At 47.1% G+C, this 57,671-nt stretch carries 57 protein-coding genes and 1 tRNA gene (1 of these 58 running past the window's edge); 18 read left to right on the top strand and 40 right to left on the bottom strand.

Annotation, left to right across the window (positions count from 1 at the left end; translation table 11 throughout):
* The 4 genes from HF324_RS03385 to HF324_RS03370 form a co-directional block, all read left to right on the top strand.
* Positions 1 to 454, top strand: the final stretch of a protein-coding gene (locus HF324_RS03385; protein WP_168809520.1) for a bifunctional UDP-N-acetylmuramoyl-tripeptide:D-alanyl-D-alanine ligase/alanine racemase. 2,060 nt of this gene lie to the left of the window's left edge; 454 of the gene's 2,514 nt are visible here — the last part of the coding sequence; its start codon lies off the left edge, out of view; the stop codon is at positions 452 to 454.
* Between the two features lie 63 nt (positions 455 to 517).
* Entirely contained in the window at positions 518 to 1,165 is a 648-nt protein-coding gene (locus HF324_RS03380; protein WP_168809518.1) for a lipoprotein signal peptidase, read from the top strand.
* A gap of 366 nt (positions 1,166 to 1,531) precedes the next feature.
* A complete protein-coding gene (locus HF324_RS03375) occupies positions 1,532 to 4,393 on the top strand; it encodes a TonB-dependent receptor (RefSeq protein WP_168861902.1) in 2,862 nt (953 codons plus the stop codon).
* A 23-nt stretch (positions 4,394 to 4,416) separates the two neighbouring features.
* On the top strand, positions 4,417 to 5,328 hold the full coding sequence (locus HF324_RS03370) for a sulfite exporter TauE/SafE family protein (RefSeq protein WP_168861901.1): 912 nt from the start codon (positions 4,417 to 4,419) through the stop codon (positions 5,326 to 5,328).
* Positions 5,329 to 5,379: 51 nt separating this feature from the next.
* Here the strand turns inward: HF324_RS03370 and HF324_RS03365 are convergent, their stop codons facing one another.
* The 7 genes from HF324_RS03365 to HF324_RS03335 form a co-directional block, all read right to left on the bottom strand.
* Positions 5,380 to 6,375, bottom strand: coding sequence for a 2-hydroxyacid dehydrogenase (locus HF324_RS03365; RefSeq protein WP_168809512.1), 996 nt, complete (start codon positions 6,373 to 6,375; stop codon positions 5,380 to 5,382).
* 117 nt (positions 6,376 to 6,492) lie between these two features.
* Positions 6,493 to 7,893 carry a class II fumarate hydratase gene (fumC, locus tag HF324_RS03360; protein WP_078669210.1) on the bottom strand — a complete coding sequence of 467 codons (1,401 nt, stop codon included), beginning with the start codon at positions 7,891 to 7,893 and terminating at the stop codon, positions 6,493 to 6,495.
* 48 nt (positions 7,894 to 7,941) lie between these two features.
* Positions 7,942 to 8,718 carry an enoyl-CoA hydratase/isomerase family protein gene (locus HF324_RS03355; RefSeq protein ID WP_168861900.1) on the bottom strand — a complete coding sequence of 259 codons (777 nt, stop codon included), beginning with the start codon at positions 8,716 to 8,718 and terminating at the stop codon, positions 7,942 to 7,944.
* Between the two features lie 45 nt (positions 8,719 to 8,763).
* Positions 8,764 to 9,948 (bottom strand): S41 family peptidase, encoded by a 1,185-nt coding sequence (locus tag HF324_RS03350; protein WP_168809508.1) that lies wholly within the window; start codon positions 9,946 to 9,948, stop codon positions 8,764 to 8,766.
* Positions 9,949 to 9,970: 22 nt separating this feature from the next.
* A complete protein-coding gene (locus HF324_RS03345) occupies positions 9,971 to 10,714 on the bottom strand; it encodes a porin family protein (protein ID WP_168861899.1) in 744 nt (247 codons plus the stop codon).
* Between the two features lie 108 nt (positions 10,715 to 10,822).
* Complete coding sequence (locus HF324_RS03340; protein ID WP_168809504.1) at positions 10,823 to 11,626, bottom strand: hypothetical protein; 804 nt, start codon at positions 11,624 to 11,626, stop codon at positions 10,823 to 10,825.
* A 92-nt stretch (positions 11,627 to 11,718) separates the two neighbouring features.
* Complete coding sequence (locus HF324_RS03335) at positions 11,719 to 12,138, bottom strand: cobalamin B12-binding domain-containing protein (protein WP_078669215.1); 420 nt, start codon at positions 12,136 to 12,138, stop codon at positions 11,719 to 11,721.
* Between the two features lie 94 nt (positions 12,139 to 12,232).
* Between HF324_RS03335 and HF324_RS03330 the strand changes: the two genes are divergently transcribed.
* Positions 12,233 to 13,903, top strand: coding sequence for a glutamine--tRNA ligase/YqeY domain fusion protein (locus HF324_RS03330; protein ID WP_168861898.1), 1,671 nt, complete (start codon positions 12,233 to 12,235; stop codon positions 13,901 to 13,903).
* 102 nt (positions 13,904 to 14,005) lie between these two features.
* Here HF324_RS03330 and gltX read toward each other — a convergent pair whose 3' ends face one another.
* A complete protein-coding gene (gltX, locus tag HF324_RS03325) occupies positions 14,006 to 15,535 on the bottom strand; it encodes a glutamate--tRNA ligase (protein ID WP_168861897.1) in 1,530 nt (509 codons plus the stop codon).
* 102 nt (positions 15,536 to 15,637) lie between these two features.
* Between gltX and HF324_RS03320 the strand changes: the two genes are divergently transcribed.
* On the top strand, positions 15,638 to 16,261 hold the full coding sequence (locus tag HF324_RS03320; RefSeq protein ID WP_168809498.1) for a polysaccharide deacetylase family protein: 624 nt from the start codon (positions 15,638 to 15,640) through the stop codon (positions 16,259 to 16,261).
* A gap of 54 nt (positions 16,262 to 16,315) precedes the next feature.
* On the opposite strand, the gene HF324_RS03315 is transcribed toward HF324_RS03320, so the two are convergent.
* Complete coding sequence (locus tag HF324_RS03315; RefSeq protein ID WP_168861896.1) at positions 16,316 to 17,209, bottom strand: hypothetical protein; 894 nt, start codon at positions 17,207 to 17,209, stop codon at positions 16,316 to 16,318.
* 101 nt (positions 17,210 to 17,310) lie between these two features.
* Between HF324_RS03315 and HF324_RS03310 the strand changes: the two genes are divergently transcribed.
* From HF324_RS03310 to HF324_RS03285, 6 genes are all read left to right on the top strand, one after another.
* Entirely contained in the window at positions 17,311 to 18,081 is a 771-nt protein-coding gene (locus HF324_RS03310; RefSeq protein ID WP_168809494.1) for a TatD family hydrolase, read from the top strand.
* A gap of 41 nt (positions 18,082 to 18,122) precedes the next feature.
* Complete coding sequence (locus tag HF324_RS03305; protein WP_168809492.1) at positions 18,123 to 19,163, top strand: asparaginase; 1,041 nt, start codon at positions 18,123 to 18,125, stop codon at positions 19,161 to 19,163.
* Positions 19,164 to 19,310: 147 nt separating this feature from the next.
* Positions 19,311 to 20,003, top strand: a complete 693-nt coding sequence (gene aqpZ / locus HF324_RS03300; protein ID WP_168809490.1) for an aquaporin Z — start codon at positions 19,311 to 19,313, stop codon at positions 20,001 to 20,003.
* A gap of 90 nt (positions 20,004 to 20,093) precedes the next feature.
* Positions 20,094 to 20,180, top strand: a tRNA-Ser gene (locus HF324_RS03295).
* A gap of 431 nt (positions 20,181 to 20,611) precedes the next feature.
* Complete coding sequence (locus HF324_RS03290) at positions 20,612 to 21,304, top strand: hypothetical protein (protein ID WP_168809488.1); 693 nt, start codon at positions 20,612 to 20,614, stop codon at positions 21,302 to 21,304.
* A gap of 27 nt (positions 21,305 to 21,331) precedes the next feature.
* Positions 21,332 to 22,444 carry a hypothetical protein gene (locus tag HF324_RS03285; RefSeq protein WP_168809486.1) on the top strand — a complete coding sequence of 371 codons (1,113 nt, stop codon included), beginning with the start codon at positions 21,332 to 21,334 and terminating at the stop codon, positions 22,442 to 22,444.
* Positions 22,445 to 22,545: 101 nt separating this feature from the next.
* Here the strand turns inward: HF324_RS03285 and HF324_RS03280 are convergent, their stop codons facing one another.
* From HF324_RS03280 to HF324_RS03160, 25 genes are all read right to left on the bottom strand, one after another.
* Entirely contained in the window at positions 22,546 to 24,153 is a 1,608-nt protein-coding gene (locus HF324_RS03280; protein WP_168809484.1) for a recombinase family protein, read from the bottom strand.
* A gap of 182 nt (positions 24,154 to 24,335) precedes the next feature.
* Positions 24,336 to 24,638 (bottom strand): hypothetical protein, encoded by a 303-nt coding sequence (locus HF324_RS03275; protein ID WP_168809482.1) that lies wholly within the window; start codon positions 24,636 to 24,638, stop codon positions 24,336 to 24,338.
* A 107-nt stretch (positions 24,639 to 24,745) separates the two neighbouring features.
* Entirely contained in the window at positions 24,746 to 25,711 is a 966-nt protein-coding gene (locus tag HF324_RS03270; RefSeq protein WP_168809480.1) for a hypothetical protein, read from the bottom strand.
* A 34-nt stretch (positions 25,712 to 25,745) separates the two neighbouring features.
* Entirely contained in the window at positions 25,746 to 26,549 is an 804-nt protein-coding gene (locus HF324_RS03265; protein ID WP_168809478.1) for a DNA adenine methylase, read from the bottom strand.
* 139 nt (positions 26,550 to 26,688) lie between these two features.
* Complete coding sequence (locus HF324_RS03260) at positions 26,689 to 27,510, bottom strand: hypothetical protein (protein WP_168809476.1); 822 nt, start codon at positions 27,508 to 27,510, stop codon at positions 26,689 to 26,691.
* A 67-nt stretch (positions 27,511 to 27,577) separates the two neighbouring features.
* Positions 27,578 to 27,973 (bottom strand): hypothetical protein, encoded by a 396-nt coding sequence (locus tag HF324_RS03255; RefSeq protein ID WP_168809474.1) that lies wholly within the window; start codon positions 27,971 to 27,973, stop codon positions 27,578 to 27,580.
* Between the two features lie 52 nt (positions 27,974 to 28,025).
* The gene (locus HF324_RS03250) at positions 28,026 to 28,535 is read right to left on the bottom strand and encodes a hypothetical protein (protein ID WP_168809472.1); all 510 of its coding nucleotides are present in this window, start codon (positions 28,533 to 28,535) and stop codon (positions 28,026 to 28,028) included.
* 21 nt (positions 28,536 to 28,556) lie between these two features.
* The gene (gene traN, locus HF324_RS03245) at positions 28,557 to 29,384 is read right to left on the bottom strand and encodes a conjugative transposon protein TraN (protein WP_168809470.1); all 828 of its coding nucleotides are present in this window, start codon (positions 29,382 to 29,384) and stop codon (positions 28,557 to 28,559) included.
* Between the two features lie 39 nt (positions 29,385 to 29,423).
* Positions 29,424 to 30,731, bottom strand: a complete 1,308-nt coding sequence (traM, locus tag HF324_RS03240; RefSeq protein ID WP_168809468.1) for a conjugative transposon protein TraM — start codon at positions 30,729 to 30,731, stop codon at positions 29,424 to 29,426.
* Between the two features lie 4 nt (positions 30,732 to 30,735).
* Positions 30,736 to 31,068, bottom strand: a complete 333-nt coding sequence (locus HF324_RS03235) for a hypothetical protein (RefSeq protein WP_168809466.1) — start codon at positions 31,066 to 31,068, stop codon at positions 30,736 to 30,738.
* Positions 31,065 to 31,682 carry a conjugative transposon protein TraK gene (gene traK, locus HF324_RS03230; RefSeq protein ID WP_168809464.1) on the bottom strand — a complete coding sequence of 206 codons (618 nt, stop codon included), beginning with the start codon at positions 31,680 to 31,682 and terminating at the stop codon, positions 31,065 to 31,067. Before traK ends, HF324_RS03235 begins: the two co-directional genes overlap by 4 nt.
* Positions 31,683 to 31,745: 63 nt before the next feature.
* Entirely contained in the window at positions 31,746 to 32,756 is a 1,011-nt protein-coding gene (locus tag HF324_RS03225; protein WP_168809462.1) for a TraJ family protein, read from the bottom strand.
* 25 nt (positions 32,757 to 32,781) lie between these two features.
* The gene (locus HF324_RS03220; protein WP_168809460.1) at positions 32,782 to 33,411 is read right to left on the bottom strand and encodes a TerB family tellurite resistance protein; all 630 of its coding nucleotides are present in this window, start codon (positions 33,409 to 33,411) and stop codon (positions 32,782 to 32,784) included.
* Positions 33,412 to 33,467: 56 nt separating this feature from the next.
* A complete protein-coding gene (locus HF324_RS03215; RefSeq protein ID WP_168809458.1) occupies positions 33,468 to 34,304 on the bottom strand; it encodes a hypothetical protein in 837 nt (278 codons plus the stop codon).
* A 62-nt stretch (positions 34,305 to 34,366) separates the two neighbouring features.
* Positions 34,367 to 34,993, bottom strand: a complete 627-nt coding sequence (locus HF324_RS03210; RefSeq protein ID WP_168809456.1) for a hypothetical protein — start codon at positions 34,991 to 34,993, stop codon at positions 34,367 to 34,369.
* 48 nt (positions 34,994 to 35,041) lie between these two features.
* Positions 35,042 to 35,479, bottom strand: a complete 438-nt coding sequence (locus HF324_RS03205) for a hypothetical protein (protein ID WP_168809454.1) — start codon at positions 35,477 to 35,479, stop codon at positions 35,042 to 35,044.
* Between the two features lie 5 nt (positions 35,480 to 35,484).
* Complete coding sequence (locus HF324_RS03200; RefSeq protein WP_168809452.1) at positions 35,485 to 35,928, bottom strand: hypothetical protein; 444 nt, start codon at positions 35,926 to 35,928, stop codon at positions 35,485 to 35,487.
* A 5-nt stretch (positions 35,929 to 35,933) separates the two neighbouring features.
* On the bottom strand, positions 35,934 to 36,608 hold the full coding sequence (locus tag HF324_RS03195; RefSeq protein WP_168809450.1) for a conjugal transfer protein TraI: 675 nt from the start codon (positions 36,606 to 36,608) through the stop codon (positions 35,934 to 35,936).
* 42 nt (positions 36,609 to 36,650) lie between these two features.
* Positions 36,651 to 37,223: a hypothetical protein gene (locus tag HF324_RS03190; protein WP_168809448.1), complete on the bottom strand. Its 573-nt coding sequence runs from the start codon at positions 37,221 to 37,223 to the stop codon at positions 36,651 to 36,653.
* Positions 37,224 to 37,278: 55 nt separating this feature from the next.
* Positions 37,279 to 39,810 (bottom strand): TraG family conjugative transposon ATPase, encoded by a 2,532-nt coding sequence (locus tag HF324_RS03185; protein WP_168809446.1) that lies wholly within the window; start codon positions 39,808 to 39,810, stop codon positions 37,279 to 37,281.
* A gap of 4 nt (positions 39,811 to 39,814) precedes the next feature.
* Positions 39,815 to 40,153 (bottom strand): DUF4133 domain-containing protein, encoded by a 339-nt coding sequence (locus HF324_RS03180; protein WP_168809444.1) that lies wholly within the window; start codon positions 40,151 to 40,153, stop codon positions 39,815 to 39,817.
* An 11-nt stretch (positions 40,154 to 40,164) separates the two neighbouring features.
* On the bottom strand, positions 40,165 to 40,560 hold the full coding sequence (locus HF324_RS03175) for a hypothetical protein (RefSeq protein ID WP_168809443.1): 396 nt from the start codon (positions 40,558 to 40,560) through the stop codon (positions 40,165 to 40,167).
* Between the two features lie 12 nt (positions 40,561 to 40,572).
* A complete protein-coding gene (locus HF324_RS03170) occupies positions 40,573 to 40,896 on the bottom strand; it encodes a DUF4134 domain-containing protein (protein ID WP_168809441.1) in 324 nt (107 codons plus the stop codon).
* Between the two features lie 63 nt (positions 40,897 to 40,959).
* Complete coding sequence (locus HF324_RS03165) at positions 40,960 to 41,385, bottom strand: hypothetical protein (RefSeq protein WP_168809439.1); 426 nt, start codon at positions 41,383 to 41,385, stop codon at positions 40,960 to 40,962.
* 395 nt (positions 41,386 to 41,780) lie between these two features.
* A complete protein-coding gene (locus HF324_RS03160; protein ID WP_168809437.1) occupies positions 41,781 to 42,203 on the bottom strand; it encodes a response regulator in 423 nt (140 codons plus the stop codon).
* A 313-nt stretch (positions 42,204 to 42,516) separates the two neighbouring features.
* Between HF324_RS03160 and HF324_RS03155 the strand changes: the two genes are divergently transcribed.
* Complete coding sequence (locus tag HF324_RS03155) at positions 42,517 to 42,750, top strand: helix-turn-helix domain-containing protein (RefSeq protein WP_168809435.1); 234 nt, start codon at positions 42,517 to 42,519, stop codon at positions 42,748 to 42,750.
* 81 nt (positions 42,751 to 42,831) lie between these two features.
* On the opposite strand, the gene HF324_RS03150 is transcribed toward HF324_RS03155, so the two are convergent.
* Positions 42,832 to 43,617, bottom strand: a complete 786-nt coding sequence (locus HF324_RS03150; RefSeq protein WP_168809433.1) for an RteC domain-containing protein — start codon at positions 43,615 to 43,617, stop codon at positions 42,832 to 42,834.
* Between the two features lie 246 nt (positions 43,618 to 43,863).
* Positions 43,864 to 44,805, bottom strand: a complete 942-nt coding sequence (locus tag HF324_RS03145; RefSeq protein WP_168809431.1) for a LytTR family DNA-binding domain-containing protein — start codon at positions 44,803 to 44,805, stop codon at positions 43,864 to 43,866.
* Between the two features lie 577 nt (positions 44,806 to 45,382).
* Here HF324_RS03145 and HF324_RS03140 point away from each other — a divergent pair.
* Positions 45,383 to 46,051, top strand: a complete 669-nt coding sequence (locus tag HF324_RS03140) for a hypothetical protein (protein WP_168809429.1) — start codon at positions 45,383 to 45,385, stop codon at positions 46,049 to 46,051.
* 100 nt (positions 46,052 to 46,151) lie between these two features.
* Here the strand turns inward: HF324_RS03140 and HF324_RS03135 are convergent, their stop codons facing one another.
* A complete protein-coding gene (locus tag HF324_RS03135; RefSeq protein WP_168809427.1) occupies positions 46,152 to 47,126 on the bottom strand; it encodes a terpene synthase family protein in 975 nt (324 codons plus the stop codon).
* A gap of 468 nt (positions 47,127 to 47,594) precedes the next feature.
* Entirely contained in the window at positions 47,595 to 48,977 is a 1,383-nt protein-coding gene (locus HF324_RS03130; protein ID WP_168809425.1) for a sensor histidine kinase, read from the bottom strand.
* Positions 48,978 to 50,373: 1,396 nt separating this feature from the next.
* Here HF324_RS03130 and dinB point away from each other — a divergent pair.
* The 4 genes from dinB to HF324_RS03110 all read left to right on the top strand — a co-directional run bounded on the left by dinB (position 50,374) and on the right by HF324_RS03110 (position 55,907).
* On the top strand, positions 50,374 to 51,513 hold the full coding sequence (dinB, locus tag HF324_RS03125) for a DNA polymerase IV (protein WP_168809422.1): 1,140 nt from the start codon (positions 50,374 to 50,376) through the stop codon (positions 51,511 to 51,513).
* Positions 51,514 to 51,592: 79 nt separating this feature from the next.
* Complete coding sequence (locus HF324_RS03120; protein WP_168809412.1) at positions 51,593 to 54,565, top strand: DNA polymerase III subunit alpha; 2,973 nt, start codon at positions 51,593 to 51,595, stop codon at positions 54,563 to 54,565.
* 51 nt (positions 54,566 to 54,616) lie between these two features.
* Positions 54,617 to 55,111, top strand: a complete 495-nt coding sequence (locus tag HF324_RS03115) for a hypothetical protein (protein ID WP_168809410.1) — start codon at positions 54,617 to 54,619, stop codon at positions 55,109 to 55,111.
* Between the two features lie 4 nt (positions 55,112 to 55,115).
* A complete protein-coding gene (locus tag HF324_RS03110; RefSeq protein ID WP_168809408.1) occupies positions 55,116 to 55,907 on the top strand; it encodes an SOS response-associated peptidase in 792 nt (263 codons plus the stop codon).
* A 445-nt stretch (positions 55,908 to 56,352) separates the two neighbouring features.
* Here HF324_RS03110 and HF324_RS03105 read toward each other — a convergent pair whose 3' ends face one another.
* Together HF324_RS03105 and HF324_RS03100 are read right to left on the bottom strand one after the other, a co-directional pair.
* Positions 56,353 to 57,027, bottom strand: coding sequence for a hypothetical protein (locus tag HF324_RS03105; RefSeq protein WP_168809406.1), 675 nt, complete (start codon positions 57,025 to 57,027; stop codon positions 56,353 to 56,355).
* Between the two features lie 54 nt (positions 57,028 to 57,081).
* Positions 57,082 to 57,600: a hypothetical protein gene (locus HF324_RS03100; protein WP_168809404.1), complete on the bottom strand. Its 519-nt coding sequence runs from the start codon at positions 57,598 to 57,600 to the stop codon at positions 57,082 to 57,084.
* Positions 57,601 to 57,671 lie beyond the last annotated feature (71 nt).

The raw sequence follows: 57,671 nt of genomic DNA, 5'->3' as shown, positions 1-57,671 counted from the left end.
GGTAAGACTGGGTATTGGCATGTACGGCCTCGATTACAGCAATGGCATCCAGGACCAGCTGCGGAATGTCAGCACCCTGAAAACCACCGTGGCACAGCTTAAAAACCTGGAAATCGGCGACAGCGTGGGCTATGGCGCCCGCTGGACTGCCAAAGCGCCGGCAGTGACCGCCACCGTACGCATCGGTTATGCCGACGGGTATCCCCGCAGGCTCGGCAATGGTGTCGGCAAAATGCTCATCCGCGGCAAACTCGCCCCCGTTATCGGCGCAGTGGCCATGGACATGCTGATGCTGGACGTGACGCATATCCCGGATATCATGGAAGGCGATGAGGTGATCGTTTTCGGTCAGGACCTGTCTGTACAGCAATTGGCCGACTGGGCGGATACCATTGCCTACGAAATATTAACAGGAATTTCACAGCGGGTGAAAAGGGTATATTTTCAGGAATAATGATATATTGCAGGTTTCGGACTTTGAAATAATCTGTTATTTTTGATAAAATTTTAATATCAATTGAAATATCGTCACGTAGTTTTTATTGTTATCCTTATCCTGGTTATTGATCAGACGCTGAAATTCTGGATCAAGACGCACATGTTCATGCAGCAGGAGTTCATCATTTTCCCCAACTGGTTCCGTATCCACTTCATTGAAAATGAAGGGATGGCCTACGGTCTCAAATTTGGCGGCGACTTCGGCAAAATCCTGCTGACCACCTTCCGGTTGGTAGCAGTGGTGGCCGGCTTCATCTACATGAAAAAGCTTATCCGGGAAAAATACAGCACAGGTTTACTGATCTGTGGCTCCCTGATCCTGGCCGGTGCGGCCGGCAACCTGATAGATAGCATGTTCTACGGGCTTATCTTCAACGACAGTATCGGCTACGAAGTAGCACAGTTCATGCCTCCCGGCGGTGGTTACGGCAGTTTCCTTCACGGCCGCGTGGTGGATATGCTGTACTTCCCCATCTATGAAGGTTACCTGCCCAGCTGGATTCCCTTTAAAGGTGGTGATTACTTTGTGTTTTTCCGCCCGGTATTTAACATCGCCGACGCCGCCATCTCAGTTGGCGTGATCACTATCCTGCTGTTCCAGAAACGGTTCTTTGCCCGGCATACCGCCGCCCAACAGGAGAAAGCCGCCAGCCACGCGGAGATCTAACAGAGATTTAGTTATTTGGATATTTTGTTATTTAGATATTTTTTGAGGGATTTTTTGATTTTCGGATCGGGAAATCCCTCACTTTTTAATTCACTCCCAATAGTCCTGTAAACAAAGAATCCCAAAATCTCGAAATCATACCCCTTCATTATCAACCTCTTGTAATTTATTTTTTTTCTCTGCTTTGAAATGAACAAAGCTCATTTTATATTTGTCTACTAATTCTATAGACTATATGGCTTTAAAAACTGTACACACCATGTTGTTACATCGATGTTGAGGCTTTTACATCGCGGCTTTCCGGCGCTCCCTACCATTTTTATCACCATTCAGGATCTATATAAATGTTATAACTTTTACCACATCATGCAAAAGTTCTTACCAATACTGGCCAAAATCCTCATTTTGGCACTGGTATTCACACCAACCCTATCAAAGGCACAACTCAACGGCTCTTACGTCATCGAAGGCAAAATCACGGACGATCGCAGCGCCGGCCTGCCAGGCGCTTCTGTACAGATAAAAGGCACGTCGTTCGGCACTACTACCGACAGCACGGGCCGTTTTCAGCTGACCACCAACACGCGTTTCCCCCTGAAACTGGTGATCCGCCTGATTGGCTATCAGCCACAGGAGTTCGAGGTAAAAAACAGCAACAGCAAAGTAGCCATACAACTCTTCACCCAGTCACTGCTGGTCAACGAAGTGGTGGTATCCGCCTCCCGCCAGCAGGAAAAACTGCTGCGCTCACCGGTGGCCATCGAAAAACTCGATATCCGTGCGCTGAAGGAAACACCGTCATCTACCTTCTACGACGCACTGGGCAACCTTAAAGGCGTACAGATGACCACCGCCGGCCTCACCTTCAAAGTATTCAACACCCGCGGTTTTAACGTGCCCAACAACTTCCGCTTCATGCAGCTGGTAGACGGCGTGGACAACCAGGCGGCTACCCTCGGCGTTCCCCTGGGTAACGCTATCGGCCCTACGGAGCTGGACATACAGAGCGTGGAAGTCACCCCCGGCGCATCTTCCGCTCTGTATGGCATGAACGCCATCAACGGCATGTCTAACCTCGTCACTAAAAACCCGTTCGATTACCAGGGGGTCAGCGTATATCAGAAAATAGCGTTCAATCATTTCGATGGCAAAGGCAGCAGCCCCAAGCCACTCACAGAAACGGCCATACGCTACGCCCAGGCATACACCAAATGGTTCGCCTGGAAAATCAATGCCAGTTACATGCAGGGCACCGACTGGTACGCTGACAGTCACGATGACTTCACCCCGCAAAGCAAGATCAACCCCGACTTTCCGCAGCTCAGCGGTGAAAACAATATCGCCGCCGACAACTGGAACAAATATGCCGACCAGGGCAACATCTCCATCACCGACAAAGATGGCCGCGCCTATACCGTGCACCGTACCGGCTACTGGGAGAAAGACCTCGTAGGCGACTACACCGTACGCAATACCAAAATAGACGGCTCCCTCAATTTCCGGCTGCCCAACAAAATTGAAATATCCCTCGCCTCCCGCTGGGGGCAGATGGACGGCTTCTTTCAACGCGGCAACCGCATCGGCCTCAGAGGCGTCACCGTTTCCAACCACAAACTGGAAATAACACACCCCGATTTCACCGTACGCTCTTACATTTCTATCGAGAATACCGGTAAATCCTACAACATGAACCCGCTGGCGGACAACCTGGAGAAGTCTTTCAAGTCGGATAAAACATGGCAGAAAGATTATACCACCGGTCTCAACAACGCCCTGACACAGGGGGCAGACCTGGTGGCCGCGCATAAAGCCGCACGCGCCTTCGCAGACGCCGGCCGCTTTGAACCCGGCACCGCCGCCTTTGAAGCGCAGCGCGATAAAATCAAAACCATCAACGACTGGGATATTTACCCCACTTCCAAAAACCCCGCAAACACCAGCGGCGGCGCCGCGCTCAAACAAATGAGCCGCTTCTATCACACAGAAGGCACCTGGAACCTGCGCAAATACATCCACTTCGCAGATGTGCTGGTAGGCGCCGATTACCGCACCTACGAGATCATCCCCGACGGCAACAACTTCGTGGATTTCACACTGCCGCTCGACAAACGCAACCAGGAAGGCGGTAAACATATCTGGTACGGCAAAGTGGGCGGCTTCGCACAAATCAGCAAGTCCTTCTTCCATGATGCGCTGAAGCTGACCGGCTCCCTGCGCTACGATAAAAACGAACAGTTCACCGGCAAGGTAAATCCCCGTATCGCCGCTGTATATACCGTAAAAGACAAACACAATTTCCGGGTGTCCTGGCAAAACGGCTTCCGCTTCCCCTCTCTGTTTGAAGCCTTCTCTTTCGTGAACAACGGGCAGGTGCGGCGTGTAGGCGGCCTCGCCTTTATCGAAGAGGGGCTGGGCTACTTTAAAAACTCTTATCTCACTACTTCCGTAGACGCTTTCAACGTAGCGGTCAACAAAACCATTAATGCGGAACATATCAGCAAAGAAGCTGCCGCCGCCAAAAACGCCGGTGTGCTGAAAGTTGCCAACCTCGAGCCCATCGTGCCGGAAGAAATCACTTCCTTCGAAGCAGGGTATAAAGCCGTACTGCTGGACAATAAGCTGTTCATCGACCTCGATGGTTATTACAGCTCCTATAAAAACTTTATCGGCCAGATTGAAGCCGTAGTACCGCAAACCGGCAATGTCAATTCACCGGATGCCGCAGTGCTGAACCAAATGCTCGACAAATCGTTGCAGAACCGCTACCGTGTATGGGCCAACAGCAAATCTACGGTTAACAACTACGGCTTCGCCGCCGCGGTTACGTACGACATTTACAAAAATTACACGGTGAGCGGTAATGTGAACTTCAACAGGCTGACGCAGGATAAAACCAAAGACGATGCGCTGGTACCAGGTTTCAACACCCCGCAGTGGTTTACCAACATCAGTGTCGGCAACCGTAACCTCTTTAAAAATATAGGCTTCAACGTTGTATGGCACTGGCAGGATACTTTCTACTGGCAGAACCTCTTCGGCAATGCTGACGTGCCGGCATACAGCACCGTAGACGCGCAGGTCACCTACCGGGTGCCGAAGATCAAAACATCTTTCAAACTGGGCGCCTCCAATCTGCTGAATACAGCGTACTTCCAGTATGTTGGCGGGCCTACCATCCGTGGTTTGTACTACCTCACCATCACCTATGACAACGTGTTCAAAAAATAGTTAACGATTTAAAAAGCACCAGCATGGAAACATCGATCAGTACACTTTCCGTAAAACAACAGGGCCGTAAATGGCAATGGTGGCATACCGCAGGAACGGCGGTCGTTACTATAGCCCTGCTGGTGCTGCTTTTTCCTTACCTCACACCGGAAGCCACGCAAGTGAAAGTTCACGACTTCCTGGGCACTGTTTTTACCACTGAAATACTTTTCTATATCGCGGCCGGCCTGTGCGCCCAGTTGGTGGATGGCGCACTGGGCATGGCCTATGGCGCTACCTCATCTTCTTTATTACTGGGCATGGGCGTATCGCCTGCTGTGAGCAGCGCCAGTGTACATGTGGCGGAAGTCTTTACCACCGGCGCATCCGGCTTTTCACATTTTAAACTCGGGAATGTCAACAAAAAGCTGTTCCTGTGTTTACTGATACCCGGAATGACAGGCGCCATCACCGGCGCTTACCTGCTGGCCGACCGGATCAATGGAGATCTTATCAAACCCTATATCAGCGTATACCTGCTGGTACTGGGCGTTATCGTTATCCGGAAAGCATTCCGGCGTCATCAGCGTAAAGCCAGGACCAAAAGGCTTGCGCCGCTGGCCTTCGCCGGCGGGTTTATGGACGCTGTCGGCGGCGGCGGATGGGGCCCGATCGTGACCGCCACCTTGCTCAGTAAAGGCCGCGCGGTACACTATACCATCGGCTCCGTCAATGCCGCAGAGTTTTTCATTTCCCTTTCCAGCGCCATTACCTTCCTGTTCTTCACCGGCATCAGCAGCTGGCAGGTGATCATCGGACTCGTTACCGGAGGTGTGATCGCCTCCCCGTTTGCCGCTTTACTGGTACGTAAAATCAAACGCAAGCCCCTGATGATACTGGTGGGCACGTTAATAATACTGCTTAGTCTCCGTACGCTTATCGGGCTCCTGGGTTAACGCCAGGGCTACGTTATTTTAGCTGTTTTGAAGCGAGAGTAGCCCAGGGCTTCAGCCCTGGGTTATTTCATTTTTGAGGATTTCATTTTTTCCGAAGGCGGTGATATTAGCCAGCGTTGTTTCCGCGATCTGCGTGAGCGCTTCCCTGGTAAAGAATCCCTGATGCGCTGTTACGAGCACGTTGGGAAAAGTAGTGAGGCGCGAAAGCACATCGTCCTGGATAATAGTGCCGGAGAAATTCTGGAAGAAGAGTTGTTCTTCCTGTTCATACACATCGATGCCGAGCGCACCGATATGGCCGTCTTTCAGCGCTTCCACCACGGCTTTGGTATCTATCAAACCGCCACGGCTGGTATTGATCAGCATAACGCCGCGTTTCATCCGGTGAATCGTATGTGCGTTGATGAGATGCCTGGTATCCTGTGTCAGCGGGCAATGCAGGGAGATAATATCCGATTGCTCCATGATGGCCTCCGGTGATACATAGGTCACGCCGGCTTCCATCAGGTCTTTGTTGTTGTAAACATCATGTGCCAGTACTTTGCAGCCGAAGCCCAGCATGATACGGCAGAATACTGCGCCGATATTACCGGTACCGATGACGCCTACTGTTTTTCCATACACATCAAACCCTTCCAGTCCGCTTAATGTAAAGTTATTATCACGTACACGGTTATACGATTTATATAACTTCCTGTTTAGCGCCAGCAGCAATGCAACCGCATGTTCGGCTACCGCGTGCGGAGAATAGGCCGGTACGCGTACGACCCTGATGCCTGCTTCTGCTGCGGCTTTGAGGTCTACGTTGTTGAAGCCGGCGCAGCGGAGCGCGATCAGCCTGATGCCTTTTTCCTTCAGCAGTCGGATGACGGCAGCATCGGCTTTATCGTTCACAAAAATGCAGACGGCAGTTTCATCTTTGATCAGCGCGGTATTGTCTTCGTTGAGCGGGTATTCCAGGAAGCGGAAGTGATGCGTATTACCAGGGTTAGCCTGATTAAAATAAGTAATGTCGTAGGGCTGGGTACTGAAGAAAAGGATATTCATAAATTACGGATTACGAATTACGAATTACGAATTGGGAATTCGTCATCAGACAGGCCATTCATGGATGGGCCCAGGACAGCCCCTAATTCGTAATTCGCAATCCGTAATTCGCAATTATTATTTAATGTCGCCGACCATGTTACCGGGAACTACCCACTCGTCGAATTGTTCGGGAGTTACGTAGCCCAGTTTCACTGCCATTTCCTTCAGTGTGGTACCTTCTTTATGTGCTTTCTGTGCGATTTCTGCCGCTTTGTAATAACCAATTTTGGTATTGAGGGCAGTCACCAGCATCAGGGAGTTTTCCACGTGTTTGCGGATGTTGGCTTCGATCGGTTCGATGCCTTCAGCGCATTTGTCGTTGAAGCTCACGCAGCCTTCGCCGATGAGGCGGGCGGAGTGCAGGAAGTTATAGATCATCACCGGTTTGAACACGTTGAGTTCAAAGTGCCCGTTGGCGCCGCCTACGGAGATAGCTACGTCGTTACCCATTACTTGTGCAGCGATCATGGTGAGGGCTTCACATTGGGTGGGGTTTACTTTACCGGGCATGATGGAAGATCCGGGCTCGTTGTCCGGGATGTGGATTTCGCCGATGCCTGCGCGGGGGCCGGAGCTCAGCATACGCACGTCGTTGGCGATTTTCATCAGGCTTACTGCTACTGTTTTGAGGGCGCCGTGGGCTTCCACGATGGCGTCGTGGGCAGCCAGCGCTTCAAATTTGTTGGGAGCAGTCACGAAAGGCAGTCCGGTCAGTTTGGCGATGTGCGCCGCTACGTTTTCGGAATAACCTTTGGGGGTATTGATACCGGTACCTACGGCGGTACCGCCGAGGGCCAGTTCACTCAGGTGAGGCAGCGCGTTGTTGATGGCTCTCAGCCCGTGGTCGAGCTGGGCCACATAGCCGCTGATTTCCTGTCCGAGGGTGAGCGGTGTAGCATCCATGAAGTGGGTGCGGCCGATTTTCACCACATGTTTGAAAGCTTCTGCTTTTTTAGCCAGCGTGTCGCGCAGTTTTTTAATACCGGGGATGGTTGTTTCCACCAGCATTTTGTACGCCGCGATGTGCATAGCGGTAGGGAAGGTATCGTTGGAGGATTGTGATTTGTTCACGTCGTCGTTCGGGTGCACGAACTTGTCTTTATCGGTGAGCTGGCCACCGTGGATAACGTGCGCGCGGTAAGCCACCACTTCGTTCACGTTCATGTTGGACTGGGTACCGGAACCTGTTTGCCATACTACCAGCGGGAACTCGTTGTCCAGTTTACCTTCCAGTATTTCATCGCACACCTGGCCAATCAGATCGCTTTTTTCTTTGGGCAGTACGCCTGCGTCCAGGTTGGTGAGTGCTGCCGCTTTCTTCAGGTAAGCAAATGCCCTGATGATTTCTTTAGGCATTCTGTTGATGTCCTGGGCGATCTTGAAATTCTCAATGGAGCGCTGTGTTTGAGCACCGTAATAGGCGTTTACAGGCACCTGTACTTCACCCATTGTGTCTTTCTCTATTCTAAATTCCATGGCTTAAGCTTTTATGAATTAATGCAGCAAAAGTAAAGCGTTCTGCTATTATTCGCCCTTAAAATTTGCCTGTCTTTTCTGAATAAAAGCTTCGGCGCCCTCCTGCAGGTCTTTGGTAGCGAAACAGGCGGCAAATTCCCGTATTTCGGTTTCCCAGCCGTCTACATCCTTATCCAGGGCGGCGTTTACGCATTTCACCACGCGGGCCACGGCCAGCGGGGCTTTGGTCTGTATTTTCTGCAGGATGGCGATGGCTTTGGGCAGTAGCTCTTCCAGCTTCACCACATGGTTTACCAGCCCCCATGCCAGGGCCTCTGCGGCAGTGAGCATGTCTCCCGTCATCATCAGCTCTGTGGCCTTTCCTTTGCCAATCAGCTGGGTAAGCCGCTGGGTGCCGCCATAGCCGGGGATCAGGCCCAGGTTCACCTCTGGCTGGCCGAATCTGGCGTTTTCGCTGGCGATACGGAAATGGCAGGCCATGGCCAGTTCGCAGCCGCCGCCCAGCGCAAAGCCGTTGACAGCTGCTATGATAGGCTTAGGAGAGCATTCTATCCGCTGAAACACCACATGGCCGCTTTTGGCCAGCTCTTCGCCCTGTTTGGGGGAGAGGGTCAGGAATTCGCTGATGTCAGCACCGGCTACAAAGGCTTTCTCGCCGGAGCCGGTGAGAACGGCCGCTTTGATGTCTTTGTTCCGGTAAATTTCGTCGATCACCAGGCCCAGTTCTCCCATCATCCGCTGGTTGAGGGCGTTCATCTTTTCCGGGCGGTTGATCGTCACGATCAGAATATTATTATCCAGTTGCGTGGTTAATGTCTGGTACATGGGCCTTCTTTTTTTAGTTTATCAATATTAAGCAATATTCGATAACTAACGAATCAGGCTCAGGGCTGCCTCCAGTTGCAGGTCGCGGCCGGCGCGCAGTGCCGCCGGATTGTACGGCACGGCCCTGTCCGGGGAAAATCCAACTCCCTCATACACATTTCCGTCGATGTATTTGAACACAAGGGAAGAGGTATATACCAGGTTGAGCCAGCCGGTGCCGAACTGGCCGCCGTTATAAAATTTATTACCTGTCAGCGGCCCGTTGGCGCCCCAGGTGCGCTCTCCCACAAAATGCCCGTTGGGCAGGGCTTTTACGGCCATGGTGGTTATTTCCGCCATGCTGACCGACCATGCATCTGCCAGCATCACAATAGGGACGGTGATAGCTTTGGCCCCGGTCTGCGGCGTCACATAGGCGGGCGCCCATGGAGTGTAGTCCAGCCTTCCGTTGCCCAGCTTGGAGCGGGTATAACCGAAATGGACCGGCTGGGTCACCATTTTTCCCAGCAGGAAGTTCAGATCGTCCAGACTGCCGCCGCCGTTGCCCCGCACGTCGATGATGATGCCTTTCAGATCGTTGCGCTGGGCCAGATTATCAAAAAAATACTGCTCCACCCGTTTTACACCGTTCATGGTGTCGGTATTGAAAAGCGTTTTAAGGTTGAACCCGCTGAAGTACAGGTACAGGATATTCTGATTGATGGTACCGGAAACGGCCACATACTGGCGGCCGTCGGGCGTATTGGTAAACCCGCGGCGGCCGGCACTGAGATAGTGCCTGGGAATGGTATCATAGAAATGGAAGATGCTGATGCGGGGATGATAGCCAGCGCTAGCACGCTTCCGCTGGTAGGCCGGGTTCACGGAATTGGAGTCTGCCAGCCAGGTGTCTGCAAAGTCAATATTGTAATGGGAATCCACCAGCCCGGCCGTCATCTGCTTAAAATAAGTATAGGCCTTACGGACATCGTTGGAGTCATTGATATTCAGTTGGGCGAAGAGGGGCTTGTAGGTGCGGTGCACCCGGTCCCAGTCGACCGTATCAATATCCCAGAAAACATAATTATTGTTCATGCCGGTCCAGAAGGCATCGAACACTTCGTTGAAATTGGCGCTGACGTAGTCCTGCGGTTCATTCAGCTGTGGCAGGTCTTTCCGGCAGGCGGCAGTCATCAACAGTATTATCATCAACAGGGGCAGTATATAGCTGACAGGAGATTTCATCTTCATAAAAATTAATGGTGAGCAACATTTATTCGGCATCGCCGTGGAACAGGTGGCGAAGGTTGAACAGGCATCCTGCCTGCAGTACGTAGGTATCGTTATACCGGGGCACCTGGTTGATCATGTAATTTTTCTGTTGGTCTGTGAGCGAATAGTAATAGCGGGCTTCGGCGAAAAAGCGGAAACGTTTGTGCAGCAGGTATTCCACGCCGCCACCGGCAACGAGGCCCCATTCCATCCGCCGGTCGCGGCGGCTGTCGAAAGTGTACTTTTCGTCGTAATGGTAAGCGGTATTATACCGGAAAAAATCCGAGGTCTGCTCATCGTCCGGCACGTCCGGGTTACTGCTGAACACGTTGGCCATAGCGCCTTTAACACGGCCGCTGATCCAGTAGGCGCCGTAACCGCCGGCATTCACGAAGCCTCGCAGCTTTTGTCCGCCAAAGGAAAAATGCGCCATCAGCGGCAATTGCAGATAGCCGTTGAGGTTATACTGGTAAATGCCGTCGAAGAAGTGATCACGGCGCAGCTCATAACTTTTGCGGATATACGATGGGTCCGCCTGTATGGCCAGCCAGTCGTTGAAGCGGTATTGCAGCACCAGGCCGGCCGTAAAGCCGCTGTACTGGTGATACTGCGTAAAAGCGCGATAGCCGGCGTTGGTATGTACATAGTTATTGACATACCCGCCGGAAACACCGATTTCAAACTGTGCCCGGACGGTGTGGGTTAACAGGAAAAAGGTGGCAAAGAGGAGTAATTGTTTCTTCATAAAGCCTTTGTTTGAGGTTTTTTTTCGGTTGATGGCTGCACATAAAAAAAATTCCGTAGCAAACCGGGGCCTGCTACGGAAATTATGAAGAAATAACGTTTCAGGGGCTTAATAGTTCACCTCTATCTCCGCTTTTCCGCTTTTCATTTTCATGTAGTGCCTTTTCCTGGGCACTTTAAAGTATTTCACGCCGTTGAAAGTATAACCCAAGGTGACAAATATCAGGTTGGCGTCTGTATTCCGGTAGGGGTATACTTTATTAACACCGGAGCCATAGCTGAAATCCCTGTTAAAGAAATTCTGCGGATAGTACTGCACTTTCACGCCGAAACCATGTACCCGGAGGCCGGCAAACAGCGATGGCATGATCAGCGGTGTACGGTCGCTGAACCATTCGTTGAATTTGTGTACTTTTTTACCATCCACAAATTGTTTTTCCTTGTAGTTGAAAGCCAGGTCCAGTTCTCCGCCGAAGAAGAAGAAATCGCCTCCGGTCACGTCGCCGATTTTAAACCCGATTGGTACGCCCAGCGTATACACCCGTTGTTTCAGCTTCAGGGAATCAGCTGGTTTGGAGATCAGTCCTATATTCTTGAATTCCAGGCCAGTAAACGCTCCGAAGTGGCGGGTAAAGTCCTTGTTGTAATTAACATGATAATTTAAAATGAAGCTGAAGCGGGGGATGTTGCGCATATGCTCCCCGTTCTGTTTCATGTCAGCAAAAGAGAGCATGCCCGACAGGCCGGAGGTAACATAGCTCTTTTCCCGCTTTTTAGGGTATTTGCCAAAGGAGATCGATATTCTGCTGTCGGCAGTCTTCTTCTGGTCCGTGGAATCTGTGTTTTCCTGAGCAAAGGCACTTACAGTGCATAACAGCAACAGTAACAGAGAAGGGTATAACTTGTATTTCATAAAAATGGCGGTTGTGGTTTCTTAGATTTCTGGTGATTTATACCCAGAAGACGACCCGCCCGTGGAAATGTTACGGCTACACGAAAAAAATTTTAAAAATTTCTGTGACCGGCCACCCAGGTGGTGATATAGTCGGAAATATCTTTGGTATGGGTGCCCGGGGGGAACAGTTTGCCCACGCCCATATCCTGCAGCTGCTGCATGTCCGCATCGGGGATGATACCGCCGCCGGTGAGCAGTACGTCGTTCATGCCCTTCTCTTTCATGAGCGCTATCACTTTAGGAAAAACCGTCATGTGTGCGCCGGAAAGGATGCTGATGCCGATGGCGTCCACATCTTCCTGGAGGGCGGCGTTGACCACCATTTCGGGGGTTTGCCTTAACCCGGTGTATATAACTTCCATACCGGCGTCCCGGAGGGCGGCAGCGATCACTTTGGCGCCACGGTCGTGGCCATCGAGGCCGACTTTAGCGACCAACACACGAACGGGGCGATTTAACTGGTTGACCATGCTTAAAAAAATTAAGGTCGTAAAGATAAGGATTAGCCGTAACTAAAAGCTAAGCGCTATTTTTGCTACCTTTGCAGACATATTTAATTTTTTTATGAGCGAAGAAAGGTCACTCAATTTTATAGAACAGATCGTAGCAGACGACATTGCTAATGGCGTCAACGGCGGACGTGTGCTGACGCGTTTCCCGCCCGAACCGAACGGCTATCTCCATATAGGACATGCCAAGTCTATTGCCGTGAACTTTGGCCTGGCCCAGCAATTCAATGGCAAAACCAATCTCCGCTTTGACGATACCAACCCTGTCACAGAAGACACCGAATACGTGGATTCCATCAAGGCGGACATCCGCTGGCTGGGCTATGAGTGGGACCAAGAACTGTATGCTTCCGACTACTTTGAGCAGATATATGAATTTGCGGTGACGCTGATCAAGAAGGGGCTGGCTTACGTAGAAGATGCTACCGCCGAGGAAATAGCGGCCAGCAAAGGCACGCCTACCACTCCCGGTACGCCTACGCCTGCCAGAAGCAGGTCTGTGGAAGAAAACCTGGACCTGTTTGCCCGGATGCGCGCCGGTGAATTTAAAGACGGCGAAAAAACCCTCCGTGCCAAAATAGACCTGGCGTCTCCCAACATGCACATGCGTGATCCCCTCATGTACCGCATCAAACATGCGCATCACCACCGTACCGGCGACAAATGGTGCATCTATCCGATGTACGACTTCGCCCACGGCCAGAGCGACAGTATCGAAAACATTACCCATTCCCTCTGTACGCTGGAGTTCATTCCCCACCGTGCACTGTACGACTGGTTTATCAAGGAACTGGAAATATTCCCCAGCCATCAGTATGAGTTCTCCCGTCTGAACGTGACCTACACGGTGATGAGTAAACGAAAACTGAAACAGCTGGTGGAAGAAAAATATGTGAGCGGCTGGGATGATCCCCGTATGCCCACTATCAGCGGCCTGCGCCGCCGTGGCTATACCCCTGCCAGCATCCGTCAGTTTTGTGAAAGGGTAGGCGTACAGAAACGCGAGCAAATGATCGACCTCGGCCTGCTGGAATTCTGCATCCGCGAGGAGCTGAACAAGACGGCCAACCGTGTGATGGCCGTGCTGGACCCGGTGAAGCTGATCATCTCCAACTACCCCGACGGACAGGTGGAAGAAATGAGTGCGGAAAACAACCCGGAAGACGCTTCTGCCGGCAGCCGTACCCTGTATTTCAGCAAAACCCTTTATATAGAGCGGGAAGACTTCATGGAAGAACCTCCGAAGAAATTCTTCCGGCTGGGCCCCGGCCTGCATGTGCGCCTGAAAAACGCCTACATCATCAAAGGGGAAAGCGTGGAAAAAGACGCTGACGGCAACATCACCACTATCTATGCCAGCTATCTGCCGGAAAGCAAGAGCGGCGGAGACCATAGCGGCATGACCGTAAAAGGCACCATTCACTGGGTGAGCGCCGAACACGCCGCCACCGCCGAGGTCAGACTGTATGACCGTCTCTTTAAATCAGAGAACCCGGCTGCAGAAGAGGGCGACTTCAAGGAATTCCTCAACCCGGAATCCCTGCAGGTGGTCAAAGAAGCGTACGTAGAGCCGGGCCTGTTACAGGCCAAAGCCGGCGACCGCTTCCAGTTTATGCGTAAGGGTTATTTCACGGTAGATCCCGACAGCACGCCTGACAAAGTGGTGTTCAACAGGACCGTTACCCTGAAAGACGCCTGGGCTAAAGAAAAAGGAAAAAACAATTAGGAATTACGAATTACGAATTACGAATTGAGGGCTCCCTTATAGAGCGGTTATTTAATAACCTTTCTAAATGGGAGCCCTCAATTCGTAATTCGTAATTCCTGGTTAGCCAAAAGCCGCTACGCCTTTGGCGATGCGGGTGCGGGTCTCGGTGAGGCCCAGCGTGGCAGCAATGTCAAATACGGGAGGGCCGAATTTACCGCCGGTGAGCATGATACGGAAAGGCAGCTGCAGCTCGCCCATCTTGATGTTCTTTTCAGCGGCGAACGCTTTGAAGCTGGCTTCCAGCTCCGGCGCCGTGAAAGCGGAAACATCGTCCAGCTTTGCGGACCATTCTGCGAAGAAAGCGGCTTTGTCGGCGTTCCACTTGGGCTTTACGGCAGCTTCGTCGTAAGCGGCGGGCGCTTCGAAGAAGAAGAAACCGTGGTCCCATATGTCGTTGACAAAGTAGCAGCGCTCTTTTACCAGTCCGGCTACAGTGGCCACATATTCAGGGGCCGCTTTCACGCCTTTTTCTTCCAGCACGGGTTCAAAGAGGCGGGCCAGGCTCTCATTGTCTTTATGGTGCAGGTACTGGTGGTTGAACCATTTCGCCTTTTCGTAATCGAATTTAGCGCCGGCTTTGTGTACGCGGTCAATGGAGAATTTATTGACCAGTTCTTCCAGGGAGAAGATCTCCTGTTCGGAACCGTCGTTCCAGCCCAGCATGGCCAGCATATTGATGAACGCTTCCGGCAGGAAACCCAGTTCGCGGAAGCCTTTGGTGAATTCGTTGGAACGCGGGTCAGTCCAGTTCATGGCATATACCGGGAAACCGAGGCGGTCGCCATCGCGTTTGCTGAGTTTACCGTTACCGTCCGGTTTCAGGATCAGTGGCAGATGCGCCCACTGCGGCATATCTGCCTCCCAGCCCAGGTATTTCCACAGGAGGATGTGAACGGGTGCGGAAGGCAGCCATTCCTCCCCGCGGAAGGCGTGGGTGATCTTCATCAGGTAGTCGTCTACCACCACGGCGAGGTGGTAGGTAGGCATACCATCCGCTTTCAGCAGTACTTTATCATCTACCTGGCCGGTGTTGATGGTCACCTCCCCGCGGATCAGGTCTGTAAAGGACAGCTCCTGGTCGGAGGGCATTTTAATACGGATAACGTGCGGTGTATTTTTCGCCAGCAGCTCCTGTACTTCCGCCTCAGAGAGGGAGAAGGAGTTGCGCATTTTTTCCCTGATCTTATGGTTGTACTGCGGCTGCGGGTTCTCAGGCGTTTTCATCCTTTCGCGCATGCTCTCCAGTTCTTCCGGGGTATCGAATGCATAGTAGGCGTGACCGGACGTCACCAGTTGCTCCGCATACTGGCGGTACAGCGGTTTACGCTCGCTCTGGCGGTAGGGGGCATAGGGGCCGCCTACGGCAGGGCTCTCGTCAGGAGTGAGACCGCACCAGCGCAGACATTCGTTAATATATTCTTCAGCACCCGGTACATAGCGGGTCTGGTCAGTATCTTCAATACGCAGGATAAAATCACCTTTATGCTGCTTTGCAAACAAATAGTTGAACAATACAGTGCGTACACCTCCAAGATGCAGGCCACCAGTAGGACTGGGGGCAAAACGCACTCTTACTTTTTTATTATCCATAGATCGCAAAGGTAAGGAAATAGCATTTAGATTGCTGTCATCCGCTTTACTGCTTTTTAACCTATCTTGCGGTCATCAGCTCACCGCTAAAAGTCAAAGCGCTTGTTCTATCTTACCAAAACACCCGGCATCCTGAAGGCTTTGTACAAAAGCTGCATCTGGGACCTTTCTCCGGCCAACAACACGGTATATCTGACCTTCGACGACGGCCCCCATCCGGAAGCCACGCCGTTTATCCTTGAGCAGCTGAAAAAATATGATGCCAAGGGTACTTTTTTCTGCATCGGAAAAAATGTGGTGGAGCATCCCGGTATTTACCAGCAGATCCTTGAAGCGGGGCATAGTACCGGCAATCACACCCATAATCATTTGAACGGCTGGAAGACGAGTACCGACAAGTATATCGAAAATATCCTCGAGGCCCGCAAATACATCGCCTCACCGCTGTTCCGGCCGCCCTACGGCAGGATCACGCCTTTCCAGGTGAAGCAGTTGCAGCGGACCGTTCCCGGCACCAAAATCATTATGTGGGATGTGCTGAGTGCGGATTTTGACCAGGCGATAGATGGGGAAGCCTGTGTGCAGAATGTGGTGTTTAAGATGAAGCCCGGGTCTATCGTAGTGTTTCATGACAGCACCAAAGCGTGGGACCGTATGTCTTATGCGCTGCCGCGGGTGCTGGAGTTCTGTAAGAAGCAGGGGTACCACATGGCCGCCATTCATTGACAAAAAAAGCCCGGAGCTGTAAGCCCCGGGCGACGATATATTGCACGAACGTCATTATTTTAAAGTCACTTCCCTTACTTTATCCCCGTTGATGGTGATGGTTGCTTTATCATCACATACGCCGTTGCCGTAATCGATCGTTGCAGACAGGCTGCCATAGGCTACCAACGCTTTTCCCTGGCTAACCCATTTGCAGGCGTTGGCTTTTAGGAGCGGTGTCTGGGAGGCGATGGTAGCGTTGCCGGCAGGACCGCCTTTTTCGTAGTTGATGGAAGCGTTCCCTTCAATGCTGTACACATTGTCGTTCGGAGTAGGGGTACCGGCGCCGGCGGTTTGTTTCACCGTTTTTTTGCTGGTATAACCTACGATCAGCGTGTCGCTGTAGCTGATGCGGCCACCGGTGATTTCGGTGGTGTATTGTATGCCGGTAGTGGCGTTATAGCTGATGCCGGAGATAGAATTTTTACCGGCAACCGGGATGCCGTTGTATTTATAGCCGTCAAGCTGGATGTCGATATGCGTATTGTTATTAAACAGCAGGCCGGTAAGGGTAATATACATTTTACCGCTGCGGGTGATGCCATAGTTATCGCGGCAGGCGTCTCCATAGTCGATGGTGATTTTTTTGGGCCATACGTTGGGATCGGCGCTGCTGATGAGGATGGAGGGGCACGCCGTCACGTTGGCGTAGTCTTCATAGTCAGCCTTACGGACGTTGCCGGCCACGTTCTGGTCCACCGCCGCGATAGCGGCCGTTTCAAACAGATCGCCATAGATGCCCTGCGCCTGCGCTTCGTGAGAAGCTACTACCAGGGTGTTGTTATCGTTTTCGTTATTGGACGCCGTATCGGTCGTCACTTCTTTTTTACAGGCGAAGAAAAGGGTTGCCACGCCTACGGCGGCGATGGTAACAGCCAGCACACGATTTGTACTGAAATAGCTTTTCATGGTATAGTTTTTTTAAATTAGGTTTTTCAGGATTTACCTTTGCGTAACTAAGGTACCTATTAAATATTATAAAAAATAAAAATTTAATAAATATTTTTATCATGTCTTGGATCGATACGCACGCCCATTTGTATTCGGATGAATTTCTGACCGACCAGCAGGAGATGGTGAAGCGAGCCCTGGACGCGGGGGTAACGACGCTGCTGCTTCCGAATATAGATGAATCCTCTATCACCGCCATGCTGAAGCTGGAAGCGGCGTATCCCAAAAACTGTTTTGCCATGATGGGGCTGCACCCCTGTTATGTGAAGCCGGACGTAGAGAACCAACTACGGCTGATCAAAGACTGGCTGATACACCGTTCCTTCCGGGCTATCGGTGAGATAGGGCTGGATTTTTACTGGGACAAATCATTGCTGGACCAGCAGTACCTGGCCTTCAAAGAGCAGCTCCAGCTGGCCCGGCAGTACAAGCTGCCAGTGTCTATCCATAGCCGGGAGGCCACACGGGAATGCATAAACGAAGTAAAAAAGTTACAGGACGGTAGCCTCAGCGGGGTATTCCATTGTTTCTCCGGCACGCTGGAAGAAGCGAAGGAGATCATCGACCTGGGATTTTACCTGGGTATCGGCGGGGTGGTCACTTTTAAGAAATCGGGGCTCGACCAGATAGTGGCTAACATTGACCTGGAGCACCTTGTACTGGAAACAGACGCGCCTTACCTTGCACCGGTGCCTTACCGCGGCAAACGGAACGAAAGTGCCTATATCCCGCTGATCGGCGAAAAGGTGGCAGATATAAAAAATCTAAAAATAGAAGAAGTAGCCGCTATTACCAGCAGCAATGCCCGGAAATTATTCAAAACGCTCTAACTGTTTAGAGGGTACCTTTGCAGGCAACTGGCAGTTAGACAATGAGTAAAATTCTGATAATCTACACGGGCGGCACAGTAGGCATGATCTACGATGACAAAACCAAAGCACTCCGCCCGATCGGCTTCAATGAAATAAGGAACAATTTACCGGAACTATACCGGATGGGTATCGATTTCTATGTGTATGCATTCAACCCGCCGATAGACTCCTCCGACATGCAACCGGAAATATGGGTAGAACTGGCCAGTATCATTGAAGACCGTTACGACCGTTACGATGGATTTGTGATACTCCACGGCTCAGACACCATGGCATTTACCGCCTCCGCCCTGAGCTTTATGCTGGAGAACCTGTCCAAACCCGTTATCCTTACCGGCTCACAGCTACCCATCGGTAAAATCCGTACCGATGCCAAAGAGAATATTATCACCGCTATGGAGATAGCCTGTTCGCGGCACAACAACGGCAGCCAGGCTTCGATGGTGCCGGAAGTATGTATTTACTTCGACTTCTCGCTGTTTCGCGGCAACCGTTCCAAAAAGTACAACGCCGAAAAATTTGAAGCGTTTTATACCATGAACTACCCGCAGCTGGCGGAAGCAGGCATCGACATCAAATACAAACAGCAATTTATACTGCCTACGCCGGCGGCGCCGCTGAAGGTACACAAGGAGCTGGAGACCAATATTACCGTACTGAAGCTGTTCCCCGGCATTACCCGCAGCGCCGTGGAAGCCATTCTCAGTGTTCCCGGCCTGAAAGGCGTGATCATGGAGACTTTCGGCAGCGGTAATACCAACACACAGCCCTGGTTTATCGAAAGCATCAAAAAAGTGATCAGTAACGGCGCTATCGTGGTGGACATCACGCAGTGCGACGGTGGTTCCGTGGAGCTGGGTAAATATGAAACGAGCCAGCACCTGGTGGAAGCCGGCGTGGTTAGCGGCCATGACATGACCTTTGAAGCAGCCGTGACCAAACTGATGTTTGTATTGGGGCAGGGGCTTTCCAGGGAAGAAAGCAGAAAAATGATAGAAACCTCGCTCCGTGGCGAGCTGACTCCGATAGAGGTATATTAATACGAATATAAAAGAGACTTAAAGCAGAAAGTATTGAAACAGTATACTTTCTGCTTTTTTATTGCAAATATTTTATTATATTTAATTATCAAGCCTATTCCATCCCTTACCTGGTTAGCGCTTTCTATCACCACAAAACTCCAAAGTATGAATGTTTCGTTAACGCAAAAGTTCATCGCAGAATTCTTCGGCACACTGGTGCTGGTACTGATCGGTTGCGGCAGCGCCGTTATCGCCGGCAGTCACGTAGGTCTTCTGGGCATTTCTTTTGCCTTCGGTCTGTCAGTGCTTACCATGGTATATGCCATCGGGCATATCTCCGGTTGTCACATCAACCCGGCTATTACCATTTCCATGCTGGCTACCGGCAAGATCTCCGGTAAGGACGCCGGCGCCTACATTGTAGCGCAGATACTGGGCGCCATTGCCGCTGCAGGTATCCTGTACTGCATGGCTTCCGGCAGGGCCGAATACACCCTTGCCGCTAACGGGCTGGGGCAAAACGGCATCGGCGACGCCTATCAGGACCACTACAACGTTACCAGCGGGCTGATCTTCGAGATCGTATTCACCGCTATTTTCCTGGTAGTGATCCATGGCGCCACCAGCAAAAACAATGGTAACGGCGCTCTCGCCGGCGTGGCCATCGGTCTCTCCCTGACCATGATCCACATCGTGGGTATTCCCATCACCGGCGTATCCGTAAACCCCGCCCGTAGCATCGGACCAGCCCTCTTCGTTGGCGGCGATGCACTGGCGCACCTCTGGATATTCATCGTAGGTCCTGTTGTTGGCGGGCTTATCGGTGGCTTCATCTGGAAGCTCTACGATAAAGCCTAAAAAAAACTTGGAAAATAAAAGTAAAGGATTATCTTTGCAACCCTGAAACGGAAGACTCAACCCCTTCAGTAACGTTTCAAAGATAATCACGGAGAAGTGCAGGAGTGGTTGAACTGGCACGCCTGGAAAGTGTGTATAGGTGAAAGCCTATCAAGGGTTCGAATCCCTTCTTCTCCGCAATACGGGAGTCCAATGACTCAAACAAAAGGCGCTCAAATATGAGCGCCTTTAACGTTTTGTATATCAATGCATTATCAACCCCTCCATTCTTTCTCATTTGGTTCAAAGTGACCATTTACAATAGGCAGTTTTTACTTTGAACCGGCTGGACTGAACTTAAATAACAATAGCCACAGTTATTTACCATCCCCTCCTCTAGCATATTTGAGTTTAAATATTCAAAGCCCTTTTAGATTTACTCTTAAGATGTGGTCTATTAACTTCTGCTCGGACAATCTTTCAATTTGGTCCCAATTCTAATTCCATAATTCTAACGATTATTGCAGTTGCCTTACTGCTTTGGTGATGCCTGAAATTTTATATATATTTAAAGAGTCCATGTAGTAGAAGAGTGGTCAGTTATAATTTAGTGCAAAAAATACCAATTTATGGCCGGACTTCCCTCCAAACACGTTTATGAAGAATTAAAAGCTCTTCATGTCACAGAACTCCATCACGCAAACAGTGTCGCTACCTCATGCCTGTTCTTACGTGAAAAATCTCTCCTCTCCCGAGGTACTGTAGAAAGAAGCGGTTTGAAACAAACTCCCCAGAAATCCGACAGCCAAGATAGAGTATATAGCATTTGGTATGATGTTTTCATGGATACAGTAGACATTCATAACAGGGCTAGTCGGTATAACGAATATGGGCCGGTCACCTTTGTCTTTGACGTCGACCTAATTCCTAAGACAAATACAGGGAAAATATGGGTCACAAAATGCAATCCGATGTATTGGGCTGGAAAAAGCGAAGGAAATAGATGGTTTCAAAATAAGCACGAGTTGTCTGAAGAATTTATTAAAGGAGACTTTGGACAAATGCTTGTATTCAGACACTGCGGAGGCGAATTACCTTTTGGACGTTTTTTAACCAGAATAGTTCTTGATGATCCTAAACTAAGAAATGAAGACGGCGTAGATTTATATAGTATGGCCTATGGGGGCCTTCGGGCTGCAATGTCAGAAAGCGGATTGAACATTCCTATCGAAAGACGAGATTGCAGTCTACGTTGTAAATGCAGAAAAGGTTATAAGGATGATGAGAATCGTACTTATCAAATGTTTGATCCCTTTTTATAACCTATTATCGAGAAAATAAAAAGTACTATGAATTTTTCCAACGAAGAGCTTTACGCAATGTATGGTCAATATGACACCAACATTCTCATAACCTTTAAATATGGATCAAATGCATTTAAGATTTTTGGCGCGACTTTAATGGGGACTATTGTATACACCCAACAAGAACGTGACGCACTTGAAATAAGCCTTAAAGAAAATCCAATTCCGAGAACAGACAAGAAGATACGCATACTTCCTTCACATGCAATGGAGGTGACCCAACTCCAATTTGAACAAGCCGAGCGATATGGAATTCTATGTAGTGAGATTATTGAAGTCTCTTCTTATAATTGGCCTCGAACAAACAGATTCACGGAGAAAAACAAAAAGGAAATTTCAATAACACACAACGTCGCCATAAATGCTCGTCGCGATCAGCTCAACCGGTTGGAATATGGCTTTCTTGAGAAAAGATATTCTCTTGGTGAAACCTTATCTCCCGAGGAGGTCAATAAATTTCTTGGATTAAGAAGTCATTTTGGCCTTGACATTAGCCAACCACCCTACAAAGATCTGGTGCATAAAAGTAGTGAGGTTCGATACTTTTCCCTTAATGCTAAAATGAATGCACTAACAATTAACGAAGAAGAAATGAAGGAGTTTGCAGGGATCATTGTTAGTAGATATAATGAGCGGGAGGAGCTAATCCATGAGGAACTAAAACGGTCCAACCTAAAATTAACTGAAATCGCAGAAAATTACGGAGATAAATTAAGCAATCTAAAAGACATATGCCACGGATTTTCTGAAGAAATAATTTTGTTCGGAGAAAAGCTGGTTTACTTAAACTTAGAACGCTTTTTACATATTTATGCAAGACATGTAACAGAGACACAGGTAGGAGGTCAATATGAAGGCAAAACCGTATTTCAATATAAGTACGAGGATATTATTCGTTTAATAAAAGCGGTGATTGAAACTGAAGCGGATGCAATTCAAGATCACTTTAAAAATAATCCTACCAAGGAATTCATAAGAATGGGTAAAAGAGCTGCATATTATGATGGGCATTATTATCGTATACAAATTCTCCCTTCAGGCCTATTAGACTCCTTCCACCCATATAATAATAATGAAGAAAAGGATAATGATAATTAATCGGAGCAGATTTTAGACAAAGACAGTATTGTTAATTCTCAGCAAAGATTCATGGCATAATTGGGGATCAACATTTATGAAATGAAGTATTGTTCCCATATCTATAGCTTTTTACTATGCTTTACTGAGGTACGATTTTTATTCAAAAGCGCAAAAATTCCTTGGAGGTGTCCAAGGATATTTGCTTTATCTGAATTACTTATTGATCGCGTATCCCAGATATTAGGAGGGTGCTCGACCTCGAGCACCCTATCCTCCTTTAATCTTGATAAATTGTGACCAAATGCCGGGTTAATCGTTTTGACCTTAAAATAACCTTTTTCAAAAATTAACTTTCCTGAAAAAATTTCCCTGATAAGTGCATGTTTCTGGCTAACACTTGAACGCTCAAAGATCGCCTGCAAATCCAGGAGATCAGGAAGAAATTTCATCATGTCAGACACTTGTTCACGTCCAATCCCCTGCAACTCTTTTATCTCTGCTGTTAATCGCATTCTATCCGTGGCAAACTTTGCTTGCCATTTTTTATAGGTGGCAGCGTTAATTTCGTCATTAATAAATTTAGCCTCGGTCTTTGTTAATTGTTCCTCTAACTTTTCAAGTGCCTGTTTTGAAGTATCAAGTCGCTTTTTATTGACAACAGCAATATGTGATACACCCTCCTCGACCATTTTTTTGATAAGATCTTTCTGCTGCTTGGTAAAGCTAAGGCCTCGTAGCAATTGCCCAAATTTTTCGTGTAAAAGGTCGCCGGGGATATTAATATTTCCATGTTTGATACAGCGGTAATACAGGTAATACTTGTTTCTGCCTTTTGTCCATCCAGCGGTCATGGGAGTGCCACAGCAGGAGCTGTGCAGTAAACCTCTTAAGGGGAACTCATCTTTGGGTTGAGATTTCTGAGGGCGCTTTTTCTGGATCATTTCATAAGCCCTCCAGAATTGTTCTTCAGGGATAATAGGTTCATGGAGACCTTTGACAAACCGCTCCTCCTCCGTATTGCTGGCATTAACGCGAACAAGGCCAGCATACAGTGGATTACTTAAAATACGGGGAATGGAAGAGTTACCCCTTTGTGGGAAACCCAGCGAAAGCACTTCTTTATAGATCAAATAAACAGGTATACCACTTAAATAATCTCTGAATATTTTTTTGACAATATGGGCGTTCGTTTTATCAACCTGGATAATCCCCCTTCCATTGGACCGTTTTTCATTCACATAGCCAAAAGGCGCCTGGTTCACATATCGTCCCTGCATTTGCGCTTGCCGAATGCCCATTTTTGCCCGTCTCCGAATAGTAAATAATTCCTGATTGGCGACAAGGTATTTAAATGCCCGTGACATAAATACCATAGGATCGTTCGTATCTATATCAAGGGACTCGTTCGTAGCAATCACCTTCAGATTAAATCTCTTCTCCAACTGATCAATCTTCATTAAGGCTTCCGGCAGATTCCGGCTGAACCTATCGTGATCCAGAACAATCAGGTAACGGACAGTCTTTTTGTGTTCTACAATGAATTTTTCCAGCGCTTTGTAATCAGGCCTGTCGAATGTATAGCTACTTTCACCATCGTCTACAAAGAGTGCTTTCAGTCCCACTTTGTTTCGCTCACAAAATGCTCTTATATGCTCCTCCTGGTATTCTAAGGAGTAATGGGATTGATCTTTGGTGCTTTTTCTAATATAGCCTATCGCTTCGTCCATAAGTCTCCTTATTGATTATCTCCACAATAATTGCAGCGACTAAACAGAGGAGGGCATGTTCAGATATAGAATTGTTGTTTATTTTCTCTGGATTCAATCCAGATTGTGATACTCTGACGTCATCATTATTCATAAACAGAAACATTGGTTAGCGATAAGCAAACTATTATGGTTGAAGACTGTCAGCTGTGATTGCAATTAAAAATCTTATTGTTTTCTATCCCATGCTTGCGTATATTTTCCTTTAACTCCACCCACAGACGGATGTTATAGTCGGCAAGTTCCATCAGCTCATCAGCCGTCAGGTTATTGGGATTGTTTACGGCAGATGGTTTTTCTTTTCCAGGCCAATTTTCCAAGGAAAAAACATTGGGTACGTAACACTCACCGATTTCAAGGGACGGACTAATGCCGATACAAATTCCGAATAGTTTTATCTTCTTTCCTGAAACGAAGGATAACACGCGTTTTTTTAAATCAGCCATAACCTAAAATTTTGTAGGACTATATATGGTTTCAAGGGGAGGATTACAATCCGTTACCACGTTGTTTTTAGAACTATAATTCAGGCTTAAGAATCTGGTGTGATCCATCACCGCTTGATACCTGTTGTTTTCTTTTTGTCTACCTTGGCTTTGGACTTTATTGGTGGCGCCTTTACTGTAGATTGCTGCTTTTTTGCAACTGGTTTAGGTACGTCAAAGGCAGTCCCTTTCAAATCTGTGAAACGTAATCCGGCGATCCTCGGGTCTATCCAAAGAAAGCCGGGCATATTTTCGCCCTTGTTTTCCATATGAGCCGGGATAAGGTGGCCCGAAATTGCCTTCTCCATATAATCTCTTTTTAGCACCGGCCTAACTGTTGCCGGAAGATCGTAAAAGCAGCGGCGAAAATCAAAATCCGGATAGGCAGCTAAAGCGCCACCTTCCTCCATCAGCCACTGGGATTGTAAAGGAGATAAAACGATGCCCATTTCATCCAGCACCGGCTTCAGCACAGCCCTGCCCTGTATGAGGTTGAAACCTTCCTGTAGGTCTATATCTGTTATCTGCCCGGTAATAGGAAAAGACATTTCTTTCACCACGGCATTGGAGGTAATGGGGAAAGAAACCGCCTGTTCCATTTGGGTATTTTTCCAGTACCTGCCCAAAAGCTCATCGATTACCGGCCGGGCCGTTTCATTTTCCCGCATCTCCATAAACCTTTGCAAGAGGACCTTTACGCCAGGGTTGTGGGTGATAGCCTCCTGGTTCCAGGGAATGAGTCGTAATACGTCCTCTACGTCAGCCGTATTGATATGTCCGGCCTTGACATGGGTGATCTCCGAAAATGAATGTACCTGCATTGTATAGGAGGAGATCTCGATTCCTTTACCCTCCCCCAGGTTGTGAAGGGAATAGTTGAAGCGGATCATTTCTGTATCCGTGGGGAAGTATTGGCCGTGGACATCCGCTTGTGGGGCTTCTTTCAGCTTTGGCAGCTGGGTTTCAAGCATACTGTTATCCAACCACAGTTCTTTAAGGTAGGCCACCAGCTCTTCCGGGTTTTTCGTTTTCATATAAAAATAGTTTGATATCAGTCTAATTAAGCGTTCAGGGAAGCGGGTAATTGGCCGTTACTACCTCTGTTTTTTCCTTTTGATTCCGGCTTTTTGTATTAACCGTAACCAGCATGGCCCGCTTCCTTTGATGCCATCCGAATTGTCGTACAAATTCATCCAGCATCGGGGACGGGTAAGAGGAAAGTAAGAATTTGCCCTTGATCCGGGAAAGGGATTGCAGCAGTGCCATGTAGTCAGCATCGGTATAGCCTTTATAATGCCCACAGTCGGAACCGACATATGGCGGGTCGCAGTAAAAGAACGCCTGATCATGATCCCGGCTCTGGATAACATAGAGGGCGTCGGCGCATTCGATTTGAACCCTGGATAAACGCTGAGGTATCTCCTCGGTAAAGGCAATCCTTTTGTTCTCGATCCTTTTGGAAGTAGTGTTATTGGTCTTGTCAAAACCGAATGGGCCATCCAGTTTGGAAGCGAAGCTCATCGCAGCAATCGTCCATATAGCCCAGGCTCTTTTTACCGGGTCAAACATATCCGGGTTTTGGTTGATCACCATGGCCTGACGGAAGGCATCACGGCTATGAAGGGTATCCTGTACCAGCTTATTAAGCCTGGCAAATTGTGTCTTGGCCACACGGTAGAAGTTGATTAGCTCTCCATTGGTATCGTTGATGACTTCCGATCGGGACGGTTCTTTGTGAAACAGTACTGCTGCACCGCCACAGAATGGCTCCCCGTAAAGGACATGTTCGGGTATCATAGAAATGATCCACGGCGCGAGTGTCTGCTTGCCGCCATAATAGGTCAATGGTGGTCTGATTTTTCTTGTTGTCATATCCATTCTGGAATTTTAGGTCCTTCCTTTATATTCTACGCTCAGGGCTTTAATTTGCCCGGCTTCCCGGGGCAATGGAAGCAGTATCTTTCTCCAATTCCATATCAACATAAAAATTAAAAATGATTGCCGTGACTGCCTATGGCTTTAATCCTTTAGATCTTGATTTTCCCCACTCAATCTTCTGCGGCTTTTTTTTTTCACCATCCGGCCGCTGCTCGGGTGCGGCTGCCGGAGCCTGCTGATTACTTTTATCAAGCTTCTGCCGCGGAATAGACACGGATTCCACCACGTTACCGGACAAATCGCGCAGGATGGCCCCCTGCTCCCTGGGATTGATGACGATGGTCCCGGTCTTTTGCTGGCCCCCTTCGAAATACTGTACCTGGGGTATATTGGCCTTTTTCAGCTTTTCTTCAAGGCGCTGGAGAGCTATGGTCGACTTCAGTTCCTTTATCGGCGTTTTAAATCGCTTCAGCGCCTCGACCGGAAGGAATGGCTGTCCCCCGAAATAATTCTGGTGATAGGTATTTTCAGGATAGTTGTTATACTGATCCTTTTCCCCGGTAATATCAATAGAGCGCCAGGTGTTGTACTTTTCGCCATCCTTACCGAAAAGATTTTTATTGACCGCCACATCCAGGCCGTGTTTCAGCATCCGGTACGCTTCCGCAGCGGTAATCATAAAACGGGCAGGAAATGTATGTTCCCTGATCTCGCCGGGCCGGTCTACGTTTTTGAGCAGCCCTGCGGTAAAGGAATTGAAATACACGGTATCATCTTTACCCCCACGGGCGAAATGAAGCTGGTAGCCCATCTGGTCGCCGTTCTTTAAGGTTACAAAGTGCTCGAGGGTGAACTCGGCATCGCCGGAATTGATCCTGTCGGTCAATTCAGCATTAAGCTCCGTACCGAAACCTTTGCGGTAGAGCTGTTCTTTAAGATTTTCCAGGTTGTCCATTCTTTTTCGTTTAAATAAATGAGCAAAACCGGGGCTGGTAATTATTTCACGAGAAGTAGCATCACGTCTACATCCGGCGGCACCTGTGGTGTCTGGCTATCCTTGCAGTAACCGTGTTGCGGCAGGCAGGCTTGCCCAACTCAATAATTGCGGGAAAGGTTATTCTCAGCTTCGACATGACCTCCTGCAAGGAAAGGTTCTCCGGGAAAATGCGGCCAAAAATTTCTACCCACTTTCCGCCTTGGTTCAACAGGCCTAAATACGCCGTAAGGGTCCTTCCTTTTTTATCGGTCGGGCTAAATTCAAAGCGGCAGCGCATCAGCCCCATTCCGGGTCGGGACGTATATAGAAGCAGTGGCGGCATCCTACCATATAGGTAGGAGGGCTCTGTCAGATGTGCCAGCTGCTGGTCGTTAAACCCCAACCGGAACAGGCTTTCCTTCAGCTGTTCGAAGCTTGCCATTGGTCTATGCGCTTAAAGGTCAAAATGGGTTGATGGTACTACCTGAACGGAGCTACATATGCAGGCCATTGTCGTTTTTCTTTTCCTGCCGTCCACTTAGGTCCGGGCCTATTGGTTTTTTAATAAAAATATCCTGCTGCTGGTTTTCTGCAGGCGTGGTAGATTGTGCCCGTCCCGAAGTGATATCGCGCTGATGGAATAACACATCGTTAAATACAGGATCAAAACCTTGTTCCTGCTTTCTGCCGTTATCCAGCCGCTCAAACAGTGCGTTTTTGAACCTGCGGATAACCCTGGCCATCATAGAAGGATAAAGGGCCTTTTCCAGCCGCTTACGTTCGATAGATGCTACGATCAGCCATGCCCTTTCATCCCGGGTGGATACGGTGCCCCGGAACTGCCGGACAATACGCTCGTATTCCTGTAGCCGAAGTTGCAGCCATTCCCGCTCTTCCAGGACCTTCGGTCCCGACAGATCCCTGATGGTGGCCTCGATCCGTTTCCAGTTACTGATTTCCCCCATGACTGTTTTATCATAGGGAGTGATGCCTTCGTTTAACATAGTATTTCGGATTAACCGGGTTTAAAGGCCCCGGGCCTTGAGTAGTTTTTTCTGCTTGATGCGGTTGGTGGGATTTCTGTCACCCTGCTTTTCTATGATCTCGATACCGAAGTATTTGTTCTCCGCTATGGTAAAGCGGGGAAAGGCAGCGACGATGGTCTTTCCTTTATCCGACTCCGGACTGCCGGTCTGCAGCACCTTCAGGGCCGTTACTTCTGTATCCTGCACCGCGGTTCGCTTTGCCCGTTTGCGGTCCCTTATATAAAACCGGATGGTCGCTGGCTCAAAGGGAATATTGGTTTCATTTTTTATCCGAAACTGAAAGAACAACACATCGTCCCTGACATAAATGCCTTGCGTTTCCAGCCTGATCCCATACCGGTGGAACATTCCGCCATGCAGGAAAGCATAAGACTGCGCCACTTTGCGGGAAAGGTCTTCGATCTGCTTACTGTTGAGCGAGATCCCGGGAAACGTAACAGGGGCATAAGGCACGGCCCTGCCCATATCGATCGGCTTGCCGGAAATATGATCTCTGTAGCTTACGGTGAAGCTGTACACCTTCCCATCGCAGGTCACTACCTGCAAGTTGCTTTCTTCAAAGTTTTTCTTTCCTGCCTTTACCTTCAGGATGTTATCTGCGTCCTTAACGGTTTCGGCCAGCACATAGGCATCGCCGCGGTCTGCATGCCTGATGGGCTGCGGGAAGATGAGTAAAGATGTTTTGTGCCAGGTGATGTCCAGCGGAAAGGTGGGAAGCTGGGCGTTATCCATGGCATGGTCCTGTTGGGCCTCTGTGCTGTGCATTCCTACGAGGAAGCAGATAAAAACAAACAATAAGTGTTTCATATTCTATCGTGTGTTGTTGTGTAATGTTGTTTTACAGGCTTATTCGAGATCCTGCTTTGCTTTGGCGTCCATAAGCAGCAAGGGAAAACCTGCCTTCAGGGTAACGCGGATCATTTTTACCTTTTTGCCGAAAAGGCCTTTGGCTACTTCCACACCTGCTCCTGCGGCCTGCGCAGCAATCGAGGGATCCATGCTCATCAGGTTCAGGCTCTGTACCGTCCTGTCCATTCCTTCCTTAGCGGCGTCCCTGGTCAATGCCCCCGGGATGCTGATCCCCTCCAGGCCGTCGAGACTGAAGGCGGCCAAGGACACGGGAAACAGCCGTTTGCCGTACCTTAAGCCGGGGATGTCTATTGTCAGCCGCTCCCCGCTGATGGCACAGCTGCCGTAAATAAAGGTTCCCTGTGGGATAAGAACGCCATTGACCATCACCTCTTCCGTAAGCCGCATCTTGACCGTGGACCCGGAGACAACGGTTTGTGTTTCGTGTATGACGGCAGGGATGGCCGTCTGTCCCGTTTCCCGGTAAGCCATCGCATCTTCCAGGTCATAAAAGCCGTTGCGCTCCGATAGTGGCTCGTAAACGGGGATACCATCCTTACTGTCTACTTTCCGGCCAAGTACAGCCGATGCCCCGTTGGATAAATAGCCGGCAGTGGTCTGACGGACAGGCCGGTCGACGGTATACACCCTGCCGCGATTTTTTTCCGATTGTTCTCTTAGCCGTTGCTGCACCCTGGCAGGGTTCTGGATGTCCTTGATCGACTCCAGCATCTGTCCCAGCTGTTTCATTTCGGGGTCTCCGCCGGCCGAGGTCGTCATGGACTGCATCATTTGTTCGAGCCGGTCCAGGTTGGCATGATCAGCAGTTGGCTGGTAAGCCTGGGGGCTTGCGGGTACAGGAGGCTGTGGGGGCATTGTCATAATATCCTCCAGCTTTTTAAGCCTTTCGGTCACCTTCAGTTCATTGGCATCCGGGCCGTATCGCCAAGTGCTGCGGCTGAGACCTTCTGCGGCGGGCAGCATACTGTCGCTTGCCGGTATGGAGTCGATGGTGAAAGACAAGCCGTCAGCGGTACCCATATTGAACGGATCCATCGCCTTCCTTTCCCGGAGTGCAGCGGAATCGGCCGCCGCCTTACGGTAAAGGCTCATTTTGTCCAGCGGATCCTCTGATAGGTGCGCTTGTGGAAGCTGGTGGTTTAGGCCTTGTTGTTGAGGCGCAGTCTGGGCCGCGCCCTTACCGCCGTCCAACGCCCAGAAGGCCAGCGTTGCGAAGGGTAAGAAGAGAAGCGGATAGATAAGCAGCCTTTTTCTGCTTTTGTTTTGCTGTACGGTCGTGGTCATATTGCTATCGTTGTATGGGTAAGTGAGAAGCGTTATGGGGGTATGTCCGGGACGCATGCCCCGTACTGTCACGGTGGAATAGGATCAATTCGGCTTTTATTGTTTTAGCGTCCGGGCTAAAGACGGATACGATTGTCCATGCCGCCCAATAGAAAAAAAGAGCGAAGAATAGGAGGAAGAGGATTTTTCGCTGGCTGGTCCTGAGCTTACGGTCTTTAGCGGCAAGCCAGTCGGAGAGCCGCAGCTGGCCGCGGATGATGGCAGCCGCGATGGTAGCCGCCGTTCTATCTCCTATCCCGCTGCGTGATCTGTTTTTAAAGAAGGTCCACATCATCATCGGTTTTTGATTTCTAGGTCATGATTATCCGTGATCCGCCACCTTTCGATCAGGAAGCCGTGCGCATTGGCATCGGACCGTCCGACGCTGCGTAAATAACCTTCTGTTATAAGGTTACGGGTCAGGACAGCCGTTGGGCGGATGATCTGCTGTTTACCGAAATACCGGAATTGAAAAGGATAGCTGTCCATGTTCAGCACAATGGAATCCATTGTTACATTCTGGCTGATATTGCCGCTGATAAGGCCGGTATAATAGCCGCTTTCGCTAAGGTCATCGTACTGCTTCTTGGCGCTGCCGTCAGCTAGGTACAGCGCTTGCCCGATATGGCTGGCTATCAGCTTATCGTCCGGGTCGAGTTGAAAGAAGTAGAAGTGGAACATTTTAATGTGGTCCCGGGCTTCGACGGCAATGTTATCCTTCCGTTCACCGGCAAGGGCTTCCAGTGCTTTGCCGCTGGCCAGGATATAGATGCGCTCCTGCGCTTTGGTGACCATCTTGTAGCTTTCGATGATCACAAAGCACACTATGGTCATACAGGCGGCGATCAGAACGAAGGTGAACAGCCGGACATGCCGGAACGCCGTTTCTATATTGTGGAACTGCTTGAACATTACGAGCTAAATGTTTCATTGGGGGCAGTTTTCAGTAAATAAAATGTGTTTTCTATGCCAGCCTTACAGCTTCCCGATAACCGCCATGGCGGCCTTGCCTCCGGCCTGGGTCATGTTGTTGATCTTATGCAGTAGCGTATCCCGCCCTCCGGCCTGTACAATGAAGCCGGCGACATTGGGTACGGTGGTGTAGCAAACAATAGATATAATCATGAAGATGATGTACACGGTGCTGCTGAAAAATCCCTGGTCCATCGTGGATAGGTTGACCAATATTTTTGAGCTGATGCCACCGACGATGTTGCAGATCGGAAGCCACAGGGAGACATTGATATACCGCGCAAACCAATTGGAGAGCGAATTCTGGAAACCATCGAATATAGAAAGCGAAAATACAAGCGGGCCAATGATGGCTAGGATGATCAGGTAAAATGTCCTGATGGTGTTGATGCATAGGCCCACCGCTGTATACAGGATCTGGACAATCTCCAGGACGAAGATCTTTACAAAGCTTTTGATATTGAACCAGGAAAAGGCGTTGCGAAGGCCGGAGAATACGCCGTCCTCCGTACTGCCATCAGGCTGCTCGTACTTTCCCATATCGGCAGGCGCCTGATCTACACCGACTGGTGCGTCCTGCTTCAGGGCCTTTTCCTGCTCGTCGATATTGATATAGATTGCAGTCAGGGCATCGCTGCTCATCTCACGGGTGCCGTCTACGATAGGCTCGAGTACGCCGTTCATGATCCTGATCACGAACGGGAACAGCACAATGGCCATACCCAGCGCGAAGGGACGTAGCAGCGGAAAGAAATCAATAGCTTCCGCACGTGCCAGGTGCTTCCATACCCGCACACTGATGTAGAGGAAGGCGCCGACACCCCCGATCACCCGACCTACGTTAATGAGCCGGTCGCAGGAAGGAAGCATTTCATCGAGTATTCGCTTGAGGATATCGTTGTACTTATAGATGGCATCGCTCAGCCCTGCAGCTCCCGCAAAAGATGGTAAAAGCACCAGGGCGGCAGTAAACAGCAGCAGTAAAGCACGGTTATTTTTAAAAATTAGTTGCATGGGAAATTGTATTTGTCCTATAAGATCAGTTGCGGTAAAGGGATCTGAGGGATTGGTTTTCCCGCAGGTAGACCCGGCGTTGTCCATCGATCGCAAAGGCCCTTTTATTGAATGCCCGCAGGAAGGCGGTCTTTTCATTCATGTCGTTATATAACCGGTCAATAGCCTTGATCCTTTCGTCATCTGCCATCCTCAGCTCCCCGGCGGTAAGCACCATCGTCAGCTCGTCCAGGTTTTTCAGGCTTCTTTCCAACAGGTTGCTGTAAACACGCAGCATATAATCCAGCTCCTTATCGGTAAAGCGGCCACCGGCCTTCAGCTGTCGCCAGGCTTCTTTATACTCAGAGAGGATATGGACCTGCCCGGAGATGATGGCTGGCACCTTGCTATAACGGACGAGCTTAGGGTTAACGGCCAGCAGCCCGTCCAGAAAGGCCTGGTGGACATTGAAATTGCCTTCTGTAATGTTTCTGATCGTACCGTAGCCCTTCGAGACGATGTCATAGCCTCTTTTCAGATCACTAAGGATACTTTTAAGCTGGGCGAGCTTTTCAAGATTGAGTGCCAGCTGTTGAATTTCCGCCGCCTGGGCGGAAGCCAGTTGTATTTTCGCGCCTGCCACCAAAAGCAGCAGGAACAACAGTATTTTTTTCATTGTTCACTGTTTGCGGCGCCGCCTGCCACAGGCAGGGCGGCGCGGGTTAATGCCCGTTACACGTGGCAGGTACCGGAGCATTCGCCCCAATCTTTATCACCGCGGCTGTCAAACTCAACGCTTTCCAGTGGCTTGCAGGATCGGTGCAGAAATACAGGATAGAGCACGCCCGCCCTGGTGCTGTTGCGGATAGCCTTATCCACGGCAACAGCCGCTGCAAAGTCTTCCGGGAAGAGTTTTTTGCGCCTGGCCCAACTGGCGTCGGACTGATAGGGACAAAAGACACAGGCACTTTTGGGCGGCACCGGCAGCTCACGAAGCACATACCAATGGATGACGTCCTGCCGGGACATCGGCCTAGCCCATAAAAGCGCTTCTGTCGCACCACCGTGCGTGGTATAATATCCTGCAAAGGGGTAACAATTGACCTTCCAGGCTTCGCGCGGAATCGAGAGCCGTTCTATCTCATCGGTGGTAATACCGTACCAGAGCTCTGTCTCAGGCCTGCGGGCATATTTGGGCAGGCCATAGATCGTATCCCGGATATAATCATCCATAACCTTGATCTTGTATTCGGAAGTGCATTGCCGGCGCAGCATGCCAATGGTACCATCGGGACTATAGGTAAATGCCGGGATGCTTGTAGGTCGCTCACTGTAGGAGGGATGCAGCAAGTCCTGGTACAGGTTTTTGCCGGCAAGCACGGTCAACGGCAGGCCATTGTTGCAGGCCTGCCAATTTTGCAGAAAATGCAAATACTGATAGGTGCCGGTACCTTCTTTGCCGGTATCCACAAAAATGGCCATGTCAGCTTTCGGCAGCATTCCCATCGAAGACATCAGGTACAATGCAGTGCTTTGCACGCCAAGACCGAGCAAGATAATTTTTAGCATAATGAATAACCGTTTAGGCTCTCAGCATGGGGGCGGCGCCGGAAGTCGTGATCAGTAAATGTTCAGTCGAATATTTTTTTATAGCGGTCAATATCAGCCTGTCGCCCGCGGTAGTACTCCGACAGCGCATAGATGTTTCGCAGCAGCTGCATCTGGTGACCATACAACCGCTGTAGCTGGAAGTAGATCCGGTCAATGGCCTGAAGACGGGCATCCTCCGTCATCTCGGTCTGGCCGTCTTCGATGATCAGCAGCATTTCATCCAGCTCACGGGAGGCCGACTCGCTACCGCGGAGTAGCATATCGCGTAAGGTTTCGGAGGTGCTGTACGGCAGGTTGGAAAGATAGGGTCCGATCCGCGAGGTGCCCCTGCTTACCTCCGAGACCATTTCATAGACAGCCTTTGCCCTGGAGTTGCTGCTGACGCGGGTACTTACGGCGGAAAGACTGTTGAAATAGTTTTTATGCAGGCTGAATTCGCCGTTCCTGATATCGCTGACCAGGCCGGCGCCATCCTTGACTACGCAGTAGCCGGTTTTCAAAACACCCTTATAAGCTTTAAGCACCGCGATCTGCTCCATGTAATATTTAACCTGCGTCTTGTTCTGGCTGAAAATACCGCCCAGCAGTTGGGCCGAAGCGCTGTAGACAACCAACAAGAAAAAAAACAATAATAAACCCATTTTCATAAGCTGGTATTTACTGTTGATGAAATGGGGGGCTAAAAGGATCTACATTCAAAATGGGCGGAAACCGCGCCTGTTCGTAGCGCATCCCAGTTTCTGGTCTGCTTTCTCGTTTTCTTTAAGAAGGGTATATATTTCCTCCAGGTCGGGAATACCAGAATTGCTATGCGTCTCAATAATTATGGTACCAGTATTATTGTAGATAGCCATCTGCTTCAGGTCAATCGTTCCCAGATTTTCATTACAATAGAAATCAAAGGTAATTCCTACAAGCTCCTTGCCGGGTCCCAGCTTACCATAGGTCTGCAAGGTAAGAAAGCCTTCCCCATTGGAATTCCCATCACTGAAGTATTCCAGGAATCCCTTCTGAAGATTCAACTTTATGGTATCGGCAGGATGACCGTTGCCTAATGTGGCATCATCGTAATGCTTTTCCGCTAAAAGTTCCTGGTAGGATCTTATATACTCCATTAGTCGCTCCTGATTCATGATAATTAGTATTTTGGCTTAAACCCTTTCCCGCGCTGGAAATCATCCCATGGCTTCTTCTTGGGAAAGTAGGTTGGTATCATTGCAGCGCCCGGTACCTGCTCCATGGGCAGATGTTTCATGATGTGGCTGAGCTCCTGCTTCACATCATACAGATGCCCTATCCGGATATGAAAGCCGTCAGTAGCGGAGTAGTCCAGTAAAAAGGTACACCGGTACTGCCTGGACGCCGGATCCGAGAATGTGGAGAGCAGTACATCCTGGCAGTCATCATTACGTTCAAATTCCTTGCGCAGCATTCCTAAACAGTCCTCAATTGTGCCATCTGTCTGTATCCGTTGCTCGGTGCGGCTATCCATCAGGAAAAATTTACCCCTGTACCCTTTGCGTCTCAATACATGGGCAAAGCGCTGCGCCATTTGATCATATCGCTTTTCATCGATCTCCATTAGCCTCAGTTTTCAATACCATAAAGCAACCTTAATTGCCTCTGCTCGTCCACACTGGCGGCCCTGGATAGGCTGATACGGAAGTTCTGGTTATTGAAGCTCCGCAGGTCGACCAGGTTCTGTTCCAGCCGGCGGCTGACGTAAGCGATAAGCTCCAGGCGGCGCCCATCGCCCATCTGGGTAGTAAGGCTGCTCACCACCATGGTCAGCTCTTCGACATTTTTCATGCTTTCCTCCAGGATGCCGCTGTAAATACGATACATCTGCCGGAGTTCACGGGGCGTAAAATGGCTGTCGCGCTGCAGCAACGACCAGGCGTGCCCGTATTCCTGTACCAGCCCTGCCTGCCGGCGTATGATATCGCGCACCTCCTTATAGGTATGGATCGCATTTTTGATCTTCCAGAGTTCCTTAAAATACTGATCGTAAAGCTGGCGTTGCTTTTCAGACCATTCGGAAATATCTTTCAGCTTCAATTTGGACATGGTGTTTTCCAGTGTCTTCTGAGCATTCTGCAACCAGATGACTTTGTTTTGCTGCCGCTGGATACCCAGGTCGATGGCCCGGATCACCTTTTTGAGTGCGGCCTTGACGACAACCCATACAACGGCATGGCTCTTTTGCGTCGGCAGGACGGTCAGTGCCCCTGCCAGGAACAACAGGAGTAAAAGCCTTTTCATGACTATCGTTTTTGCTGTGGATGAAATAGAGATGGGCGAAGGTTACCGGAGGCTGTTTCGTCGCTTTTTATGTTTTGTGCCTGAAGTGGTCTGTAAGGTGCTGTTTGCCGCAAGTGCAATTCGCTTAGCATTATTAAACAGGTTCTCAAAGGACTCCCTGGGACCCATTTTGTTGATAACACGGTTGATCATCCGCTGGGTTACCGGAACGGTCTCTGCGACCCGGTACATCAGCAAACGGCCATTTTCAAGGAAGCGTGAAACCGGCAGGTTAGTGAGCATGGAGTGCATAAAGGGGTCAAGGAAGCGGTTCTCAGGAACCTTTACCAACAACACGTTTTCTGGGATATATCCGCTAAGGTCATTGATGCCCTTGCCACATTTTTTGTCATAAAAGAACAGCTGGTGCTGGCCGTCATTAGTTAAGCGGCTGCAGGCCCCATAATCGATTTCCGGAAGGTAAATATTAACTGGTCGGAGCACATTAAAACGTGTCTCAATATAATACGGTATTCCGTCAATGACCAGCATAGGCAACCTTCCGCTTTGGCGGGCCGGTAACCCATCCTCTGATGCATGCGCTTTATATAGCTCCACTACTGCTTTCAGACCCATGATCTTTAATATTAACTATCGTTATTTACAATCGTTGAAAAAATTAGAATCACTTTCAGGCTACCTGCTCCAGGGCAATGGCGCGGAGGGCTTTACGGATATCGCCACCATATTTTTCGGTATACTCCTGCACCTTCATCTTTTCACTTTGTTCGGTACTATAAGCGTAGTATTCCTCGATACTGGGCTCGTACCGGTAGACCTTCATGATCGTGTTGCCCAATTCAATATAGACTTCCCGGTACCTTTTCCCTGGCTCATTGGCGCGGTTCAGGCTTAGGACAAGGTCTTTGCCCTTGTCGGTCATGCCGAGCGTTGCCTGTATATCATCGAATTTGTTGGCGAATTTTTTCAGGTCAAGCAGGATCTTACAGTCAGAGTTGTTTATGATGGCCTCTTTAATGACCGGGCTGCTGATCAGGTCATCTATTTCCTGGCTGACGGTGATGGCCTCGCCCATATGCTTCCTGACTGTTTTGTACAGGTACTTGATGAATTCGGCCATGCCTGCCCTGGATATGGCTTTCCAGGCTTCTTCTATGACGATCACCTTACGAATGCCCTTAAGCTTGCGCATCTTGGAAATGAACATTTCTGCAATCACCAGGGTCGTTACCTGGAAGAGCGTCGGATGATCTTTGATCGCATCCAGCTCATAGACCACGAACGGCTGAGAAAGCAGCTCCAGGTTCTCGGTACCGTTGAGAATATAGTCGAACTCGCCACCCTTAAAAAACGGCCGCAGCACATACAGGAAGTTGTGGATGTCAAAATCCCTGTCCTTAACCTTCTCCGCTTCCAACTCCTTTATATAATGCTGCTGCAGGAATTCGTAGTAGGAGTTGAAGCAGGGAAAGATCTCTTTATGACCTGATAGAAAATGGAAGTAGGACTGCAGCGAATTGCTGATGGCCACATACTCGCTCCTGCGGAAGTTCTCATCGTTGGCCTTCCAAAGCCCCACCAGCAAGGATTTGATGCTTTCCTTTTTCTCTGTATCCAGATAGTCGCCGGCGGGGATATAAAACGGATTGAATTTAATGGGGTTGGCCTCTGAATAGGTGAAATAATATCCGCCCAACAGTTTACATAAACCTTCGTAGCTGTGACCAACATCCAGGATCACGCAGTGAGCCCCCTGTAACACATAGCTGTGGCAGAGATGGTTCATGAATACCGATTTGCCCGAACCCGATCCCCCGATCACCAGCTTATTTCTATTCGTGCACACCGTTTTCATCGGCTCATCACTGATGTCCACATGCAGGGGGACGCCTGTCAGCCGATCTCCCAGCCGGATACCGAAGGGGCTTTTGGAAGAACGGTAACTGGTCTCTAGGTTAAAGAAACAGGTAGCCTGCTGCGCGAACGTATAGAAGCACTCATTTTCCGGTAGCTCGGCAGCGTTGCCCGGAATACCAGCCCACCAGAGTTGTGCGGCACCGACAGTCTCCTCGTGCGGGATCACCTCCATTTTGGAAATCGCCGAAGAGGCGGCGTTGCGGATCTCCTTGAGCTGTGACGGATCGTCTGTCCAGCAAAGCAAATTCAGATGCGCGGTGATTGGCATACGTGCCTCAGAGATAGCTTCGTTCAGGTACTCAGCCGTAGCATCCCTGCTGATGGTATTCTCCCGGCTGTAGGCACTCAGCGACTGCAGTCTTCTGCGTTTTGCCTCCATTGTCTTTAACGTCTGTACAGGATCTTCCAGGACGAGGTATTGGTTGTAGATGTGATTGACGGGAAGCAGCTGTCCGAGCGGTGTAGCAAAGCCGACGAAAAATTTGGTACGGTCAGTAGCATATTTGTCGTAATTGATTTTTGGCGCACAGAAGCCGGGGAGCTGATCGGCGTCGGCGACGGAAAACAGCAGGCAATACTGGCTGCCGATCTTAAGTTCCGGCTTAAAGTGGATGTCTTTTAAGACAGCAGGACCCTGATCGCGGCCTAAAGAAAGATACCGGTCGATAATGCCTTGTTTGTTACCGGATCCGGCGATCTCCTCCGGGCTGAGTACAGAAACCGTTACGAAGCCGCTATCCGACAGGATCCTGCAAAATTGCCCGATACAGCTCTGCAGCTGCTGAACGACAGTGTTGCCGGTCAGCTCACGGGCAACAATGTTTTTGCGCAGCAGGCTGGAATACGCCGAGGTGGCGGGCTTCCGTCCCGGGGTTTTGAGGGTGAGGTATAAATAGCATTGATGGGCAAGGTAGGGGCGCTCGTTGAAGAACCGGTCGCTGCTTTGTTGCAGGAAATTGCCCTGTGATCTTTGTGCCGATGCAGCATACCGTTCAGAGGTGAACCAATCTTGCTTGTGCAGGATACTGCCAGGTGGTAAAACTTTGATAGCCTTAAGCCAGGTGATATGTAAAGATTCGTATTCCTGCTCCGATAAAGTAAATATCTCCGGAAGATCAATTTTAAGTACTACAGTTGCATCACCAGATTTTGAGAGAAGGATGCCCTTTTCGAGCTTCCATAATGGAAAGATTGCCTGCAGGTCCCTTTCAGTTTTGGCTGGTGGCCGGGCATTGAGTATAGCTGCGGCCAGTACAATGGCCGCAAGAATGAATATAATAACCATGCTGTTAGTCTTTTGTCGTGCAATTATTATGTTGAAGTAATTGCGTGAACGTCTTTTTCGTATTGCAGTAAATAGCAGACGGTACCCCACGCCTGGCGATGGCTTTCATAAGCCCATATACGCCATATCTATGGCTTAACCGGAAGATCGCACTTAACAAACCAAACCCTGCTATTCCAACTACCGGTAGCAACAGGGCGTTGGGTACCCCCGCTATATATAAAATGCTGAAGATGATCAGGAGCACCGCCAGCCCTACGGCCATAATATAGATGTACTGACCTTTAAGTCCTCTGAACTCAATGGGTCGATTGACGCCTTTATTAATTGGATAGCGGATCATAAGCTTCCGTATTAATGGAATATATCTTCCTGCTCGTCTTCGTCACTGTCTTCCCTGTCAGGTGGCAATCCTGGAGGCGCCTGATCACCGCAGAGGAGTTCTATTGGAATGTCGTATTTGAGAGCGATGCCTATCGGATCAAGCTCCATCAGCGCCGCAAGAGTTACCCAAACGTAGCGGTCCGGGTCTGGGAGTGGATCATTCGGATCCATCTGATCTGAAAAGAGTTCCGGCGGTGAGTTTTTCTCTACTTTATCATAGAGGAAAGTATAACCTTCACCTTCCTGGTAAAATGCGCTGAAGGAAATGCGATTAACCGGATTATCTTTCTGGCGCAACTCTTCGTGGAGCACATCGACAAGGAACCATGTTCCTTCTATATCGATTAATGGGAGTTTCCGCTTCATAAAATTTGAAGTTTATAGAGAAAAGAAGGCTTTTAGGACAGTGGCTACGACAACCAAAAAGATACAGGCCGAAAACCAAGCACTGGCGACTTTAGCGGTATCTGGTTCCCCTGCGCTCCATTTATTGTAGACCTTTATTGCTCCGATGAGTCCAACGATCCCGCCAATTGCATAAAGCAATTTTTGTCCTGTCTCGAAATAGCGTTTAATCTCAGTTGTTGCTTTGGTTATACCGGCATTGCCATCCTGGCAAAACACCGACACTGAAATGGTAACCAGCAAGACGGTAAGTATAACGGCGCCTGCCGGAGTTGTGAAAGGAATGCGTTTTCTCATATGCACCGTTTGAAATTTCGGTGCATGGCCATGCATCTATATAATAGTAACTGTACAGTAAGTTTAATTTGTACCTGGCAAGGAAGACGCCTGTATCAGAACGTCTAGCTCCTTTTCAGTGACAGAAAAGCCACATGATGAGGTGGCATTGCGGATAATAAACTGGAATATCGCAACCCGGAAGGCGGGAAGCTGAAGCCCCGAATAGGTAACTAACCGTTGCTTCAGACGGGAGAGAACAGCCCCCTTTTCTTCTCCCCCCGCACTTTCCAGGATGCTTTTAAGATCTGCTACCGTTTTTGCTAACCCATCGTAATCCGGCCTTTCATCTTGCTCCAGTTCATCGTACCTTCTGGGTAGCAGCTTTTCAAGTCGTATCAGAGTAGAAACCCTCGTACGGTAGTATAATAATATGATGATGGTATAGTATGTAACCATCATAAAGGCTAATGCTAAAAAATATTGCGACCAGGTAATATTGCTAATCATTTCGACCTCCTTTAGTTTGCGGATGAGTTACCGCATGAATTACGTTAGCAAAATTGTGGCAATGTGAAGGCGATTTTACTATAGGTGGTATTAGGTACTAAAAATAAATTTCGATTCAAGGATAAGGGGCGGAAACAATTTACACTCATATGTTTAAACACACCAGCCTCGGGTGAATACCCGAGGCTTTCCTATTCTGCAAATAAAAATGGATTATGAAAAAAATCCTCTGTTTATATAAACTGAGGAACTGCGGAACTATGGAAATTATTGCATTAAAGTGGTGACATGCCCTAAGGAACAGGTGAACCACAATACCTAGCAGTCATCAAAAATTACCTCTGTCCATACCAACCGTTCCCTAATCTTCTCTTTCACTATTCGACATTTGTAAATCATGATGTACTAGTTAACACATCTATCCTTTCACACAAGTCGCACAGATTAAGATCTTTTTTAAAAAAGTAGTCGATCGCACCTGCAGAAATTGCATCGGCGTACAATTTGGGATTAAATCTAGCGGAAACCACGACTATCGGTATTTTTTTGTTAAACTCACGTATCATCTTAATTAAGTCCATTCCATCTGGTGGCGGCATAAAAAGATTTGTAAGCACTATATCCTGGCGACCTGTTTTAATTCTTTCAATTGCAGGAACGGCGGAGGTAAACTCTGTGATTTTTAAGGTGGTACCCGCTATTTTAAACATTTCCGGTATAAGCCATTTAAGAAAGAAATTATCATCGTCTATCCAAACAGCATTAATCGTTTTGGTAATTAAAGTGCTTGTGGCATTCACTTTGTGGATTTGGGACATAGAGTTGGGTTTTTACACTCAATAAAAACCGCGCGGTATAAAATAAAATGCGCGGGACTCAATCTTTCCGCCCCCAGTCGCCAAACTCGGTAAGCGTACACGAAAGAGCCCGCGCACAGAGTGAGCGGGCCTCCTTATAGCTAATGGTACCGATATTTTTGGCGACTGGACCATTTTACTATAGGATGCCTCTGCAATATCCTTTGGGTATTCCCTTGAAGGGTCGCAAAGATAATCGAATATAAGGAATTATTTTCAAAACTTATAGAATTCTATAATTTTTAGTCGCCGGCATACCACAAATTTCGTGGTTATGATTAAGGATGACGAAATATTGAAAATCATGGGTGAAAATATCCGCCGGATTAGGAAAGCCAAAGGATTAACCCAAATTGATATTGAAGTAGCCACAGGGATTTCTGGGCCGAATCTGAGCATAATTGAAAATGGCAAAACTGACATCCAAGTTACAAAGCTAGTTAAACTTGCAATCGCCTTAGGTGTTGAGATCAACTCACTCTACCCTATTTCTCAGTCACAAAAGTGAGTAATTACTAATTAGCTTAGTAAAACTACACAACCTGATGGAGGATACTATGTTTATACAGATTTTCGAAAAAAGAAATCATCATTTCCTTTGTTGTGGAAATTCGTCTTGAAGATCCCAGCGATGGGTAACGCTAGTGATCATTTGTGACAAAATAGGAGTACGGTCTTTTTTTCGAATACGCATGGCCTGGAAATAGCTCCAGTAGTTTCCGGGCTTGATAGACAGGCAAAATCCAAGATATTCCATTGCTGTTTGAATATTGCCGGTAATAAGTCCCGCCTCGACCATGCCGAGTACAACTTCATAGAAAGCCGCTTTTTTCCCCTTCCAGTACACTTTGGGCAACTTGTCAAGTTCGGATGGAGGTATAGCAGCCTCTCCTTTGTCTAATGCAACGATTAGATTCGTAAGATAAGAAGCCAAATGTTCATAGGCACTGAACTTAGCCAGACGGTAGCTGTAGGTATTTGAAAATCGTCCATCACCCTCCAGGTCGTATTCATTGAGAAGAGGAATTGGATCTCCGCTGTTGCCAAACATGGCGGCGTCAAAAAAAGTCTTCCCCGTCTGGAAATAAACATGCAGTAGGTGATGGCGGTCGAAGTAGTTACTGATATGGCGCAGCTCTCCCTTTAGAAAGGCTATTGCTGCTTCCGTATCCCCGATAGGACAATTAGACTCTATCTCAAACAACTGCTGATAATAGAGCAGGTCTTGCAGGAATAAAGGTTTGTGGAATTTGAAAAAATTGATCTGTTCTTCACTATCGGAAAAGCTATATCCTGATATGAAATCTTTCAGTGTTTTCAAATATTCTTTCGCTATTTCTATCGCTTTTTCAATCTTCTGAATCGGCTTAGCCATTGTACGTGAGTTATCCTCCAGTTCAGATTGAAGCTTTGCAAAATGGTTTCTGCAGAATTGTTCCATCGGATTAACAGTTTGGTTTTTAAAATGGTGCCGGCTTGCATCCATTTGTGAGATATAAATCTCGATTAACTGAATTAAGGTTCATTCCCGAGTGGCTAAAGGAGGGTTAGACACAAATTCCATTTGTACCAAATAAAATAGGGTTTTCATGGCAGTTTAAGTGTTTTAATTATGCGGTTATCAGGCTAAGGAAGCTGAGTTGTCAATAATTACTTTTCCTTTTTCCAACCAGTTCTTAAAACTATTTTTCTGAAGTTTGCTTATGGTGACCTCTGCCTCATATACAGGGTTTAACCTTAGCCCAAGTTTTCCATGATCAAGCGAATAGTAATCTGCAATCGAATTATAGCTAGCCAACATATGACGTGATGTACGGAAAAATTTGTCTTTCGGTATGTTGTTTTGAATTTGATCAAGGCTTTGGGCCACAATATGATTTGTCCCGTTGCTACGGCGAAGGTATACGTACCCTTTTCTGCGGTAAAAGTAGGCGATCTCATCTAGCGGCAATGAAAAGACTCCTGTTGGAGTATGTACGGTAAACTCGTCAGGTTGGCGGCTAAAAAGGTTTCCTCTGATTGGCGTGCTTTGAGTATCAGGGGGATCAATAATTGGTATACTGTCTTTAATCGGTATGCCAATTTTTTCGGCAAGCAAATAGACATTAAAACCGATGACCAGTACTAGAATAATAGGAATCAAAACCAGATCATAACCGGATCCAATAGTATTTAAATTTAAAAGCCTGCATATCATTATCATCAACAAGTAGGCTACCACGGATGGTATAGCTAGACCCAATATTGCTTGTAAAATTATACGGCTAAAAAATACCTCGTTCCATTGAAACTTCCGATCTAGCAACCTTGTAACCAGGTAAACAACAGAAGTGGTTAATACAGCGATAGCCAGGGCGCTAAAAAGCTCGAGGTAATAAGAAGAAAGATGTCGCGAGTATAAGGAGTTCGCCTCTCCATTGTCGGTAACAATGATCATCGCAATCTTAGGATCAGGTTTTCCTTTGGTGGTAAACTGTTTATCTCTTTCCTGATACCTTTTACAAGAGAGAAAACCAAGTACAGAAAGAGCGATAACACCCAATACAATTACAATCTTTTTCATATGGTTAACTTTTGCAGTGATAGAGAACCACGCCCTATTCTCTCCGTTGAACCGAAAAACAATGCTAATGGGTCAGTTATAAGCAAAACATCCTATATGTAATTATGACACGATTATGGATTAGAAAGCAGAATAGGTCGCCGTTCTTTTTGGTAATTGGTTTAGAAATCTGTCGCCTCAATATGATGGCAAAAGTAAGGCTGGTCCTTGACACTTAGGAAGGAACAAAGGTTAAATTGGGGAAAATGGCCGGAAATATTATCGATATGCTAATATACCAATTGAAATGGAAATTAAATACCGAAAAAACATCTAGATAAGATTGTGCAATAAGCGTTGATTTAGTACTTATTATAAATAGTTCAGGAAGCCACAGCTTCGAAACCGGGTTTGTCCGATCTTCCCGAAACAGATATCTGATGAATTCCAATAAAAGAAAATTCGAGGTGGGTCATGGCATATAATTTTTTTTTACATTAAACAGGCATATATTAGTTGAAAATAACCATACAAACAAGATTTATAAACCCTCGGCTGTCTTTAATTAGAATACTACCAGCAATTAACCATAAATGTTATGGCAGAAACTTCCGTAATTTTGAACAACGAAAACGAATTGTCTAGTCTGCTTCATTGTGTGCAACAGCATTACCCTATCGGTTTACCTGAGCTATATGACCATCCACGCGCAAGTAATACCAGGGATTTACTCATCTCTGATATGATTAAAAAGGCAAATACGAAAGAAGCAACGCCATGGACTGAACTGCTCGCTGATGTCTCACGCCACCTCCATAAATTCACCACAAATTATCGACAAGCTCCCTGTTACAGCTTCTTCGTTCCAATTATTGCTGAAAAGGAAATCATTGCTGGGACCAGGTACCGGAGAGATTTATTTTTATTCGTATCGCTGTTGTGTCCTTATTATACACAGTTTTTTGCCGACCACTATCGTTTTGATGGGATGAAGCCATCAGACAAAGAATTAACTCCGAACTTTAGGATGCTTTCTGGCGAAATTGGCCAACGAGAACAAACAGGAAAGATGGCATTTGAGGTGATAAATTCCCTGGTGTCTCATCACTTCTCTGATTATCAGTATATAAACCATACAACCCTTTTCGATAAAAAAATTTATTCCGGTATTAGACTGGAGGGACAGGGAATTGCTGGAAATTATCCCATTTTCAGCTTTCTATTTGATGATACTTTTTCCCTAGAAAATCTGAATGTGCTTCCATAGTACCGTACAGTACTTTGACTGGAAAAGGTTGTATTGTCAGAACGTATTATATATATACTTACTGGATTTCAGAAAAAACTATGAAATTTGATCTTTCTACCTACGCTAAATATACATGAGGGTAGCGTGTGGTTTCCTTGGTGCTCCAATCCTCATTCCCCTTTATGAAGAATTCGAGCGATCTGGCATATTTTTTAAGCGATTCGTTTGTTTGGCTGTCAAAAGTATAGATGCGCTTTTCCGTTTTTATGAAATCGCGAACAGTTTCATCATGTAGGGTGACCGCCCTAAGAATGGCCTCCTGCAAAGAACAATTTTCCTCATTCGAGATTACTGAAACAAGATTGAATTCAGCACCTCCTTCCGACTGCTCTACTTCCTTTGCAAGAGAGAATAGATCATTTGAATAGCAGACAATGTTTCTCGCTTGTTCGGTCAATAACTTCACATCAGGGGCAGAATATATTGTATACGGCAAATCGATATCAGACATGAAGGGAAGTGAATCTGTTGCGAGATGCGCAGCGCCAAGATATTGTCGAAACTCTTTATAGTCTTTTAATTTTGGTTTTTTGTTCTCCAAAATGTGTTCGAGCTGCCATGAACCACCGGCAAACATATCTTTGATGTTTTGAATAAAGACATCCTGCCAGGCTGACGGGGAGATATTTTTCGCCCGTTTCCAAAAGTCATCTAATGCGGTTAATTCACTGCTCTGCTTATTGATAGGAATCGATTCAATTCCGTCGTGCAAAACCTGGAGGAATGTATCAGTATACGCTGTTAATGAAGCTCGATCCTGAATTACGAAATCTTCATCCAATCTATCGTCGACTATGAATAACAAGGTATTAAGATCACACCAAATACATAATTTTTCAAAATCGGCGAATGGGTAACTTCGCACTATCATAGCCGAAAACCGTTGATCTGCATAGAACTGCACCTGATCCTCGTTAAGTAGTTCAAATCTTCGCAGCCAGTGTAATGTGTGACTTTCTACCTTCTTTTCTAACTGTACGTCGGTATAAGACGGGAATGGATAGTACAATTTAGGAATGTGATAAAGTTGCATAGCAAATGAATCAGTGGAATTTGTGACAAATACAATAAATATAAGGCACAAATTCTTATTTTTTATATTCGAATACTTTTTATTTCAATGCTATCCTATTGCAGTGAAAAATTGTATCCTACTAATTTCTAGATAAATGCTTGTTTATCATGTATAAAAGGGTTTTTGTTGCTGGTATCGGGTAAAATTCATCACACATGGCTATGCAGTCTCTGCTTCGTACTAAGAATTGGTGATTGGCGTTAGTTATCGCAAACAGCATTTGCCTGGGGGCTAGAGTTCGTCCGAAATGTTCGGCAGCTATATAGCTGAAAAATCTAATTGATTCCAGATTCGGTAGCATACTGTGAAACTTCATTTTAGTTTCGAAGTCTCCTATACTAGTGCTATACAATCCTTCAACCAGATTTTTGCATTCTTGATCAGGAAACGTGAAGTAGTATACATAGAACATCTATTTAATAAATTTTATGCGGTTTCTTTCAGTAATAGTTCATTTGAATATGGGAACATAACTGTAAAACGAGTGACGCCATTTTCGGAGTATACGCTAATTTTCCCATTCATATTTTCTACATAATTTTTGGTAACATACAGCCCAATTCCTGAACCATTTTTGTTTATTTCCTTGATTCTCTTTGTAACAAATGGTTTAAATATTTCTTGCATTTCGTTTTTCGGGATTTCGTTACCTGAATTCTCAATCCCAACACACCAATAAGTGCTTTCACTTTGAAAGGATATAACAATGGGAGTATCTGTCGTTGTAAATTTTACAGCATTACTGATTAAATTATTTAAGATAATTTGGAATTTCGTAGGGTCGGTTACAAAGGTAGCTGGGAAATTCTTGTCTAGCCTAAGCGTTATTTCCTTCTCGGACGCATGAATAAAAAAACTCAAATTCAACGCATTGTCAATAAACCACTTTGTTTCAATTCTCTTATAATCTGGTTGATCAATTTTTCCGGCGTCTAGTTTGCTGTAGATCAGCATGTTTTCGACAAATCTTTGAAGGTTCTCACTACCAGACTTTAAAATGAACATTTTTTGCTCGTTGGGAACGTCCTGGTCTTTTGATTCCAAAAGCCCACATGCGAAACAGACATGATAAACATAGGTCTTCATTTCATGGGCGAAAGAACGAATAAAAAAGGTTTTGCTTTCACTGATGTCTTTAACTTGCGCTATCTCTTTTGACTTGCTTTTATTGATTTCTTTTTCCTTGGCAATATTTTTATTTTTTATTTTCGCAAAAAAATGAAACACCATAACAACAAGGGAGAACATTACACATAGTGCTGTAAACTCCATGAAAGTATGTGTGTTCGAATTGGCAGATACCGGAGGAACAAATGAGTGCTTGTAATTATATTCAAGCATTATCAGAATTAAAAATGTAGTTGTAGCACTTGTTATGATGTGCTTTTTATTAGTAAATACAAACATTGTTAGTCCAGCTAGAAAAATCGCCATAAGCGTAATTCCTACGCTTTTACCTAAGATTAGGCCGAAGTAAAGCATTGAAGTATTCATGACAAAGAAAAATAGTAGGTTTGCGGTTCGAAATCTTCGTTGCCTGTTTAGCGAGAAAATCGGTATCAAACATAGCAGTTCGATAGCCGCTCCGATAATTATCCGGTAATCACCAGTCATTTTTGTAAGGGCGGGTCCGGTGATGATATTTATGAGGATGGCCCAAGCCGTTAGAATATTTATTCCCTTGCTAATTTCTAACTTCGTATCATATTGATCTGTTTGCTTTGCGCCTGCATTAGTTACATAATCAAAAAACGCACGAATGAAGTTTTCTTTACTTACTGTCCGATCGTTCGTTTGTTGCGGTTTCATATTCATTTTATTGAGGGTTGTAAAAAATAGGGGAGTTACTTTTGCCGATCTACTAAGTGCTTTAATTTTCAGTGCAGGTTATCATTGGGTCACATACAATTTACAGAAAAAAGTTCTTTTTTACGCTTTCTTTTTATTGTCAAAATAAAATTATTCTATTGGTCTTTTTAAAAATTAAGTAGTTTGTTACTCTCATGTTCTGACGATTTATAACGCTTTTGTGTAGGTACCAATGCAATTTCGAAAGTAATTTATAGTAGTTGTCTTTGCAAGCTTCCTTTTCAAAAATAGCTCATGTGCATAAAGCTTTTGGATATTACCAAAAAAACAAGGGAAATAGCTATCCTTTTTCCATCCAAATGGTAGTTTGGAAAATACTTTAAATTTTTTCAACACAAGTTCCGAGTAAGACGTGTTGCTAACAGTATACAACGACAGGACTATTCTTTTACTTTTAATAGAATTTAATACATAAATGTATGGAGCTAATGAGTCAGCGTCTTCAATGACATATCGAAAACCGTCACGTGTATCGTATTTTACAGTGTAGTTTATGGGAGCATTTATAAGGATAGTCTCAATTTCGATGAATCTATCTGATTCCTTCTGTTGTATTATCACTGAGAATTCGTGCAAGTTCATCGCTGTTTTTTTGGTTGTATAATTTTAATCGATACTAGGGGCAAATTCCTATATATAGAAATGAGATAGTTTCCTAACTTTTCGTCATCGCCTATGTGTATGCAATATTTTAAGTTTGGCAAATACTGTTTCGTAGAATCCTGATTGTTTTGTATTGATAGTCTCCATTCTCTCTGAGTGTTTGAATTAAAACAGATCATGAAAGTAAATATTGGAATCGAGAAGAATGTTAACCAAATGTAAATGACAGGAAATTATAGGAAGTGTTGGATTTCTTTTTCCGATATCCGAAGCCGTTATATGCTTCCAGTGCATTGAACAAATCAACAACGGCCCACAGCCTTTTTTCATCAACTTCATATAAGAATGCATAATGATTTCGGAGAATTCTAACTAAAATTTGGCAACCCGGATGCTGGGGTCCCGCTGTTTTTCAGACGGTTCCTGTATAGGTGTTGATCAAATTGATTTTGCCGATTCGCTTCGGTTCTGGCTAAAGGATGCAACAAAAATGGGACACCGCCTATGTGGAGATTTTGAGAGTTTCGAAAGTATACCGAAATTTTGCGTTTAAATCAGCCAACTTTACATGGCGGCCTGCCTTCGCAAGGAATTGATCCTGATATAATTGTAACGTTTCTTTCTACATCTTCAATTTCCAGTCACCATTAAAATTTTGTCCTTTCAAAAAATTTTGTCATTATTGATGACATAATCATGGCATTATTAGTGCCAAAAATATTAAAAGAAGAACATGGAACGCAATATTGTGCATATGGACATGGATACGTTCTTCGTTTCCGTTGAACGACTTAGAGATCGCTCTCTTATAGGAAAGCCCGTCTTAGTCGGAGGAAACAGTGACCGGGCGGTTGTGGCCAGCTGTAGTTATGAAGCCAGGCAATTCGGGGTACATAGCGCCATGCCGATGCGTCTGGCTCAGCGGCTCTGCCCCGACGCAGTCATACGGAAAGGGGATTATGATGAGTACAGTAAGTATTCCAAGCTAGTGACCGATATCCTGATAGAAAAAGCTCCGTTGGTAGAAAAGGCATCCATCGACGAATTTTACCTAGATTTATCCGGCATGGACCGCTTTTTCGGATGCTGGAAATGGTCGCTGGAATTACGCAAGAAGGTAATCCGGGAAACCGGGCTATCGATCAGCATGGGCCTGTCACCCAATAAGACGGTTAGCAAAATTACCACTGGTCAAGCCAAGCCTGCTGGATCGTTAGAGGTTGGCCATGGCATGGAGCGAGCATTCTTGGCGCCTTTACCCGCCAATAAGATCCCTGGAATTGGCCCAGAAACATATAAAATGCTCTGCAAAATGGGGGCTTCTCACATTTACCACCTTCAGGCACTACAGCCGGAGCTGATGGAAGCCACCTTTGGTAAGGCAGGCATAATGATTTACAGCAAAGCCAATGGCCTTGACGAATCACCCGTAATCCCCTACCAGGAACAGAAGAGTGTCAGTCGGTCGATAACTTTTGAACGGGATACAACAGATATGAACATCTTGCATAAAACTATCATCGGGTTTGTCGATGAACTGGGTTTTGAATTGCGCAGTCAGCAGCGGCTCACTGGCTGCGTGACGATAACCATTCGTTATGCGGATTGGAATACCTATAGCCGACAAAGTCAAATACCGTATAGCTCAACTGATGATGTACTTGTAAAAACAGCACTGCAGCTATTTGAAAAGCTATATGACCGGCGGATGTTGGTGCGCCTGGTAGGCGTGAAGTTCAGTGATTTTGTCAGCGGTTCTTACCAGATCGATTTGTTCTCCGATTCCGTTGGAAAGATAAATCTGTATCAGGCTATAGATGGAATTAAAAAACGGTTCGGCCCCGAATTACTGAAAAAGGCTGCGTGTCTTTAAAATCAATACCAACCAAATGCTTACTGGCTAACACTCACCAATCCTATGTCGCCCTTTTTGTTTAAACAAGGGAGGTGTTATGCTTATAAATTGTCACACATACTATTCGCTTCGCTATGGTACCATACCCGTAGCAGATCTGGTAGATGCATTGCAACAGGAAGGTTATGATACTGCAGTGCTTACCGATATCAATAACAGTACTGGTGTGCTGGAATTTATTAGATACTGTCGGCAGAAAGGCTTCAATGGCCTTGGCGGTATTGAATTTCGTCATGGGAACGCATTGCTGTACATCGGCGTTGCTCGTAACAATGCAGGATTCCAGCAGCTCAATGAATTTCTAACGGAACATAACTTAGAAGGGAAGGCGATACCTGCACAGGCCCCCGAGCTGACTGACGCTTTCTTCATTTATCCTTTCCGGCCAGATCAGGACCAGGCATTACGTGACAACGAGTATATTGGTATCCGTCCGGAGCAGTTGACGCGGATCGTGATGAGGCCGAAAGCTTTTCAGGAGCGGCTGGTGATTTGGGCTCCGGTGAGTTTTCTTGAAATAAAGGAATTTAAGCTGCACTGCCAGCTTCGGGCTATCGACCATAACATCCTGCTGTCTCAGCTTCAACCTTCACAGGCCGGCGCCCGGAATGAGGTGCTGCTGTCGCAGCCGGAGCTGATTTCATTATACAGCAGCTTTCCACAAATCATTATCAACACCAGTAAGCTGCTGGAGCAATGTCGTTTCGATTTTGACTTTACCACTGTAAAGAACAAAAAGACATACACCGGCAATACTTATAACGACCGGCTGCTGCTAGAAAAGCTGGCGCTGGATGGCTGGAAGCAGCGGTACGGTGAAAAGAATAGGGTGGCGCTTGAGCGTGTCCAGCAGGAACTTGCAGTGATCGATCGCCTCGGCTTTTCCTGCTACTTTCTAATCACCTGGGATGTTATACGGTATTCTGCTCATAGAGGCTTCTATCATGTAGGCCGAGGAAGCGGCGCTAATAGCGTAGTGGCCTACTGCCTCAGGATAACGGACGTCTGTCCCTTGGAGCTTGACCTTTACTTTGAGCGCTTCTTGAACCCAAAGAGAAAGACGCCGCCGGATTTCGATATCGATTTTTCCTGGCGCGACCGTGACGAGGTCTTCGAATATATTTTCATGCGGTACGGTAAAAAGCATACGGCATTGCTGGGTATGATGTCCACTTTCAAGGACAGGAGCATTATCCGGGAAATTGCTAAGGTATATGGCCTTCCTAAAGGAGAGATCGATCGACTGATCGAGTATCCGGCTTCTTTTCAGAATCGCAATGAGATCGTCGACAAGATCATGGCTACCTATGAAATGCTGCCGAAGGATTTCCCTAACCTTCGCAGCATCCATGCTGGCGGAGTATTGATATCCGAGCTACCGATTACCGCCTATGTAGCACTGGATCTTCCTCCCAAGGGGCTACCAACAACGCAGTTCGATATGTATACTGCTGAAGATATTGGCTTTGAAAAGCTGGATATCCTAAGCCAGCGCGGCATCGGGCATATTAAAGAAGCGGTGGAGATCATTCGGCAGAACCAGGAAAAGGATGTTGATGTGCATGCTGTAGCGACAATCAAAAGCGACGTAAAAGTCAATGCGCAGTTACAGTCCGGCGACAGCATTGGCTGCTTCTATATTGAAAGCCCGGCTATGCGCGGTGTGCTGAAAAAGCTACGCTGCAGCGACTATCTGACCTTGGTGGCTGCCAGCAGCATTATCAGACCCGGTGTCGGATCCTCGGGGATGATGGACGAATATATAAAGCGGTATCACAACCCTCATGGTTTCACGTACCTGCATCCCATCCTTAAAGAGCAGCTGAGCGAGACCTTCGGGGTAATGATTTACCAGGAAGATGTGTTGAAGATTGGCCACCACTTTGGGGGCTTGGACCTGGCGGATGCGGACGTGCTGCGCCGCCTGATGTCGGGCAAGAACCGTGGGCGCCATCATCTTGAAGAGATACGGGAGAAGTTTTTCGGCCATTGTGCAGCAGTTGGCCATGACGCGAAGATTACCGCCGAGGTCTGGCGCCAGATGGAAAGTTTTGCAGGTTACAGCTTTTCCAAGGCTCATTCTGCCAGCTACGCCGTGGAAAGCTACCAGAGCCTTTTCCTGAAAGCGCACTACCCAATAGAATTCATGACGGCTGTCATTAACAATGAGGGAGGCTTTTATGCTCGCTGGTTATACGTAACCGAGGCGCGAAAAGCCGGAGCGACGATCAATCTTCCCTGTGTTAATTATTCTGAATTGAAAACACGGCTTTATGGCAAAGACATATTCTTAGGGTTTAATATGGTCGATCGTTTGGAAGTGAAGATGATTGAAACAATACTCGAGCAGCGTAAGGCTGCTGCCTTCAGCAGCCTGGAGGACTTTGTTACCCGCTGCACCCCGGGACTGGAACAATTGTTACTTTTGGTCAGCGTAGGGGCGCTACGTTTTACCGGTGAGACGAAAAAGTCACTACTCTGGAAGGCCCATCTACTGCTTGCCAGCAAAAAGGCAACTCAAAACAAATACGCGGGTATGGAGCTTCTTTTTCAACCAGCGTTGAAGCTGCCAACTGTCCCCAACTTTGAATGGGCTTCTGACGAGGACTTTTATGACGAAATGGAACTCTTGGGCTTTTCCGTCAGCTTGTCACCATTCTTCCTGCTAAAGAGTCAGCAAAATCTCGGTATTATGGTCTCCGACCTGCTGAATCATGCCGGCGCACCTGTTACAATTACCGGCCTTTTTGTAACAATGAAGCAGACCCGGACCCGTAATGGCGAAACAATGGCATTTGGGACATTCCTGGATCGTGATGGACAATTCTTTGATACGGTCCATTTTCCGCATGTTTACCAGCGCTATCCTTTTCAGAAGTCGGGCATTTACCGTATTCAGGGAACAGTGACCACCAGTTTCGGGTTTCCTTCGATAACAGTAGAAAGTATGAGCAAATTACCGATCAGGCCAGACCCGAGATTTGTGATCCGCCATCCTAAGCTTTCATGAGGGAAAAGCCGGATTCGAGGCAGACATACAAAAATTTCGTAATTTAGAAATATGCGCACCACTTTTTTCTATAATCCCTTTGATCGCCTGACTGAGTCAATGATTCAGTTTAGCGTAATAATGGGAGAAAAATATTGGATCGTACAGAGGTTCGAATGGCCTGGTGTGCCTTCTGGCAAAGGGTTTATGGTCAGTCGTTATTCAAAAAAAGAAAATGCACTTGTGCACTACCAACATCTTCAGGTCGGGGAAGGTAAAATGCTGGATGTATCTGAAGATGCTGAAAAATTGAAAGCATTGCTTCAACCGGGATCAGAATACCACGTCTTCATCAACACGTTTCAAAGAGGAGATTGGAAGAAGCGGATGCACTCGAAGTACAAAAAACAATTTGTTTCCTACATTACAAAGCAGACGAACACCACCCCACTGCAAGGTCCTGTTCAGGTAAACCTATACTTTGAATATGGTCGTCTTATGGCGGAAATTCATGCTAGTGAGAAGGAGCCTGTGAAAATTCCAGTTGATCAAATTCTAAAAACATAGTTTTATGTGCGTTGACATAGCATTTCACAGTGATATCCAGATTACGAAAGAGGCATTTCCAGGATTAGTAATCAAAAGAACACCTGCGTATAGCATTGAATTTAATGAGCAGATTCTAGGCCCACTTTTCCCGGAATGCAGTGTTATCGTTAGTACAGATGGCAGACAGGAAGCTACTACTATGGAATGGGGAGTATTTCCGACCTGGATAACCGACAGAAAAGAGCGAGACATTCGTAGGAATAACCAGTTGAACTTGAGAAGTGAAAAGATATTTACTGAAACTGCTTCCCTTGCTCACAAACTGCGGAAACGGCGTTTACTGATACCGGTAAATGGCATATATGAACATCGGAAGGTAAATGGGATCAAAAATATGGTCCCGTATTTTGTTTTCTATCCAGATGGAAAGCCCTTTTACCTGCCCGGCCTATATCAGCAAGCATCCGTAGTAGACAATGACGGAGTGGTAACCGAAAACCTCAGCTTTGGGTTGTTAACTACGGGCGCGAACACTACTATGGCTGGGATTCATAATTCCGGAACCAACAAGCATAGAATGCCCCTATTTCTCACTGAGGAAATGGCCCAAAGCTGGATTTCGGCCAGCCTTCAGGAAAATGAAATGAAAGAAATCCTGGCATACAAAATTCCAGATAAGGACCTGGAATATCACCCAGTGTATTCCATCCGGGGCGGTAAAGTCAGGCCTGACGGCATGCCTAAATACACGCTCTGGGAATGGCCGGGGCTGCCGCCACTGGGACAGGACAATGCTCAATCTTCATTATTTTAGCCGGTTGGTACTTTGGAGCTATTCTCCGACTGAATGAATGATATTGCCGGAACGTATCGGCGAGTTTAAACTGGTCCATCAGTTTTCCCTGGACAGGTAAAGATGTTATCCAAACGGTTATGTTTTTTACTTTATATGCGATAAGCATCGGGGCCACCATATTGATGGTTCTGTTCGTTCCTTCCGTAATCCTCACCGTAATTCCCTGATATGAATACTGAACAATAGTTGTTGAGTCACGTCTGCAAAAGACAAAACGCCTCCATGATTTTTTTGAAATGAGCATCGAGTTTTCCATTAATGCAATAGATTAAATACGTGATAGCTGCCAACCCCCAGGATGAGATAATAAACAACCGCCCTGGAAAAGGCAGTTCAAATCTCTGTTAAACATAAACTGATCTGGTAAAAAATTCAAAAAAGGTCATACCGATTTAAGGTCATTCTACTCCAGAGGTGTTACCATTTCCCCAATCGCCTTTTCAATGGCGGTTATTGCTTGTTTTGAAAAATTCAATGTTACAAAACAAGGTCTCAGACTGTATATATATTTTTGGGAATAGCTTCCATTGTAAAAGCCTGTTATTTGCCCCTTCTCGTAAGAAGGATTTACTGCAGGATCAATCTCGTTGATTTTATTCATGAGTGCATCCACTTCCACAAGTTTGCCATAGTGTTTCGTTCCCAGGAGAATAACAAAATTGGGATCACCTGTAGGATGAATATACCGCTCGATAGCAATAAGCCGTCCCTGGTAGTTTTTCCTTAGTTCAATATCATTGTTGTGCAGTACCTCCGCAAAACCACCAACGTCCAACGGTAGGAAGCCGTCTCTTCCAGAAACATGAGGTGAGAAACCGGAATCTCCACACCAGTAAACTTCAGGTACTCTTCCAAGGTTAACCTGCGTCACACATATGCGCATGATCCGGTGCATCATAGCATTGTCAACTTCCCGCCTGTCATGCTCAGTAAGAACATATTTCGCGTCACCTATTTCCATTCTGGTTTTACTCAAAAACCTAAGGTTATTAAAATGCTCTATAGAGAATTGCTTATTACATATCGTCCACACCATTTCTGCATATTCCGGCACAGAATATTTTTTCAACTTGTACATAAATCCAATAGCTGCTTTTAAATAGAACGAACATTACGCAAAAAAGTACTATTGCTATTTTTTCGTATCGACAAAGGTGCCATCAATTTCATCAAGATCCGATTTGTAAAAGATAGAAACGATCGTAGGCACAAAGCCAACGGTTTGATCCCATATACCACTGCGGCCGGCAAGTATCGTCGTACCAGCATCGGTGGACCAGCCGTGTACAAAGCTACCGAATTGCTCCCCGATACTACTGGTTGCTATTGTATGTTTATTGCTGAAGGTATTGATTTGATCGATCAGACGCTTAAGATCATTAGCTTCGAGATACGCATACAGCTTGATGATGGTTCCCGCTTTCCCCGTCTGTGCAATCAGGAACCTTACGATATTACTGCTGTCCTCCTCCTGGTCCATAAATAAAAAATAGAAATTGTTTGCTGGTTTTGCGCTGAAGAATTTCCGGTATGGCGAATCAAGGAACCGCACCTTCCTTGCAATTTCACTAATCGGAGTATGCAAGTGGACATGGTTTATGCCGATCGCCGTAATTTGGGCTTCCGCTGACATGTATAACATCATGGACATGGTGAATAATGAAAATAATTTTATCATTTATTGTAATATACCAAAAATTAATATAGGGTGGCTATGCCACC

It is taken from the genome of Chitinophaga oryzae (assembly GCF_012516375.2).
GTDB classification, from domain to species: Bacteria; Bacteroidota; Bacteroidia; order Chitinophagales; family Chitinophagaceae; genus Chitinophaga; species Chitinophaga oryzae.
The sequence above is the reverse complement of the archived record's forward strand: the minus strand, read 5'-3'. Positions and strand labels throughout refer to the sequence as shown.

What these genes read in the sequence shown, in the direction of transcription:
- HF324_RS03145 (WP_168809431.1), bottom strand. Translation starts at nt 44,805, where the DNA reads ATGAAAAAGATTGTAATTGTATTGGGTGTTATCGCTCTTTCTGTACTT.
- HF324_RS03130 (WP_168809425.1), bottom strand. Translation starts at nt 48,977, where the DNA reads ATGAAACCGCAACAAACGAACGATCGGACAGTAAGTAAAGAAAACTTC.
- traM (WP_168809468.1), bottom strand. Translation starts at nt 30,731, where the DNA reads ATGACCACGACCGTACAGCAAAACAAAAGCAGAAAAAGGCTGCTTATC.
- HF324_RS03195 (WP_168809450.1), bottom strand. Translation starts at nt 36,608, where the DNA reads ATGAAAAGGCTTTTACTCCTGTTGTTCCTGGCAGGGGCACTGACCGTC.
- HF324_RS03335 (WP_078669215.1), bottom strand. Translation starts at nt 12,138, where the DNA reads ATGGTCAACCAGTTAAATCGCCCCGTTCGTGTGTTGGTCGCTAAAGTC.
- HF324_RS03250 (WP_168809472.1), bottom strand. Translation starts at nt 28,535, where the DNA reads ATGTTAAACGAAGGCATCACTCCCTATGATAAAACAGTCATGGGGGAA.
- HF324_RS03280 (WP_168809484.1), bottom strand. Translation starts at nt 24,153, where the DNA reads ATGGACGAAGCGATAGGCTATATTAGAAAAAGCACCAAAGATCAATCC.
- HF324_RS03340 (WP_168809504.1), bottom strand. Translation starts at nt 11,626, where the DNA reads ATGAAATACAAGTTATACCCTTCTCTGTTACTGTTGCTGTTATGCACT.
- HF324_RS03310 (WP_168809494.1), top strand. Translation starts at nt 17,311, where the DNA reads ATGTCTTGGATCGATACGCACGCCCATTTGTATTCGGATGAATTTCTG.
- dinB (WP_168809422.1), top strand. Translation starts at nt 50,374, where the DNA reads ATGGAACGCAATATTGTGCATATGGACATGGATACGTTCTTCGTTTCC.
- HF324_RS03305 (WP_168809492.1), top strand. Translation starts at nt 18,123, where the DNA reads ATGAGTAAAATTCTGATAATCTACACGGGCGGCACAGTAGGCATGATC.
- HF324_RS03290 (WP_168809488.1), top strand. Translation starts at nt 20,612, where the DNA reads ATGGCCGGACTTCCCTCCAAACACGTTTATGAAGAATTAAAAGCTCTT.
- HF324_RS03210 (WP_168809456.1), bottom strand. Translation starts at nt 34,993, where the DNA reads ATGAAAATGGGTTTATTATTGTTTTTTTTCTTGTTGGTTGTCTACAGC.
- HF324_RS03330 (WP_168861898.1), top strand. Translation starts at nt 12,233, where the DNA reads ATGAGCGAAGAAAGGTCACTCAATTTTATAGAACAGATCGTAGCAGAC.
- HF324_RS03205 (WP_168809454.1), bottom strand. Translation starts at nt 35,479, where the DNA reads ATGAATCAGGAGCGACTAATGGAGTATATAAGATCCTACCAGGAACTT.
- HF324_RS03170 (WP_168809441.1), bottom strand. Translation starts at nt 40,896, where the DNA reads ATGAGAAAACGCATTCCTTTCACAACTCCGGCAGGCGCCGTTATACTT.
- HF324_RS03135 (WP_168809427.1), bottom strand. Translation starts at nt 47,126, where the DNA reads ATGCAACTTTATCACATTCCTAAATTGTACTATCCATTCCCGTCTTAT.
- HF324_RS03260 (WP_168809476.1), bottom strand. Translation starts at nt 27,510, where the DNA reads ATGGACAACCTGGAAAATCTTAAAGAACAGCTCTACCGCAAAGGTTTC.
- HF324_RS03160 (WP_168809437.1), bottom strand. Translation starts at nt 42,203, where the DNA reads ATGTCCCAAATCCACAAAGTGAATGCCACAAGCACTTTAATTACCAAA.
- HF324_RS03255 (WP_168809474.1), bottom strand. Translation starts at nt 27,973, where the DNA reads ATGGCAAGCTTCGAACAGCTGAAGGAAAGCCTGTTCCGGTTGGGGTTT.
- HF324_RS03375 (WP_168861902.1), top strand. Translation starts at nt 1,532, where the DNA reads ATGCAAAAGTTCTTACCAATACTGGCCAAAATCCTCATTTTGGCACTG.
- HF324_RS03100 (WP_168809404.1), bottom strand. Translation starts at nt 57,600, where the DNA reads ATGTCCATGATGTTATACATGTCAGCGGAAGCCCAAATTACGGCGATC.
- HF324_RS03265 (WP_168809478.1), bottom strand. Translation starts at nt 26,549, where the DNA reads ATGACAACAAGAAAAATCAGACCACCATTGACCTATTATGGCGGCAAG.
- HF324_RS03365 (WP_168809512.1), bottom strand. Translation starts at nt 6,375, where the DNA reads ATGAATATCCTTTTCTTCAGTACCCAGCCCTACGACATTACTTATTTT.
- HF324_RS03315 (WP_168861896.1), bottom strand. Translation starts at nt 17,209, where the DNA reads ATGAAAAGCTATTTCAGTACAAATCGTGTGCTGGCTGTTACCATCGCC.
- aqpZ (WP_168809490.1), top strand. Translation starts at nt 19,311, where the DNA reads ATGAATGTTTCGTTAACGCAAAAGTTCATCGCAGAATTCTTCGGCACA.
- HF324_RS03120 (WP_168809412.1), top strand. Translation starts at nt 51,593, where the DNA reads ATGCTTATAAATTGTCACACATACTATTCGCTTCGCTATGGTACCATA.
- HF324_RS03175 (WP_168809443.1), bottom strand. Translation starts at nt 40,560, where the DNA reads ATGAAGCGGAAACTCCCATTAATCGATATAGAAGGAACATGGTTCCTT.
- HF324_RS03270 (WP_168809480.1), bottom strand. Translation starts at nt 25,711, where the DNA reads ATGAAAACGAAAAACCCGGAAGAGCTGGTGGCCTACCTTAAAGAACTG.
- HF324_RS03235 (WP_168809466.1), bottom strand. Translation starts at nt 31,068, where the DNA reads ATGATGATGTGGACCTTCTTTAAAAACAGATCACGCAGCGGGATAGGA.
- HF324_RS03185 (WP_168809446.1), bottom strand. Translation starts at nt 39,810, where the DNA reads ATGGTTATTATATTCATTCTTGCGGCCATTGTACTGGCCGCAGCTATA.
- HF324_RS03200 (WP_168809452.1), bottom strand. Translation starts at nt 35,928, where the DNA reads ATGGAGATCGATGAAAAGCGATATGATCAAATGGCGCAGCGCTTTGCC.
- traK (WP_168809464.1), bottom strand. Translation starts at nt 31,682, where the DNA reads ATGTTCAAGCAGTTCCACAATATAGAAACGGCGTTCCGGCATGTCCGG.
- HF324_RS03275 (WP_168809482.1), bottom strand. Translation starts at nt 24,638, where the DNA reads ATGGCTGATTTAAAAAAACGCGTGTTATCCTTCGTTTCAGGAAAGAAG.
- HF324_RS03105 (WP_168809406.1), bottom strand. Translation starts at nt 57,027, where the DNA reads ATGTACAAGTTGAAAAAATATTCTGTGCCGGAATATGCAGAAATGGTG.
- HF324_RS03215 (WP_168809458.1), bottom strand. Translation starts at nt 34,304, where the DNA reads ATGCTAAAAATTATCTTGCTCGGTCTTGGCGTGCAAAGCACTGCATTG.
- HF324_RS03345 (WP_168861899.1), bottom strand. Translation starts at nt 10,714, where the DNA reads ATGAAGAAACAATTACTCCTCTTTGCCACCTTTTTCCTGTTAACCCAC.
- HF324_RS03355 (WP_168861900.1), bottom strand. Translation starts at nt 8,718, where the DNA reads ATGTACCAGACATTAACCACGCAACTGGATAATAATATTCTGATCGTG.
- HF324_RS03190 (WP_168809448.1), bottom strand. Translation starts at nt 37,223, where the DNA reads ATGGGTCTGAAAGCAGTAGTGGAGCTATATAAAGCGCATGCATCAGAG.
- HF324_RS03370 (WP_168861901.1), top strand. Translation starts at nt 4,417, where the DNA reads ATGGAAACATCGATCAGTACACTTTCCGTAAAACAACAGGGCCGTAAA.
- HF324_RS03285 (WP_168809486.1), top strand. Translation starts at nt 21,332, where the DNA reads ATGAATTTTTCCAACGAAGAGCTTTACGCAATGTATGGTCAATATGAC.
- HF324_RS03110 (WP_168809408.1), top strand. Translation starts at nt 55,116, where the DNA reads ATGTGCGTTGACATAGCATTTCACAGTGATATCCAGATTACGAAAGAG.
- HF324_RS03180 (WP_168809444.1), bottom strand. Translation starts at nt 40,153, where the DNA reads ATGATCCGCTATCCAATTAATAAAGGCGTCAATCGACCCATTGAGTTC.
- HF324_RS03155 (WP_168809435.1), top strand. Translation starts at nt 42,517, where the DNA reads ATGATTAAGGATGACGAAATATTGAAAATCATGGGTGAAAATATCCGC.
- fumC (WP_078669210.1), bottom strand. Translation starts at nt 7,893, where the DNA reads ATGGAATTTAGAATAGAGAAAGACACAATGGGTGAAGTACAGGTGCCT.
- HF324_RS03165 (WP_168809439.1), bottom strand. Translation starts at nt 41,385, where the DNA reads ATGATTAGCAATATTACCTGGTCGCAATATTTTTTAGCATTAGCCTTT.
- gltX (WP_168861897.1), bottom strand. Translation starts at nt 15,535, where the DNA reads ATGGATAATAAAAAAGTAAGAGTGCGTTTTGCCCCCAGTCCTACTGGT.
- traN (WP_168809470.1), bottom strand. Translation starts at nt 29,384, where the DNA reads ATGAAACACTTATTGTTTGTTTTTATCTGCTTCCTCGTAGGAATGCAC.
- HF324_RS03115 (WP_168809410.1), top strand. Translation starts at nt 54,617, where the DNA reads ATGCGCACCACTTTTTTCTATAATCCCTTTGATCGCCTGACTGAGTCA.
- HF324_RS03140 (WP_168809429.1), top strand. Translation starts at nt 45,383, where the DNA reads ATGGCAGAAACTTCCGTAATTTTGAACAACGAAAACGAATTGTCTAGT.
- HF324_RS03350 (WP_168809508.1), bottom strand. Translation starts at nt 9,948, where the DNA reads ATGAAGATGAAATCTCCTGTCAGCTATATACTGCCCCTGTTGATGATA.
- HF324_RS03220 (WP_168809460.1), bottom strand. Translation starts at nt 33,411, where the DNA reads ATGAAAAAAATACTGTTGTTCCTGCTGCTTTTGGTGGCAGGCGCGAAA.
- HF324_RS03150 (WP_168809433.1), bottom strand. Translation starts at nt 43,617, where the DNA reads ATGGCTAAGCCGATTCAGAAGATTGAAAAAGCGATAGAAATAGCGAAA.
- HF324_RS03225 (WP_168809462.1), bottom strand. Translation starts at nt 32,756, where the DNA reads ATGCAACTAATTTTTAAAAATAACCGTGCTTTACTGCTGCTGTTTACT.